This window comes from Anaerobiospirillum sp. NML120511, from assembly GCF_023050955.1.
Classification (GTDB): Bacteria; Pseudomonadota; Gammaproteobacteria; order Enterobacterales; family Succinivibrionaceae; genus Anaerobiospirillum.
In genome coordinates this window covers 1-57,671 of record NZ_JALKIK010000006.1, presented here as the reverse complement: position 1 = coordinate 57,671, position 57,671 = coordinate 1, and the positions used below count along the sequence as shown (strand labels likewise).

At 50.7% G+C, this 57,671-nt stretch carries 34 protein-coding genes (1 of these 34 running past the window's edge); 14 read left to right on the top strand and 20 right to left on the bottom strand.

The features are described 5' to 3' along the window. Nucleotides 1-577, top strand: the final stretch of a protein-coding gene (gene melB, locus MXE39_RS02990) for a melibiose:sodium transporter MelB (RefSeq protein WP_246978202.1). It extends 1,019 nt beyond the left edge of the window; the window shows 577 of its 1,596 coding nt (coding positions 1,020-1,596); the start codon falls outside the window, past its left edge; the stop codon is at nucleotides 575-577. A 322-nt stretch (nucleotides 578-899) separates the two neighbouring features. On the opposite strand, the gene MXE39_RS02985 is transcribed toward melB, so the two are convergent. Both MXE39_RS02985 and nrdD read right to left on the bottom strand, forming a co-directional pair. Further along, a complete protein-coding gene (locus MXE39_RS02985; RefSeq protein WP_246978201.1) occupies nucleotides 900-1,772 on the bottom strand; it encodes a TatD family hydrolase in 873 nt (290 codons plus the stop codon). Nucleotides 1,773-2,303: 531 nt separating this feature from the next. Then, on the bottom strand, nucleotides 2,304-2,471 hold the full coding sequence (gene nrdD / locus MXE39_RS02980) for an anaerobic ribonucleoside-triphosphate reductase (protein WP_246978200.1): 168 nt from the start codon (nucleotides 2,469-2,471) through the stop codon (nucleotides 2,304-2,306). A gap of 1,330 nt (nucleotides 2,472-3,801) precedes the next feature. Between nrdD and MXE39_RS02975 the strand changes: the two genes are divergently transcribed. The 5 genes from MXE39_RS02975 to MXE39_RS02955 all read left to right on the top strand — a co-directional run bounded on the left by MXE39_RS02975 (nucleotide 3,802) and on the right by MXE39_RS02955 (nucleotide 11,241). After that, nucleotides 3,802-4,155 (top strand): histidine triad nucleotide-binding protein, encoded by a 354-nt coding sequence (locus MXE39_RS02975; protein WP_246978199.1) that lies wholly within the window; start codon nucleotides 3,802-3,804, stop codon nucleotides 4,153-4,155. A gap of 403 nt (nucleotides 4,156-4,558) precedes the next feature. Further along, on the top strand, nucleotides 4,559-5,509 hold the full coding sequence (locus tag MXE39_RS02970) for a hypothetical protein (protein WP_246978198.1): 951 nt from the start codon (nucleotides 4,559-4,561) through the stop codon (nucleotides 5,507-5,509). Nucleotides 5,510-5,892: 383 nt separating this feature from the next. Continuing rightward, nucleotides 5,893-7,950, top strand: a complete 2,058-nt coding sequence (locus MXE39_RS02965) for an ATP-binding cassette domain-containing protein (RefSeq protein WP_246978197.1) — start codon at nucleotides 5,893-5,895, stop codon at nucleotides 7,948-7,950. Nucleotides 7,951-8,370: 420 nt separating this feature from the next. Then, entirely contained in the window at nucleotides 8,371-9,228 is an 858-nt protein-coding gene (gene rlmJ, locus MXE39_RS02960; protein WP_246978196.1) for a 23S rRNA (adenine(2030)-N(6))-methyltransferase RlmJ, read from the top strand. Nucleotides 9,229-10,242: 1,014 nt separating this feature from the next. Continuing rightward, the gene (locus MXE39_RS02955) at nucleotides 10,243-11,241 is read left to right on the top strand and encodes an aldo/keto reductase (protein WP_246978195.1); all 999 of its coding nucleotides are present in this window, start codon (nucleotides 10,243-10,245) and stop codon (nucleotides 11,239-11,241) included. Nucleotides 11,242-11,475: 234 nt separating this feature from the next. On the opposite strand, the gene MXE39_RS02950 is transcribed toward MXE39_RS02955, so the two are convergent. Together MXE39_RS02950 and dsbB are read right to left on the bottom strand one after the other, a co-directional pair. Next, nucleotides 11,476-12,795, bottom strand: coding sequence for an HRDC domain-containing protein (locus tag MXE39_RS02950; protein ID WP_246978194.1), 1,320 nt, complete (start codon nucleotides 12,793-12,795; stop codon nucleotides 11,476-11,478). 1,024 nt (nucleotides 12,796-13,819) lie between these two features. Next, nucleotides 13,820-14,365 (bottom strand): disulfide bond formation protein DsbB, encoded by a 546-nt coding sequence (gene dsbB, locus MXE39_RS02945; protein ID WP_246978193.1) that lies wholly within the window; start codon nucleotides 14,363-14,365, stop codon nucleotides 13,820-13,822. Nucleotides 14,366-16,589: 2,224 nt separating this feature from the next. Between dsbB and aspA the strand changes: the two genes are divergently transcribed. Beyond that, complete coding sequence (aspA, locus tag MXE39_RS02940) at nucleotides 16,590-18,014, top strand: aspartate ammonia-lyase (RefSeq protein ID WP_246978192.1); 1,425 nt, start codon at nucleotides 16,590-16,592, stop codon at nucleotides 18,012-18,014. 665 nt (nucleotides 18,015-18,679) lie between these two features. Here the strand turns inward: aspA and MXE39_RS02935 are convergent. After that, on the bottom strand, nucleotides 18,680-18,904 hold the full coding sequence (locus MXE39_RS02935; RefSeq protein WP_247073765.1) for a hypothetical protein: 225 nt from the start codon (nucleotides 18,902-18,904) through the stop codon (nucleotides 18,680-18,682). A gap of 1,029 nt (nucleotides 18,905-19,933) precedes the next feature. On the opposite strand from MXE39_RS02935, the gene MXE39_RS02930 reads away from it, so the two are divergent. From MXE39_RS02930 to MXE39_RS02920, 3 genes are all read left to right on the top strand, one after another. After that, nucleotides 19,934-21,331 (top strand): anaerobic C4-dicarboxylate transporter, encoded by a 1,398-nt coding sequence (locus MXE39_RS02930; protein ID WP_246978208.1) that lies wholly within the window; start codon nucleotides 19,934-19,936, stop codon nucleotides 21,329-21,331. Between the two features lie 2,563 nt (nucleotides 21,332-23,894). Continuing rightward, the gene (gene nhaB / locus MXE39_RS02925; protein WP_246978191.1) at nucleotides 23,895-25,523 is read left to right on the top strand and encodes a sodium/proton antiporter NhaB; all 1,629 of its coding nucleotides are present in this window, start codon (nucleotides 23,895-23,897) and stop codon (nucleotides 25,521-25,523) included. Between the two features lie 1,351 nt (nucleotides 25,524-26,874). Continuing rightward, entirely contained in the window at nucleotides 26,875-28,173 is a 1,299-nt protein-coding gene (locus MXE39_RS02920) for a multifunctional CCA addition/repair protein (RefSeq protein WP_246978190.1), read from the top strand. A gap of 211 nt (nucleotides 28,174-28,384) precedes the next feature. Here the strand turns inward: MXE39_RS02920 and MXE39_RS02915 are convergent, their stop codons facing one another. The 5 genes from MXE39_RS02915 to tsaD all read right to left on the bottom strand — a co-directional run bounded on the left by MXE39_RS02915 (nucleotide 28,385) and on the right by tsaD (nucleotide 32,396). Further along, nucleotides 28,385-29,224, bottom strand: a complete 840-nt coding sequence (locus MXE39_RS02915; RefSeq protein ID WP_246978189.1) for an undecaprenyl-diphosphate phosphatase — start codon at nucleotides 29,222-29,224, stop codon at nucleotides 28,385-28,387. A 320-nt stretch (nucleotides 29,225-29,544) separates the two neighbouring features. After that, nucleotides 29,545-29,799 (bottom strand): hypothetical protein, encoded by a 255-nt coding sequence (locus MXE39_RS02910; protein WP_246978188.1) that lies wholly within the window; start codon nucleotides 29,797-29,799, stop codon nucleotides 29,545-29,547. Between the two features lie 493 nt (nucleotides 29,800-30,292). Further along, nucleotides 30,293-30,841 (bottom strand): 2-amino-4-hydroxy-6-hydroxymethyldihydropteridine diphosphokinase, encoded by a 549-nt coding sequence (gene folK / locus MXE39_RS02905; RefSeq protein WP_246978187.1) that lies wholly within the window; start codon nucleotides 30,839-30,841, stop codon nucleotides 30,293-30,295. Nucleotides 30,842-30,844: 3 nt separating this feature from the next. Further along, nucleotides 30,845-31,201: a dihydroneopterin aldolase gene (gene folB, locus MXE39_RS02900; RefSeq protein ID WP_246978186.1), complete on the bottom strand. Its 357-nt coding sequence runs from the start codon at nucleotides 31,199-31,201 to the stop codon at nucleotides 30,845-30,847. A 181-nt stretch (nucleotides 31,202-31,382) separates the two neighbouring features. Continuing rightward, on the bottom strand, nucleotides 31,383-32,396 hold the full coding sequence (gene tsaD / locus MXE39_RS02895; protein ID WP_246978185.1) for a tRNA (adenosine(37)-N6)-threonylcarbamoyltransferase complex transferase subunit TsaD: 1,014 nt from the start codon (nucleotides 32,394-32,396) through the stop codon (nucleotides 31,383-31,385). A gap of 1,401 nt (nucleotides 32,397-33,797) precedes the next feature. Here tsaD and rpsU point away from each other — a divergent pair. Beyond that, the gene (rpsU, locus tag MXE39_RS02890) at nucleotides 33,798-34,013 is read left to right on the top strand and encodes a 30S ribosomal protein S21 (RefSeq protein ID WP_113744729.1); all 216 of its coding nucleotides are present in this window, start codon (nucleotides 33,798-33,800) and stop codon (nucleotides 34,011-34,013) included. 279 nt (nucleotides 34,014-34,292) lie between these two features. Here rpsU and MXE39_RS02885 read toward each other — a convergent pair whose 3' ends face one another. The 10 genes from MXE39_RS02885 to MXE39_RS02840 form a co-directional block, all read right to left on the bottom strand. After that, on the bottom strand, nucleotides 34,293-35,216 hold the full coding sequence (locus MXE39_RS02885) for a flagellin (RefSeq protein ID WP_246978184.1): 924 nt from the start codon (nucleotides 35,214-35,216) through the stop codon (nucleotides 34,293-34,295). Nucleotides 35,217-35,451: 235 nt separating this feature from the next. Next, nucleotides 35,452-36,378 (bottom strand): flagellin, encoded by a 927-nt coding sequence (locus MXE39_RS02880; RefSeq protein ID WP_246978183.1) that lies wholly within the window; start codon nucleotides 36,376-36,378, stop codon nucleotides 35,452-35,454. A gap of 231 nt (nucleotides 36,379-36,609) precedes the next feature. Further along, entirely contained in the window at nucleotides 36,610-37,536 is a 927-nt protein-coding gene (locus MXE39_RS02875) for a flagellin (RefSeq protein ID WP_246978182.1), read from the bottom strand. Nucleotides 37,537-37,867: 331 nt separating this feature from the next. Beyond that, entirely contained in the window at nucleotides 37,868-38,782 is a 915-nt protein-coding gene (locus tag MXE39_RS02870; protein ID WP_246978181.1) for a flagellin, read from the bottom strand. A 754-nt stretch (nucleotides 38,783-39,536) separates the two neighbouring features. After that, entirely contained in the window at nucleotides 39,537-40,004 is a 468-nt protein-coding gene (locus tag MXE39_RS02865) for a hypothetical protein (RefSeq protein WP_246978180.1), read from the bottom strand. Nucleotides 40,005-40,180: 176 nt separating this feature from the next. Then, entirely contained in the window at nucleotides 40,181-42,226 is a 2,046-nt protein-coding gene (locus MXE39_RS02860; RefSeq protein WP_246978179.1) for an AAA family ATPase, read from the bottom strand. Nucleotides 42,227-43,454: 1,228 nt separating this feature from the next. Next, nucleotides 43,455-44,648: an HAD-IA family hydrolase gene (locus MXE39_RS02855; protein WP_246978178.1), complete on the bottom strand. Its 1,194-nt coding sequence runs from the start codon at nucleotides 44,646-44,648 to the stop codon at nucleotides 43,455-43,457. A gap of 2,328 nt (nucleotides 44,649-46,976) precedes the next feature. Next, complete coding sequence (locus MXE39_RS02850) at nucleotides 46,977-48,248, bottom strand: transposase (protein WP_246978177.1); 1,272 nt, start codon at nucleotides 48,246-48,248, stop codon at nucleotides 46,977-46,979. Nucleotides 48,249-49,343: 1,095 nt separating this feature from the next. Continuing rightward, the gene (locus MXE39_RS02845) at nucleotides 49,344-50,552 is read right to left on the bottom strand and encodes a transposase (RefSeq protein ID WP_246978176.1); all 1,209 of its coding nucleotides are present in this window, start codon (nucleotides 50,550-50,552) and stop codon (nucleotides 49,344-49,346) included. Nucleotides 50,553-52,536: 1,984 nt separating this feature from the next. Next, nucleotides 52,537-53,358, bottom strand: coding sequence for a TIGR04211 family SH3 domain-containing protein (locus MXE39_RS02840; RefSeq protein ID WP_247073763.1), 822 nt, complete (start codon nucleotides 53,356-53,358; stop codon nucleotides 52,537-52,539). Between the two features lie 934 nt (nucleotides 53,359-54,292). Here MXE39_RS02840 and MXE39_RS02835 point away from each other — a divergent pair. The 3 genes from MXE39_RS02835 to MXE39_RS02825 all read left to right on the top strand — a co-directional run. Continuing rightward, nucleotides 54,293-54,886, top strand: coding sequence for a hypothetical protein (locus MXE39_RS02835; RefSeq protein WP_246978174.1), 594 nt, complete (start codon nucleotides 54,293-54,295; stop codon nucleotides 54,884-54,886). A gap of 336 nt (nucleotides 54,887-55,222) precedes the next feature. Next, nucleotides 55,223-55,606 (top strand): hypothetical protein, encoded by a 384-nt coding sequence (locus MXE39_RS02830; protein ID WP_246978173.1) that lies wholly within the window; start codon nucleotides 55,223-55,225, stop codon nucleotides 55,604-55,606. A 117-nt stretch (nucleotides 55,607-55,723) separates the two neighbouring features. Beyond that, nucleotides 55,724-57,671, top strand: a 1,948-nt coding sequence (locus tag MXE39_RS02825) for a transposase (RefSeq protein WP_247073761.1), incomplete at its 3' end; no start/stop codon positions are given.

The following is a 57,671-nucleotide window of genomic DNA, read 5'->3' as shown; positions in this document are numbered from 1 at the left end:
TGCCTTCACCCTGGTATGTACCACTGTAATGCTGGCTGACACCGTAGATTACGGTGAGTACAAGTTTGATACCCGCTCCGAGTCCATTGTGTTCTCCATGCAGACCATGACTGCCAAGATGGCAGGTGCTCTGGCCGGCTTTACCTCCTCACTTACTCTGTCCTTTGTAGGTTATGTACCAAATGTACCTCAGAGTGAGGAGACCATTTTAGGCCTGAGAGTAGTAATGTTCATAGTCTCCTCAATTCTGATTCTGGCCACCATCATCATCTACTTCCGCTACTACAGGCTCAATGGCTCTTTCTATAAGAACATGATGGAAAAGCTTGAGCAAAGCCGCGCCCGCAAGCTCGAGCAAAAGGCCCGCGAACACCAGCAGGGCTGTGAGTCCGGTACCACTGACACTGCTCATTACACCATTGGCCAGCCCGGCAGTGCCGAAGCCGGCAGTGCCGAAGCCGGCAGTACCGAAACTGTCAGTGCCGAAGCCGGCAGTATCGAAACCGACATTGCCCAAGCCGGCAGTGCCAAAGCCGCTCCTGCACGCAGCTCCGCTGCCGTCGACCCGGCAAACTAAGACCCATGCGGACCGCAGCAGCGCCGCCCGCCGGAGCCGGTAAGTGAGGCAACATGAGACCTGACACCCCGGCCGGCGCTGCCTTATGACAGATTTGTATTTGCCTGCAATGATCAAGGCCCCTGAACCGCAAGGTCCAGGGGCCTTATTTTTCCTTTCAGCCAGGTACTGCCAGGCACCAGGTAGGGGATCTTTCCTGGCAGGGCTGGTGAGCGCTGTGGCGCCCGGCAGCAGCCGGATGCTGGGCCGGTCCTGTCCGGGAGCCCAGGTGTGCAGGCGCTGCATGCTTTGGCAGATCAGGACTGCTGGGCCATGGGAACGGTCAGCAAGGCCAGCCTTTGCCAAAAAGGGAGTCAATCTTGTAGGTGGAGACGTCCTTTTCCGGGATGTTGTCAGCTGATGGCTCGCTTAATGTGACATTGAAGCACCTCTGGAAGTTTTCGGAGGTAATGCGGGCCATTTCTGAAGGGGCGGTTTTCTTGAAGTCAGCAACAAACTCAAGAGTGTAGCGGACAAAGGCCGGCTCATTGTCCATGCCGCGTACCGGTACCGGAGCCAGGTATGGGCAGTCGGTTTCCACCATGATGCGATCCAGAGGCACATACTCAAGCACCTCACGGACATTGTCAGCGGCCTTGAAAGTGGCAATGCCGGAAAATGAGATGTAAAAGCCCAGATCAAGGCACTCACGGGCCATTTCCACTCCGTCGCAGAAGCAGTGCATAACGCCGCCACAGTCACGGGCATTATGCTCACGCATCAGAGCCACTGTGTCGTGATGGGCTGAGCGGGCATGGATAATCAGCGGCTTTTTGACCTCATTGGCAAGGTCAATCTGACGGGCAAAGGAGTCCAGCTGGGCATCACGGGTCTCAGATGCATAGAAGTAATCAAGGCCAGTTTCACCAAGGGCAATACACTTTTCGTGCTTGAGGCACTCAAGCAGCTGCTCTTCAGTCCAGTTGCCTGCCTCCTCAAGATTGAGAGGATGAATGCCGCAGGAATTGAAGATACCGTCATAAGGCTCAATGATCTTCATCATGCGATCATAATCTTCAATGGTGCAGGCAACAGAAAGCATATGGGTTACACCACAGCCACGGGCACGGGCCATGGCCTCGCCAAGAGATTTTGGTCCCTTGCCCTCAAAGGTCAGGGATGCCAGATGGCAATGGGAATCAACTAAAAAGGTCATATGCTGTTAATTGCTCCAGGAGTTTTCAAACATTAAGGTACTGCCCTCAGGCCATGTGCACGACCATGCACGCCTGGTCTGAGCCAGGGACCAGTTCGGGCACATGTACAGGGGCGCATGCAGCGGCGGTGCTGTATGCTCTGCAGGCATGGCTGCAGGGCTGTCCGGGCGGAGGGCTGATGCATTGTAGCGCAAAAGGGCGGCCCGGAAATGACAAAAGGTCTCCTGAAGCGGCATTAATACCGTATCAGGAGACCTTCTGATTACTGAAAGCGGCAGGCCGGGGCAGTTAAAATCTGTCCACAGAGCCCTTGCCTTTGCCTGGGGGCTGTCTCCCAGGTTTCAGGCTGAATGTTCAGCCCTTTACCTGGAGCCAGGTCCTGGCCTGCAGCTGCCTTAAGGCTGCTGCAGGTATGCAAAGGATGCTTTCAGAGGACGCCGGGCGCGCAGTTGACAGTATTTGACAGGGAGACTGTTAAGCCCTCTGAACTTACCATGAGCTGCGGTCCCGGAGCTGAGTGCGCAAACCTGTCAGCTGACTTTGTTGAAGCTGTGCTTTACGCGGTCGTGCTCTTCGGCGCGCTTGCCATCATTGAAACGGTCAAGTGTGCCTACGAGATAACCGGTAATGCGGCGAATGCGATCAAACTTGACGCCTTCACCAACTACGCCATTGACGGGCTTAAGTCTAGTGACCATGAACTCTGTCCTTTGCAAGAAACAATGGATAACCAGTGCCGTTTTCACGGCAGCGTTGCCGTACAGATGATAAATATTATTTGTCCGGCGGGCTCATGGTAGCAAATGCCCATGGCAAATTCCAGGACGCCCAAAGCTCATAAAATGGCCCTGTCATTTCACCAAATGCCCTGTATATGGGGTCCTGAGTGTTGATTAAATTTTTGCAAAAAATAATGTGCCCGCACATTAAGCACCAGGCAGCAACTGTCCACATTCTTAGCCTCACAGCCCGCAGCTGACCGCCATATTAAGGGGGCTGCAGGGCCAGAAGAGCTGACCCCCACCGGGCATGCACGCTCCCTGTCTGTCAGCCCTTGCTTATAAGTGAACCTGCATCTGTTTTCCCACAGTGGTCGCATCTTCAGCCACAGAGCCCGTATGTCAAGTCCCTCAGGCGAACCCGCCCCTGCCGTTATATAACAAAATTACGCATGATTTAAAAAACATGATGCAACCGCCCTAAAGGGCGATAAAACAGTGGCGCACGGGCTGATTGAGCGTCAGGCAAAAGTGCGTTATATCCTGTCATTCTGCCCGTTCATTTGGGGCAGTTTATGTTGCCAAAAGCATACTTCGTAACCATACGCAGGCAAAAGTTACTGATACGGGCTGCAGCGCAAACTGTGTCAGGCCGGCTGAGGAGGGCAGGCGGTGAGGCTGAGCTTGCAGTCCTGAATCAGCACAGGCAAGCTCAATGTGCAGGCAGGTCATGAGTACAGACAAGCTGTATGCCTGTAATGCAGGTTGCGTGCACCAGGCCGTTATGGAGGAGGCGCCGCACTGTGCCCTGAGCGGGCACGCGGCGGCGGCGGTTCCGGGCCGGTGCAGCGGGGGCCGGGCATTATGTGCTTTGCTATAATGTGGGGCGCATGCTCGTGCGATGGCGCCGCGTCTGAGCCTCCTGAGGCTGTGTATGATGCAGCATCACTCTTATGAGCTTTATGCATGGCAGCGCTGCTGCCCCATGCGCACAGACCTGAAAGGCCCGGCAGCGACTGTAAGGTCGCATCCCCATAAAGGGACTGAATGCCGGCCCGGGCGCTGCTGCGCTCAGTATTCTTTTGCTTCCCACCCGGCGTGCTCCCCTGGCACCATTTGTCTGTGCTGCGGGCAGCTGATGCCTTAACTGCCAGGTTTTCATGGCCTTGCTGGAGCTGGTCTTACAGAGCTGTCCTGCAGGACAGCGGGAGCGCGACCTGCGGCGTCAGGCGGCGCTTCCGGGGCTGTGCTTTGACCAGGTGTAATCTAAGGCAAAGGGTGGATACTTGGAAAAATTAAGGTAATAACCATGGCTGAACCAACCATTTTTGAAAAGATTATCAAGGGTGAAATTCCTTCTGAGATTGTGTACCGTGACGACACTGTCACTGCCTTTAAGGACATCAGCCCAAAGGCTGAAAACCACATTCTTATCGTGCCTAACAAGCCAATTCCTACTGTCTCTGATGTTGAGCCTGAAGATGAGGCTGTAATGGGCCATCTTTTCACTGTAGCCCGTAAAATCGCCACTGAGCTGGGTGTTGAGAAGTCCGGCTACCGTCTGATCGTCAACTGCGGTCCTGATGGTGGTCAGGAGGTTTACCACATCCACATGCATCTGCTGGCCGGTGGCAAGTTAGGCGGCTTGGGCTTCCCTGGCTGATAAGGACCATGCAGCCCTGGGTCTCCCGTGCTTAAATGCCATACTGTCCTGGGCGGCCTGTGCTGAAAAACCATGCAGCCCTGGGCCTGCCGGGCTGATAAGGCATGCTGCTCTGGACAGCCCGGGCTGAAAAGCCGCGCTTACCTGAGCAGGTATTGTCTGCCTGTCGGGCCAGGGCTCAAGTCAGTGAGCAGACCTGACCCGGTGCTGTCCTGCCTTGCAGGGCCTGACAGTACAGTATGATGGTCAGCTTCAGGCCAGATTGTGCCTGAATGCCGGTCTGGCCTGATATGCCTGTAGAGCTGGTACTGGGCAGGTGCTGGACTGTGCCGGGGCAGGCATGGGGCGCGGGTGGTTATGGTGCGCTGTGGTGGATATTATTTGTGTTTGAGGAAAAACTGTCGTGCAAAAAGTGACATTAGGACTGGTCTGTGCCGCATTTGTGCTCGGTGCTGGCATGAGCGGCTGCCAGAGCATTAATGATCTGACTTCTTTTGGCGAGGACGGGAAGCGTCCGGCAGCTCAGGACGCAGCGGCCAAAGAGCAGCAGGCTCAGGAGCCGCAGATGTCTGATGCCCAGCTGCTAAGCGAGCTGTCATCTGATGCCGGCGGTCCGGTAAACATGCAGTCCAATCCAAGAGCGGTACGTCAGGGTGTTTCCCTTGCCGATCGTCTGGAAAATGCTCCTCAGTCCCACAATGCTCTGCTGGGAGCTGCAGACCCTTACACTTCAGTTAAGGAGGTACAGCTCTCCGAGTCTGACGAGCAGGCCCCTTTTATTACCGACCTTGATGAGGACAACACCGCTCATCAGGCTGGAGTGACAGTGGCAGGCGCCAGTGGAGCTGCCGGGGCGGGCGTGGCTGGAGTTGCAGGCCAGGGCGGCATGCCATCTCAGGTACCGGCCTACAGCTCCGAATCCGAGCTGGGTTCAGCCTCATGCGCCCCTCAGATGAACCTTGAGGCCAGCGGTGTAGCCCGTGCTCTGATTAAGGATCTGGCAGCCCGTCTGCGCAATGAAGGTGGCAATATCTACGTGGCACCAACCATTATTGACAGTGAGTACCAGGACTGCATGCGTGATCTGAGCTCAGCTCTTCAGGACGGACTGTCTGACAGTACTCTGTTCAAGGTGGTACCGGCTACGGTAAATCTCAATAACATCATTTCGCAGAACATTGGTTCAGCCACTATTCTTCCAAGCCTTATTCATCAGTGCCGTGCCTCCTCCATTCCTTATCTGGTAGTGTCCCAGGTAAAGAAGACCGGCGACAAGGCTGCTCTCACTCTGCGTATTATCCGTACTGAGGATGGCATTACCTTAAGCCAGACCTACCGTCGTCTGCACAATTAAGCGTGCGGCTCACAGCAGCAGCGTCCCATGGTGCTCCTGAACGGAGCGCCTGAGGCTGCAGCTGCTGACTCGGCTTCTGTTGCAGCTGCATGGGGTGATGCCAAGGCAGACGCCTGAGCTTATGCCGGGGCAGACGCCAGAGCAGCTGTCTGGCATGATGCTCTGGCGTCTGACAGGCTGTCCTTATAACAGCCACTGATACTTTGCGGGGCCTGCCCGCCTGTCACCTTCTGTGATTAGGCGGGCAGGCCCCGTTGCGCTATAATGGGCGCGATTTTTTCCGTATTTTCAGGCAAGGCGCGTTCAGCGTAATCAGGGAATCCGGCAGGTAAATGTCTGCTGGCTGTCCCGTGGAGCTGACGGGCCATAAGTGGTTCCGGTTTATGATTTCCCTGCAAGATCTGACAATAATGCGTGGCACCCGTGTGCTCATTGAAAACGCTACAGCAACCATACTTTCAGGACAGAAAGTGGGCATTATCGGTCGTAACGGCTGTGGCAAATCAACTCTGTTTGCTGCCTTGCAGGGTGAGGTTGCTCCTGAGCAGGGCAGCATAGGCATGCCGCGCAATCTCAAGACAGCCACCGTAGCTCAGAAGACACCGGCTCTTGAGATCTCAGCCCTTGATTATGTAATGCAGGGCGACAAGACAGTAAATGAGCTGCTTGAGCGCCGCAGCCGCGCCTGGGACAGCAATGATGGTGAAAAGATAGCTCTTATTGAAGATGAGCTGGGTCTTGCCGGTTACTGGACCTTAAAGGCCCGTACCGGCGCCCTGCTGCTGGGCCTTGGTTTTGGTCCTGATGAGCTTGACCGTCCGGTACGTGAGTTTTCCGGTGGCTGGCGTATGCGTCTTAACCTTGCTCAGGCTCTGATTTACAAATCAGATCTGCTCCTGCTTGACGAGCCTACCAACCACCTTGATCTGGACACAGTACTGTTCCTGCAGAACTATCTTAAAAATTACGAAGGCACCCTGCTTTGTATTTCCCACGATCGTGACTTCCTGGACAGCTTTGCCGACCACATTTTGCACTTTGAAGAGGGCAAGGTAGTCCTCTATCCGGGCAATTACTCAGCCTATGAGCGCATTCGTGCCGAGCGTATCCGTGCCCAGAAGGCGGCCCGCCGTCGTGAAGAGGCCATTCTGGCTCATATGCAGAGCTTTATTGACCGTTTCCGCGCCAAGGCCACCAAGGCCAAGCAGGCCCAGTCCCTGATGAAGGCCATGGATCGCATGCAGCTTACAGCTGTAACTCAGGAAGAATCTCCATTTTCATTCTCCTTCCCTGAGCCTGACCGTACTCCGGCTGTGATTGCCTCGCTCAAGGATCTAAATGCCGGTTATCCGGCCCGAGCCAGGGCCAGCGCCTCTTCAGGTGATGACCCTGATGATTTCTCAGCTGCAGGCAGCAGGGGCGCTGCTGCCGGCGCAGAGGGTGCCGGTGGCGGCACTGCTTCGGGGCCTGAGGTGGTGCTGAGCAAGGTCAATCTGCAGCTGCTCAGCGGCGACCGTATTGCTCTGCTCGGTAAGAACGGTCAGGGCAAGTCCACTCTTATTAAGACTCTGGTAGGCGAGCTGCAGCCCCTTTCAGGTGAGGTCGCCATTGGCAAGGGTATCAAGATTGGTTACTTTGCCCAGCATGAACTTGAGTCTCTCAATGAAGATCAGAATGCCCTGTGGCATCTGTGGCGCATTGATCCTGATGCCAAAGAAAAGGATCTGCGTACCTTCCTGGGCTCCTTTGCTTTTAAGGGCGACAGAGTCTTTGACAACGCAGGTACCATGTCAGGTGGTGAACAGGCCCGTCTGGCTCTTGCCATGATTGCCTATCAGAAACCAAATCTGCTGCTGCTTGACGAACCTACCAACCACCTAGATTTGGAAATGCGTGAGGCTCTGTCTGTAGCTCTTGCCTCATACTCAGGTGCTCTGGTGCTGGTATCGCACGATCGCCATCTGGTTGAGGCTATTGCTGACAAGCTGTGGCTGGTTGATCAGGGTAAGGTAGGCGAGTTCGACGGCGATCTTAATGATTACCAGGAGTATCTGCTGCGCCGTGCCCGTGAGTTCCGCGAGGCTCAGCAGGCTGCTGCCAATGCCGCCCGGGGCGGCAGCCAGCAGACCGCAGCAGCTGCCCCGTCTGCAAGCACCTCTTCTTACAAGAGCCGTGAGCAAAAGCAGCTTGAGGCTCAGAAGCGTGCCGCTCTGCGTCCTTTGAAGCTCAAGATTGAAGCTCAGGAAAAGCTCATTGCCAGCTGTGAAAAGCGTCTTGCCGAAATTGATGAGCGCATGGCCGACAGCTCTCTTTATGAGGGTAAAAAGGATGAGCTTGAGGCGCTGATTTTAGAGCGCGCCCGCCTGGAGGGCGAAAAGGAGGCAGCCGAAGAGCTGTGGCTGGAGCTGACCACTGAGCTTGAAGAGGCTCAGAACGCCTGATAAGCCCGCAGCTGCCATGCTGGCGCAATGCGGCTGCCACGCAGCTGCCACGCAGGAGCCAAGCTGCCGCCATGCTGGCGCCGTGCTGGTGCTGGCTGTCCATGCCATGGGCCGGGCCATGATCCTTGTCTCCCTCTGGCCATAGAACCAGCTATGGGACCTGGCAATATGGATGGCCATGGCGGCTTACGCAGCGCCGCAGCATCTGGAGCAAAGCGCAGCTGAACACGGCGCACTGTGCTCTGCGCTGCAAGGGCCAGGTCCCTGCGGTGCTCCTGTGGGGCAAGATGCAGTCGTGTTCTTTCGGGTCCAGTCATATCCTGTGCTGTCATGTCCGGCCGATTTCTTTCGGGGCCAGTCGTGCACTGTCCTGTACTGTTTTTTGCTGTCTGATAATAATGTTTCTGGGAGGAGCAGGTAATGCTCAGTTATCGTCACGGCTTTCATGCCGGCAATCATGCTGATGTGCTTAAGCACATGGTGCTGTGTCTTATCATGCGTGCCCTCAATGACAAGGATAAGCCTTATACAGTTATCGACACTCATGCCGGTGCCGGTATCTACGACATGACCTCGGCTTTTGCCCGCAAAAACAGCGAATTTGCCAGCGGCTGGCTGAAAATTGCCAAAAATGAGCGCTTAAAGGAGCTGGTACCTGAGTACTGGCAGGCCTGGGAAAAGGCTCAGAGTGAGCCGGGAGCCAATAAGGGCAATATGTATCCGGGCTCCCCATTTATTGAGTATTCTCTGGCCCGCAGGTCCGACACCATTTTCCTCAATGATATCCACAAGGCCGAGTACGAAAGCCTGCTGCAGATCTTCAAGCGCAAGCGCAATGTGCGCGTGGAGTTTCGTGCCTGTCAGGACACCATTGCAGCACTGCTGCCTCCTGTCAAGAAGCGTGGCGTGATTCTTATCGATCCTCCTTATGAAAATGAGCAGGAGTATCGCTGGACTGTAGATGCGGTAAAGAAGGGACTGGGACGTTTTGAGCAGGGTATTTTTGCCATCTGGTATCCGGTACTGGGCCGACTTCATGACCACTCCCGTAATCTGACCCAGCAGATACGCCGCCTCAACCGTCCGCTGCTGCAGGTAGAACTGCGCGTTTGCGAGCAGCAGGAAGAGTACGGCATGTGCGGCAGCGGCATGCTTATTGTTAACTATCCTTACCAGATAGATGAAAAGCTCGAGCCTGTAGTTGGTGAGCTTTACCAGTGCCTGTGCGACCCTGAGAAGGGATCAGCCCGCCTCGAGATTCTCAACGAGAAGTCATGACAGCTGCAGCCTTACCAGCAGCCGGCTTTACGGCAGAAGCTCCGGCCGCCAGCTGCTGTTCAGGTCTCTGCCCCTGATGCTGGCGTTGCCACTGCCATAGCGGAACCTGCAGCCCTGTCTGGCTGTATTAGCTGCAGCAATTGCCTTGCAGTGAATCTGTACCAGCAGCTGCACAGCAGCACCTGCCAAAAGGCAAACCCCCCATAAGCAAGAGAGCCCATACTCACATGAGTACGGGCTCTTATGTTTTTCAGGACCTGTTTTTTTAATCTGAGCCGGGTCGGGCGCTGGCAGAGCACTTATGAGCTGCACCGGTAAGTCAGCCAGCCTGCCCGCCCGCCAGTCAGTCAGCTATCCTGTTATACGCTAAATGCTTTTATAAAACATTTATAAATTATATCAGGAATACACACACCCTCTCTCACTTACTCACACACATACAGTCTGTAAGTGAGGGCTATAACAATAATCTAACTGATACGGGAGCATGACGGGCTTTTCTTATGACAATCTATAAATGAGGCAGAAGCGCACAGGAACTTGCTTATGACAGTCTTTAAATGAGGTGTGGCGCTGGGGATAGTGCTTTCCTCATTTAAAGTCTGTCACAGCTTTAGACATTATATGTACGACATGAAGTATAAGGTCTGCGCTGCCATGGGAAAGATGCTTTGCTGTCACGGCGTTTAGTCCTGTCGTGCTGTCAGCCCGGCTTTGCCATGGCGTTCAGTGCTCTCACGGATGTCAGTCCAGCTTTGTCATGGCGTTCAGTGCTGTCACGGCGGTCAGCCTGCTTTGTCATGGTGTTCAGTGCTGTCACGGCGGTCAGTCCAGCTTTGTCATGGTGTTCAGTGCTGTCACGGCGGTCAGCCTGCTTTGTCGTGGCGATCATTGCTTTCATGAGGGAGGACCACTAAGGCGTGGGGGAGTATTTGCCTGAGCGGCCTGATTTGCTATTGTGTATATCTCCGGGGGCGCTGGTGCTGCCCGGGATTAGCTCAATGGAGGCTGATAATGTATCGTGCTGCCGATTCCCGTTATGAGGATATGGTATATAACCGTCTGGGCAACTCCGGCCTGAAGCTGCCTGCTGTAAGTATGGGCCTGTGGCATAACTTTGGTCATCAGAACTCTCAGGAGGACATGATCAATATCCTGTGCTACTGCTTTGACCATGGCATTACCCACTTTGATCTGGCCAACAATTACGGCCCTGAGCCAGGTGCTGCCGAGTCCAACTTTGGTTATATACTCAACCGCTGTTTCCGTCCTTACCGTGATGAACTCATCATATCCACCAAGGCCGGCTTTGACATGTGGGATGGTCCTTATGGCGACTGGGGATCACGCAAGTATCTGCTGGCATCTCTTGATCAGAGCCTTAAGAGAATGGATATTGAGTATGTGGATATCTTCTACCATCACCGCATGGATCCTGAGACTGACCTTGAGGAGACCATGAGTGCCCTTGCCTCTGCTGTCCATCAGGGCAAGGCTCTGTATGCCGGACTTTCCAATTACGACGGCCCGACTCTGGAGCGTGCCACCGCCATACTGCGTGAACTGCATACTCCTTTTGTCATCAACCAGAACCGCTATAGCATCCTTGATCGCACCATTGAGCGCAATGGCCTCAAGGAAAAGGCCGCAGAGCTCAAAAAGGGCATTATTGCCTTTTCCCCTCTGGCTCAGGGCCTGCTCTCCGATCGTTATCTCAATGGCATCACTGCTGACAGCCGTGTACTGCACGATGGCCGCTTCCTCAAGGAAAGCGATGTCAAAGAGCACCATGATGTCATTGTTAAGCTCAACAACATAGCAAGAGAGCGTGGTCAGTCACTTGCTCAGATGGCTCTGTCCTGGGTACTGCGTGATGGCATCGTAGCTTCAGTTCTGGTAGGGGTCTCCAGGGTCTCTCAGATTGAGGACAATCTCAAGGCCATGAGCAATACTTCATTTACTGATGAAGAGCTTCGTGCCATTGATGAGGCCTGCGGCTCCTTTATCAGCTAAGCAGGAATTAGCCAGCTGCGCCGCTGTGCGCCAGTGAACTCTACGCCAGTGAACTCTACGCCACTGCAGCACCCCGATAAGGCAGTGCAGGCCTGCCATGCAGCATCGCCACATGCGCTTGAGCTCCAGCAGCCCCATATGCACTGGAGCTGAACCTGATGATCGGGCCTTACTGCCCTGATATAAATAATAAAGGCCTGTATTAACAGGCCTTTATTATTGGTGATTATGAGGTCAAGGGGTGCTGCTTTGAGTGCGGCTCTTAATATCAGAGGAGTCACCCTGGTCAGCTGCCTCTGCAGCGTCGGCATTGTAGGTGCTGTCGCTCATCTGGTTTAGCTTGAGGTAGTTGGAGACAAAGTCAGGTGATGGCAGTTCGCTCAGAGCGTCGCTGTCAGCACTGTGCGACATGGGCTCAAGAGGAACATCCAGAGGACCTAACAGATCAAGGCGCCAGGAGGTCTGCAGCAGGGGAGTCTGTCCCAGAGCCTTGGCACGGAAGTAGTCATTGAGCAGCTGTTTTTTAAGCAGTACCTGAGGGCAGATATTGCTGTTCTCAAGCTTCTTGCTGATAGCCCTCTTGAGAGCCTCGAAATTCTCCTGCATGCTGCGCTGATGGGAGAAGTAGTCATAAGGAATGGTCAGATCAGGGTACATAGGAGCCTGACGGGCCTGAGCAATCCATTTGACAATGATATCGCCAAACTGCCTGATGGTGCCATGCTTGACGCCACGGTGCTCCAGTTCTTTTTTGGAACGTGGCATGTAGCGGGCCAGCTGCCACATGGACTTGGAGGTAATGATGCGGTTTAATGCCTGGTTTTCACTACGGGCCAGCTCCATGCGCTCACGGGCCAGGTAATGCAGAACGTTGAGTTCCTTTTCATTGAGCAGACCGGCGGCAGGGATGGCCAGATAGGCATTATCCTCATCGACATCACTGATATAACGGGAGCGAATATAGTTCATCTCCTCAATGAAGTAACCGAAATTACGTTCAGAGATGATTTCCCTGATTTTGTGGAACAGGGGCTCCAGATACTCAACATCAAGGGCTGAATAGTTGAGCTGCTCAGTGGTCAGAGGACGGTGAGTCCAGTTGGAGCGGGTGCAGTCCTTGGCAAGGGTAATACCAAGAAATTCCTGCAGGGCAAAGTTAAGACCACGTCCATAGCTGTGGCCGCAAAAAGCCAGCATCAGCTGCAGGTCGTAAATACGCTCAGGGAGAATCTGGTCGCAGTTGATACGGCGGGCCTCATGGGCAAGAAGCTCAATATCCTCAGAGCAGGCAAAGGCCAGCACAATGGCTCTGGTATGACACAGAGCTTCAATCAGGGGCTGAACCTGACCTTCAAGCATCCATACATCTACCAGATAGTTGCAGTCATGAATGGCCAGCTGCAGTAAAGAGAAGTCAGGATAGTAGCAGGTGACGCGCATGAACTCGGTGTCAAGACCAATAAGGTCATTCTCACCCAGCGATTCAATCAGATTGCAAAGCGTTCTGACACCTGCTGGTGAGTCAATAAACTCGTAGTAGACATCGTCGTCCATAATTTAAATCTCCTGCATTATGGGTTTCAGCCTCATTCTGTGCTGATAACTCTCAGATTATCCTGCTGGCAACGGGACGTGCCCGTGCTGCCCAATGCATTCTGGTAATGTGCCCGGTTCCAAACCATGGCGTAAGAATGGTCAGAGAACCAGGGACCTCAGTCTGACAGGTAACCTTAAGTGAGTTATCTGGTAAGAATGTCCCCATGACAGCTTACAGTAGCTTCTACCGGTATCTGCATGTGCAAAGCATGTTAGCACACGCACAGCTATTAGGCGATCGCCCGGGGCTTTGGACGTGAAAATTTACCGCTGTGAAAATCGATGATCGGGATGCAACAGGTATCCGAGCGCAGGGGCTTGAGTTCAGACTGTCCATGGTTGTTACGCATACAGCCAGAGCACTGGCTGCCACAGCGCAGCCTGCCTCCGCCAGGTGGGCTGCGGTTTGCCACGAGGGTTGCCTGCGGTGCAGCACGAGGGTGGATTGCGGTGCAGCACGATGGTTGCCTGCGCTTCATCAGAGTCCCTGTATTTAAGCTCTACTGCAGGCCTCAAAGAGGCTGACATTGAAAGGCTTGAGGTGCGGCGGTGCATTCATTCATGCAGCTGATGCAGCTGTCGTGCAGCAGGTAATGCAAATGGCTGCAAAGGTCTGAGGGCAGAGCTGCGATAAGATGTTGAGAGCTCAGATAACTGTCTATGGAGAGATAGCCAGGGGCAGGGATGCCGCCCATGTTCAGAAAAGTACAATGCTGAGTCTTTAAGCAGTTATCACTTTGAGAAGGTGGGACACGCAGATAAAAACCATGTCTGGCCACAGTGGTTCGGGAAAAGCGCATTTTTATGGCTGTGTTGCACACTGATGTTATGACTGACAAAAACACAGAAAGTTCAGTCAATTATGCCGGGGGCAGGCTAAGATGCAAAGGCGTGGCGGGAGATGTGGCTGGACCGGCCATGAAAACAAAACCCCGCCATATGGCGGGGCTGTTAGTGACAGGACAAGGCGCTGACTCTGGTCTTAGATATAGAAATCGACGTAGTCGTTGCGCTTTCTCTTTAAAAACTCGCTGACCAGGAAAATGCTTGATACCAGCAGGCCGCAGGAGAATGAGGCCAGAATCCACTCAGGCATGGTAAAGCCCAGCAGGCTCCAGTCCAGAGGCTCGCAGGATGCTGTAGGTGAGAACATCCATGGCAGCCACTGATCAAGAGGCATAAATGAAGGGAAAGATGGCTTGAGCTTGCAGACTGCTCCAAAGCCGCTCTGATAAACGGAGGTCATATGGTCAAAGGCCACGATGACACCACCGGCGCTGCCCGTCAGAAAGGTCAGATTTGCAATGTTGCGGAACAGGAAGTTGGTTGGACGTAAAAAGCCAATCAGTCCTGCAGCAATAAAGGAAAGATAGAAGGCACGCTCATAGACACAGTTAACGCATGGAGGCAGGCGCAGGTAGTACTGGAAATATAAGCCGGCACTTTCCAGAATCACACCCAGAAGCAACAGTAATATCCAGGTAATGCGATGGCGCACGAGCGATTGAACAAGATGAAAGAATCCCATATCAAGCCACATCCTGTATCCAGAGAGAATTAATAGGCGCAGAGGCTGCCTGTCATGTAATGTACTTTAAATTGTCAGTAAATAAAAGACCTGTACTGGCGCGGTAACTAATTATCACAAGCTCGATAGCGGGCAGCGCAGCTTAAGATTGTGTGCCTTTAATCAGCAAAAGCGCGGATGCAACAAAGGTAAATCTTATCAGGCATGCAGTCCGCAGTACCAGCGTGCCAAATTATGCCCCTGGATCCAGGGGGTAATATTCTGACTGACTGTCTGCTCATCACTGCGCTCCTGGCTTTTCATAGAACCATGACAGGTACATGGCATAACTCAGCTCATCTAAGATGCTGTAAGTGGCTTTTGCAACTGGAACAATACAGCTTCACATTGCTGGCGTATGACTGCCAGGATGCTGTACACGGCTCAGCCGGAGTACAGTGCAGTAGCAGCAGGTAAGTAAAGGTTTGATGAGAGCCGGAGGTCTGCTTCTTATATCTTTACTGTTATGGGGAATAGCTATGTAACCTGCCCTTTAAGAGCAGTCTGAGCTGGTTGAGCGGCTGGTGCAGATGCGGACAGGACAAGTAAGAATGAGGTCTCAATGAGCGGGCGCTGTGCCGTGACGCAGTGAGCCTGTGACTGACAAATTGAGCGAGCGCTGTGCCGTGACGCAGTGAGCCTGTGACTGACATATTGAGCGGGCTCAACCATTGGTCTGCAGTGTCTGCAGGCGGCTTTTGTGTGGTGGTTTCACCTCCCAGCTGCAGGTTCAGCTGCGCAGAGGGGACTTTTGGAGTGAATGCCTGGTTGAGGCGCAGTTAAGTGAAAGTTGAGTGAACGTTGAGTGATCGTTGAGTGAGCGTTGAGCGGGGCGGCAGATGGTGCAAATTAGAGCGGGCGCTGTTGAGTGAAAACCTGGATTGTGGGTTCGAAGGGAGGTGTTTGATAGCAGATCCGGGGAAGAGATGATACCGGGAACATAACCGTCAATATGGCCGGATTTTCGATTGGTGCACGGAAAATTGTGGGTGAAAACTGCCTGTTTATCATGATTTATGTTGCGAAAAAGGCACGCACAGTGCACGTAAGGTGTTACAGTAAAATTTGCAAAAAATGTGCATGCGGCCTTTTCAGCTTGTATGACAGATGTAAAAAGCCTTTTATATCAGCTTTCTATGTGTTTTGCACTGTTATGGTGCTGTGTTTTTGACACCTTACAGTGTGATGGATATCAATTTTGCAAGGCTGTTTAACCAGCTGCAATGGACATTTTCATGCAGGGCCTGCAAAGCTCCGTAAACGTTTCAAATTTCAAGAAAATCCAGTATCTACTGGGTTTTTAAAGGATAAGGGGTATAGGTTGCACGTACGGTATATGTGTTGTTGTGGTACAGATCGTCTGTGTTGGGCTTATTGCAGGGAGGGGCAGTGACAGTTAAGTGAATGCGCCAAAATGGAGCAAAAGCGATAAACAGGCGATCCCTTATGGTGAGTCAGGGGTGAGTTTTGTTGCAGGCATAATTGTCAGTCGTTATCAAGGAAAAAGTGATTTTTACACCAGTTTTGCTGTGAATTTGTGGGCTATATCTCATTTTTAAGGGTGATAATTCGCTGTGTTTCACAATTTTGGGCAATTTTGGGAAAATAAATCTGCAAACTGATTAACATGTACTTACGCTTTCACTCAATTTTTGTTGAGTGATCGTCAATCGGAAATGACAGTGTCAGGTGACAGTTCAGTCTCTGATGTTGCGCCACCAGAAAGCTCCTTTACAGGACCTGGATGGACAGGCTGCAGCCACCACAGGATTTCCGCAAGTCATCAGGGCTGTTGCCATATCAGAATACCTGAGCTGCATTTCTATATATCTCCTCTGGTACTGATCGTCAGCGGTGATACGGCATATACATAATGCCTCAAACTACCACTGCGGCAGTCTGTGTGATTAGTTAAAGTTTATATAGCCGTCTGAGCAGGCTTGTACATATTACAGAGCTCCTGCTCTGTAAGATTCAGACAGCTGTTATCTGTCTGCCGTACCCTGCACTGAGGTCCTGACGCTTTCGGCAAGTTCCTTTTCATGAACCTGACGGGATGGATCAGAAAGCAGGGCTGAACCTGTCGCTATCAGTGATTGCCATTTATTTTCTTTGTTGGAGGCAATGACAGGGGCAGGGCAGACAGAGTTTTTTTGTTAGCTGAGATTGTTTTGGAGGTTTTTCCATGCGCAAAGAACACGATTTCATCGGTGAACTGGAAATTGCAGATGACGTTTACTATGGTGTTCAGACTTTCCGCGCCAAGCAGAACTTTGACATTACCGACGAGCATTTAAAGGACTATCCAGCCTTTATTTACGGTTATGCCAAGGTTAAGAAGGCCTGTGCCCTCACCAATCACGAGTTAAGCCTCCTCGATAAGGAAAAGTGCGACTTCATCTGTAAAGCCTGTGATGAGATCCTCACCGGCAAGTACAACGACCAGTTTGTGGTAGATATGCTCCAGGGTGGCGCCGGTACTTCTACCAACATGAACTCCAATGAAGTCATTGCCAACATCGGTCTGACTCTGATGGGCCACAAGAAGGGCGAGTACGAGTTCCTTCACCCAAATGACCATGTCAACCTTTCTCAGTCAACCAATGACTCTTACCCAACTGCTCTGAAGATCGCCATCTACGATTACATTGAGCAGCTCTTTGAAGGCATCAAGGTATTACGCGACTCCTTCTCCCGTAAGGCTGAGGAGTTCAAGGACGTCATCAAGATGGGCCGTACCCAGCTGCAGGACGCCGTACCAATGACCGTAGGTCAGGAATTCCACGCTTTCGTAACCATGCTCGATGAGGACCTCTCCCGTCTTGAGGAAGCCCGTCAGCTGATGCTGGAAGTCAACCTCGGTGGTACTGCTATCGGCACCGGTATTAATGCTCACCCTGATTTCTCACGTCTGGTAGTTAAGCATTTATCCGAGATCACCGGCGACAAGTTTGTTTCTTCCTGTGACCTCGTTGCTGCTACCCCTGACTGCTCAGGCTATGTTCAGGTAATGGGCGTGTTAAAGCGTATGGCCATCAAGCTGTCCAAGACCTGTAACGATCTGCGCTTATTAGGTTCCGGCCCACGCTGCGGTCTTAACGAAATCAACCTGCCTAAGATGCAGCCAGGCTCTTCCATTATGCCAGGCAAGGTCAACCCGGTTATTCCTGAGGTTGTAAACCAGGTCTGCTATCACGTAATCGGCGCTGACGTAGCCGTAAGCTTTGCCTCTGAGGCCGGCCAGCTCCAGCTCAACGTAATGGAGCCAGCTATCGCCTACGAGATCTTCAAGTCCATCAAGATGCTCGACCGTGCCTGCCGTACTCTGGCCACCAAGTGCGTTGACGGTATCACCACCAATGACAAGGTATGTCTGGACTTCGTAATGAACTCCATTGGTATCGTTACCGCTCTGAACCCATACATTGGCTATGAGAACTCCGCCTCCATCGCCAAGGAAGCCCTTGAGACCGGCAAGCGTGTCCGCGACATTGCTCTGGAGCGTGGCCTGTTAAGCGCTGAGCAGCTCGATGAGCTCTTAAGCCCTAAGAACATGTTACAGCCTGAGCTGTCCGCCGAGTCACGTGCCCACTTCGCCAAGAAGGAGTAAGGCTCTTTCAGCTGGCAAGGCAGATGCGTGAGCAAAGGCCTTTCCATAACAGCAGCGGTAACCGGGCAACGCGCCGCACCGCTGCCCTGGACCTGACATCAGGTCCAGCACTGCATAAGACATAAAATGCTTTATATGCAGTTTTATATACTGTCAGCATGCCTGACAGTGGCAGAACCGCAGACCGGATGTCTGCAGGCTGCCCCCTGAATAACACCGGTGACACGGGCGCGTCTGTCGGCAGCACGGATCCGGAAGTCAGGGATGTTCTTTTGTGCAGTCATGCGTGCCTGAGGCCGCTGCTGCTTACTGATGGCCGCTAAGACGGCCATCCCGATTTCTCATCCGGATTATTTCCGAAATATAACAGACCTGCAAGGCCATATGGTTTAAACAGGTCGCAAGACCGGACCACTGAGGTCTGTAACGGAGCGCAGTAACAGGTAAGACTCCAGGGGCAGATTTCATTATCCGGCAAGGCAGGAGAGCATGAGCAGCCCTTGCTGACATCTCTCCATACAGGAAAAAGAGGTGATTGTCCTTAAATCTGCACAGGCTGTCCTGTCAGGACTGAGCCTGCAGCGCAGAAAGGAAAAGAGCAGGTCAGGATCAGGGCCACGGACTTAAAGTCCGTAAGAGCAAAAGGCCGCCTGGGCAGCTCAGTTTCACCGGATTTTCCAGGGTATCCTCCCTGATGCAGGATAAACATCACCCCACCAGGGGACATCAACAGACAGCACTTTAACCGGTGCTGAAAATTCCAACAAAGAAAAGCCAGGGCAGGAGTGATTTTTTGCTCTTGCCTTTTTAGCCATTGATGGTTCTTTGAGGGAAAGGTTTGAACGACCTGCTATGCAGGTTGCAGCAAACCACAGCCATACCTGTGCCATAAGCTATGTGCCACGCAACAATCCAGGCTGTCAAAATTGATGTTCACAGAGGGTGTTCTTTATTGTCATCACAGCCGCCACCTCCGGGAGGTTGAGCCGAAGCTTTGATGAACCATGCTGCTCAGACCCAAGTTGAGCTGGAGTATCCAGCCAGCCAGAATTCCAGATGCAGGTATATCCTGCAGTCATATGCAGGCTGCTGCAAACGAATGCAGCCGCAACCAGATGTGGCGCAGGCACAACCAGATGTGGCGCAGCCACAACCCAAAGCGCCGCAGATGTACAGCCGCACCCCACAGCGGTGCAGCTGTGCAGCCGCAAGCTAATGTACAAAGGGACTGCCCTTGCAGACAGAGTCTGCTCTTGCAGATATTTACTAAGGAGCGCAGCACGGGCTGCGTAATACAGGTTTAAGCCAGCTGTTTCCCCAAGCTCAGGGACAGCAGGCTGCTGACCGGACCAGCTGATACTCAGCTGTTTCACATGCCAGCTGTACGCTGTCAGGGCCGTCAGCATAGTCAAAGACCATATGAGCGCAGGTAAATTCCTGCTGCGCTGGTCACTTTGACGCAGGGCGCATCAGTTTGCCGGCCCCGGCTGGCAGTGGTGGAATCAACCTTCCAGCCGGGCAGGGATATTTGCTGTTCCTGAGGGGCTGATGCAGGGAGCTGTGAAGCTGACTGTTTTTAGATGGCAGTGAGCTCCCATTGTTGAGCCTTTATAAATAAGAGCTGTTTTTCTTTGTTGCCGATATTAAATCCATTGCAGTCTGATTTTCTGCCGCAACTGATATCACTGTCCGCCAGTCATCCATGACAGATGAACGCTGGTCATTCACCTCAACTGAACGTGCCACCGGCACAGTAAAGCTTCCTGTTTTCAAGTATCTCCGGTCAGGCTGTTTTTCAGCATCTTTGACCGCAGTGTCTTGAGTGCAGTTGCTTTGATGAGATGAAAGGCGTGATAGCACTGCGGTCCGGATCAAATCAGGCTGGCCACGCAAGTGGCTAAGGAGAATCTATGGATCTGTTGCTTATTCTGCGCCTGCTGGTGCTCTTTGGCGTTATCTTCATGGGTATTCGCCTGGGCGGTATGGCCATTGGCTATACAGGTGGTCTTGGTGTCATCATTCTCACCGTATTCCTGGGAATGAATGCCGGTGCCATCCCTACCGACGTTATTCTCATCATTATGTCAGTTATTGCTGCCATTACCGCTCTGCAGAAGGCAGGCGGCCTTGATTACATGGTACGCATCGCTGAAAGGATTCTGAGAAACAATCCAAAATACATTAACTTCCTTGCGCCTACAGTTACCTACGTGCTGACCATTCTGGCCGGTACCGGTCACACTGCCTTTGCCATGATTCCTGTAATCGTGGAAGTTGCCAAGGAGCAGGACATCAAGCCTGCCGGTCCTTTATCAATTGCCGTAGTATCAGGCCAGGTAGCCATTACTGCTTCCCCTGTATCTGCTGCCGTAGTTTACATGACCGGTGTACTCGAGCCATATGGCTGGTCCTACCCTGCCTTATTACTGGTATGGCTGGTTACCACCTACGCAGGCTGTATGATTGCTGCTTTCATCATGTCCACCTTCTTTAACAAGGGCAAGCTCTCTGATGACCCTGTCTACCGTGATCGTGTAGAGGCTGGTCTGACTGCCCCTGTTGGTGCCAGGGAGCGTTCAGAGCTGCCTGAGACCGCCAAGAGTGCCGTGATGATCTTCTTAACCGGCGTGCTCTTTGTAGTTCTGTATGCCACCTTAATCTCTGACGTTATCCGTGTACCATTTACTCAGTACCTCCAGGCTAACATAGCAGATGGCGGCAGCATCATCTCCTCAGCACTGCTGGCTGTTTTAGAGCCATTAAAGCTTGCCCGTGACGGCGCCATCATGTCCTTCATGCTGCTGATTGCCACTTTCATTGTTATGAAGTGCAAGCTCAACACCGGTGAACTGGCTGATACCCCAACTTTCAAGTCAGGTATGACTGCCTGTATCTGTGTGCTGGGTGTAGCATGGCTGGGTAACACTTTCGTTGCCGGTTACAGCGATCAGATCCAGGCCTTCTCCAAGGACATCATCTCCGTCTACCCAGGCGTTCTGTCCATCGTGCTGTTCTTCATCTCAGCACTGTTATACTCACAGGCTGCTACAGCCAAGGCTCTGATTCCAGTAGTTATCGTAGCTCTGGGTATTGATGCCGCTCCAGATCAGGCCTACATTCTGGTTGCTTCCTTCGCTGCTGTTTCCGGTCTGTTCATTCTGCCAACCTACCCAACCTTACTGGGTGCTGTACAGATGGACGACACCGGCTCAACCCGCATCGGCAAGTACATCTTCAACCACTCCATGTTATTGCCTTGCATACTTAGTATCTTCATCTCTGTAGCTCTGGGCTTCGTGATTGCTCCAATCTTCTAAGCCTGAGCTCTGGAGTTCAAGTCCGGCGCGGTCAGTCAGCCATTGCAGACCTGACCGCAGCCAGGATGGATACTCACCGGGCCAGCCCGCATCAGCGGGCACCATAAAGACAAATCGCAGGAAGCCGCGCTCAGGCGCAGCAACCTGCGATTTTTCGTTTCAGCCCTGTAACCCGTCATCTGATGCCCACAATTTTGAGCACTCAGACCTCAAAGGCGCCACCCGATGGCACGCTGGCGCGCACCTGACTGAGGCGCGTCATAAGTTGCCCCCTCAATGCACTCCAGCCAGAGGTGCCAACCGTCGGCCATCAATGCACACCAGCCAGAGGGGCCAACCGGCGGCCATCAATGCACTACAGCCAGAGGGGCCAACCGGCGGCCCGCAGGCGCACCGGCCTGATGTGCGCTATCCGGATGGACATGGATAAATGCGAGCTGAAAATATCATATGGTACTGCGAAGGCCGTGCACCTGGGACCGGCCATGGGCGCATAGCATTACTCCATACGTGGGTAGCTGAGATTGCTGCAGTCGCCTAAGAGGAAAAGCTCAATTTGCATGCTCCTGCAAATCCAGCAGTTACAGTAGCCAGCGGAGCCATGAAATGTCATGTCCTGTCCTGTCATGTCATGTCCTGTCTGTGCGTTATGACTGTGGGCTCTGTCAGGAATACCGGCTTCGTTAGAGGAGCTGGTGGTCAGAACAGCTAAGTCGCCAGGTCTTCAGATGGCTTTATAGCTATATTTAGGGGTTTTGAGGTGGTTTTGGAGCACTTTTGGGCCTGAAAGTGGTGATTGGAATCAATTTTTGAGTGTTTTTGCGTTACTTTTGGCGCAAAAACAGTGCGCCATTTCGGCTCTTGTGTTATTTTATCGTGCGTTGAGCGGCACAGGGCCGTCTCTTGCAGGTGAAAGTCATGCTGCCCCGGACGAAAAACAGGGTACGGCAGGGCTTTTATCGCCTTTTGTTCCTGCAGCGTTTTTGTGTGCTGCAGGGAGCAGGCACATGCTGCACATGCTTATGCACGCAAAGTCACAAAGATGTGTATTAATAAGTCATTGTGTGCCTTATTGCAGCTTCTGACACGCAGACAGCCGTCTGCGTACTGTCCTGTCTGGTCTTTTCTGGTGAAAATCCAGGATTTTTGTGACCGTACAGGACCGTAAGGCTGTTTTTTTTGCAGTCTTTTGCCAGGAACTTGCAATACATCACAGCGTGAAAAAAAGCCACGCATATAATGAATTTCAGGTAACGATAATTTTCCGTGCAGAACTGTACGCTATTTATTAAAGGTGGCTTATAAATTCTGGGCGGCTAATTAATATGCGCTTATCTTAACGTTACCTTTTGGGATTATTGTCCTGACTCCCCTGACAACCTGTTCCGGGCTGTGCCCTGCAAAGGGCACGGCCTGCAAATGCGTCCAGTGCATACGTAATCTTCAGGTGCTCCATGCAGTTTCCAGTATGGCTGACATGTCACAGCAGCTGAACTTTCAGCAGCAGGCTGCAGTGCCATGATTACGGATGCATTTGATGCCACGCAACCAGGGACTGTTGCCAGGTGGAGTCAGTAACATGACCTGAACCATGGGGACTGTGAGCTGCTTTCAGGCAGCCACAGAGCAGCTGTCTTTCATTGAGAATGTCCGGCCCCATGTCAGGTCAGCCCTGGCTGAGCGGTATTAGCCGCATAAGTGCTCCTGGTATGGCGCAGCCATGTACAGGGCAAAATCTTATCCCCGTGTTGCACGGGGCTGAGTCAGCCCGACTCCTTGCATTTCCCATTAAAGGAGTCGTCAGGGCCGGAACTGAGCGGTGCCATGCCGCAGCTTCCAGCAATCAGGCCAGACAAAAGGATAATGCTCGCTTTTCCGAACTGATACCTCAGGAGAGCACCAGAGACGATTTGACTGCCGGTGAATGCCGGCTGAATATCAGGTCAGCCCGGCTCCAGGTCGGGCACCTGAATATGGCAGGACAAGCCCGGATACATGCAGATAAGCCCGGATGTGGCTGGACTTGACCGGCCTCAGGCCGGGTGACCCATGCTGTATGCCGGGGATGCCGGATCTGTCTTGATGTCAGCAGTAACAGTCTGCTGCAACCCCGCCTTAATCTTTATCTGTCTGTCCCCAAAGCAGTTGAGAAGCATCGTGGCGCTGCCCGGGCTGCCTGTGAACCTTTCACTGTGCAGCAGTCTCATGCTTTTATCTCATGCTTATTGCACAGTTAAATGCTGTGAGGCTGCAGGTTGTCTCTCTGCTTGCCAGCTTATGCCGATCTGTATCTGTTTTTGCAAGGCAGGCCGTTTGTCATGGAGCAATCTGATGGCCGGGGCGCGTGCCCCCGGGCATTAATGGAGATGGCCGTGCCGGTGGTTGTGGTCAGGGCCGTTGTTTGGGTGTTTTAGCTCTGCACTTTTCACATGCTTGCAGTTATGTGTGTCTTATCCTGAAGTGGCCTGCGCTGCAGGTAACAGCAGGATCTGACTGGCAAGTAAAAAGTGCCGGGCGGGGGCCGCAAGGTTCCGTGGTTTGGTTATTTAAACGAGTGGATGCTATGCCGCAAATTACTTACAGTAAGGCTTTTGCCCTTAACTTTATGGGCACCGCACCAGGCTGGTATAAGATATTTATTGTTGCCTGTCTTATCATCAACCCTGTTCTGGCCATGATCTCTCCGGTACTTGCCGGCTGGGTTCTGGTTGCTGAGTTCATTTTCACCCTGGCGATGGCGCTTAACTGCTATCCGCTCATTCCAGGTGGCTTCCTTGCCATTGAAGCTGCAGCCATTGGCCTGTGCGACATGGAAAACGTGCGCCATGAAATCAGTGCCAACCTTGAAGTAATTCTGCTGCTGATGTTCATGGTGGCAGGTATTCACTTCGTACGTGACGTGCTGCTTTTCACCTTCACCAAGCTCATGGTAAAGGTACGCTCTCACGTATCACTGGCCATGATTTTCTCCTTCCTTGGAGCTTTCCTGTCAGCCTTCCTTGATGCTCTGACTGTGCTGGCCGTTATTATCACCATCAGCATGGGCGTATACCGTTACTACCATGATCTGGTTTCAGGTGATGCCGCCACTGCCCGTCTTGGCAATGACAACTACGTCAAGGATGAGTACAAGGCCGACCTCGAGCAGTTCCGTGCTTTCCTGCGTTCTATCCTCATGCACGCAGCTGTTGGTACCGCTATCGGTGGTGTATGTACCATTGTAGGTGAGCCTCAGAACATCATTATCGGTAACATTGCCAACTGGCAGTTCGTTGAATTTGCCGTACGTGTATCTCCTGTTTCCCTGCCTGTAGTTATCTTCGGCTTTGCCACCTGCTTTGTTCTTGAGAAGACCAGGATCTTTGGCTTTGGTGTTGCCATGCCGGAGTCCGTACACAAGATGCTCGTTGAGCAGGATCAGCACGCCTCCGAGAACTTAAGCCGTCGTGACCGCATCCGTCTTATCATCCAGCTGCTGTGCTGCATCTGGCTGGTAATCGGTCTTGCTCTGCACCTTGCTGCCGTAGGCTTAATCGGTCTGTCAATTATCGTTCTGGCCACCGGCTTATGCGGTGTTACCTCTGAAGAAGAAATCGGCAAGTCCTTCACTGAGTCTCTGCCATTCTGCGCCCTGTTATGCGTATTCTTCACCGTAGTTACCGTAATCTCCCAGCAGGAGCTCTTCAAGCCATTAATCAACTGGGTACTGTCCACTGATCCATCAGTACAGCTGCCTATTTTCTATATTGCCAATGGTATTCTTTCTGCTGTTTCTGACAACGTATTCGTTGCTACCATCTACATCCAGGAAGTTTACGCTGCCATGTTAAACGGCGTTATTACCGGTGAGCACTTCGATCACCTGGCCATCGCCATTAATGCCGGTACCAACCTGCCATCCGTTGCCACCCCTAACGGTCAGGCTGCATTCCTGTTTTTATTAACCTCCGCTCTGGCTCCGCTTATCCGTCTGAACTATGTACGTATGATGTGGATGGCTCTGCCATATACCATTGTTCTGACTATTGTTGGCTTAATCGGCACCTGGTTCATCCTTCCTGAAATGACTCAGGTTATGATCGATTCCGGTCTCATAGTATCTGGCGATATTCATCACGCTCACGAAATGGGCTCAGCCTTAAAGCAAGGCGCTGAGGGGGCAGCCCCGGCTCTTCCTGTCATGGGCCACTAAGCCGAAGCTCAGTTAATCAGTCACCACGCCCGCCAGTCAGCCGCCTCTTCAGGGCAGCATGACTGGCTATCCCCGCCGGGCAGAACCAGCATAACTATGCTCGTTCCTGCCTGGCAAGGGACCGACCATATGGCTGACTGTAAATACTCTGGCACCTCAGGTGCCCGCCAACAGCGTTTCCTGGCAACGGGAAGCGCTGTTGTGCTTTAAGAGCTCCACAAAACAAACCGACCGGCACCGCCCCTCCTGTTCTCAGGACCGGTCCGCCCTGTCTTGCTGACCGGCCTGCCTGCCACAGCAAGTCCAGCCTGTCCGGCCGGCAGCCAACCTGGTTTGTCCGTACAGAAGCTAATCCAGCCTGTCCGGCCAGCAGCCACTCAGGCTTGCCAGCACAGCAGCTAATCCAGCCTGTCCGGCCAGCAGCCAATCGGGCTTGTCCGTACAGCAGCTAATCCAGCCAGTCCGGCCAGCAGCCAACCTGGTTTGTCCGTACAGCAGCTAATCCAGCCTGTCCGGCCAGCAGCCAGTCGGGCTTGTCCTGCCAGCTGTCAATCCAGCCTGTATGGCCAGCATCCGGATCCTGGCCAGCTGCTCAATAGCAGTATCGTACTGTGGCTCCAGTCAGAGTTATGATTGATCATGATTCAGGTATTATCTGTACAGGTCAGACTTTCTGCCCGCTCCTTCAGACCGGTCACCTCGCTGTTCTTTAAGGATTTGGCTTTGGCTCTGGCACAAGTACTGGCTGTGATTAGCATGAGTGAGTGGGACAGGGGGCGATACTGTGCACCACATTAGTCCATATACTGTGCTGTAGCTGATGATAATAGTGGTCATATGGCCTAAACAGTCAGTGCGCTGCATAGCATGCAGGTGCCTGAAAAACGTTCTTTGGGTATAATCAAACCATCATTAATGTGTTGTTTGTGTCCCGGTCCTTTGCCATTGAACAAGGGGATACCGGAGACAGTGTGTAATTTAAGCTTTTCTGGCAGTTCCGGTTGCATGCCTGACTGTCTTTTCTTTCCTTGCCTTACATGGCTCTTGTCTTTACGGCTTTATGAAGTCAGCGCAGAGCAGCAGATCAGGCTGCGCCGAGCAGCTGCGGCAGCATCAGCACCTGCAGCTGGCCTGGCAGCTGCCTGATCAGGCAGCCTGTCAGCTGATGCTTCAGCAATTTGTCCTGCTTTCGGATATGTAACAGCCATATCGTGCTTTTATGTGCCGGTTACTTGCAGACGGTGTTGCCAAGGTGGCGTACTGATGCTGATGGGCCCGGGGGATTATGGAAAGAGAGGGCCGTGAGGCATGCCAGGAGTGGCCGGCGAGGCTGTGAGCAGGAGAGGGCACAATGCAAATTTATCTGGTAGGCGGTGCCGTACGTGACAGGCTGCTGGGAATTGAGGGTGCTGATCGTGACTATGTGGTTACCGGTGCCTCAGTAGAGCAGATGCTCGAGCTTGGTTATCACCAGGTGGGCAATGACTTCCCCGTTTTTTTACACCCTGAGACCAAAGAAGAATATGCTCTGGCCCGTACTGAGCGTAAAAATGGTCAGGGCTACAAGGGCTTTTCCTTTACTTTCTCACCTGAGACTACTCTTGAGGAAGATCTGATTCGCCGTGATCTGACTATCAATGCCATTGCCGAGGACAAGGATGGCAATCTTATTGATCCTTACCATGGTGTTGAGGATCTCAAGAACAAGATTCTGCGCCATATTTCACCGGCTTTTATTGAAGATCCGCTGCGTGTGCTGCGCGTAGCCCGTTTTGCTGCCCGCTTTCATTCTCTGGGCTTTCGTATTGCCGAAGAAACACTGGAGATGATGCGCCGTATCTCTGAATCTGGTGAGCTTAAGACTCTGACTCCGGAGCGTGTCTGGATTGAGCTGCAAAAGTCACTGCAGACTCCAAATCCTGAGGTCTTTATCTACATTCTCCACTGCACCGGAGCCCTGGGTGAGGTGCTTCCTGAGGTGGAAAAACTCTCAGGCGTGCCTGGTCCAAAGCGCTGGCATCCTGAGATTGATACTCTGGTACACACCACCATGACCGTGCACCGTGTGGCAAGGGAGACCGATGACCCGGTAGCACGCTTTGCCATGCTCTGTCATGACCTCGGCAAGGGCCTTACCCCTCCAGAGTGCTGGCCTCATCACAAGGATCACAACATCCATGGCTTAAAGCCTCTTGAGGAGCTGTGCCATCGTCTTAAGGTGCCTAATGAGTACCATGACTTTGCCCGCATCGTGGTCTACTACCACTCTTTCATCCATCACCTCTACCGTGAAGGTCCTGAGGGCGTAGTAAGTCTGCTCGATCATCTCGACGCATGGCGCCGTCCTGAGCGCATTCACCCATGGATTGTGTGTTGCAAATGCGACTTCCTGGGCCGTAAGGACTTTGAGGGCCGTACCTTTGAACGTGCTGAGTACCTGGCTCGCATGTTTGAAATCTGCCGTGAGGTTACTGCAGCTCATTTCGTTGAGCAGGGGCTGCGTGGTGCTGAGATTGGCAAGGCCATTCACCGCCGCCGTGTTGAGCTGGTTGCCGAGTTCATGAAGACCATGCCAGAGGGCGAGCTTAACGACCACAACTATCTGCCAACCAATGACTGCGATCACGACAAGTTCCACACCCGCGACTGATGCCAGGCTGCGTCGCGCTGCAGCGCAATGCCGCAGCGCGGCTGGCGGCAGCGCGGTTGGCGGCAGCCCCCTGGCGCCGACAGGCGATAAGGGGCTGCAGGCTTTGTGGAACCCATAATGCAACAGGGCTCCTGAACATGAAGTTCAGGAGCCCTGATTTTTCTGCAGGGGCAGCTTCAAGATAATGCTGCCCCTGGTGGTGGCTCAGTGCTTATACGCAGAAGTAGAGCAGAGCAGCACCGAGCAGGATACGGTAGATAACAAATACTGCCATGCCGGACTTGGAAATGAAGCGCATGAACAGGGAGATAACAATCAGGCTGGAGATAAAGGAAAGAACAGCGCCTATGAGCATCTCCATTGGGTTGGCTCCCACTGTTTCATTATTGATGAGCTTGATGCCTTCGTAAAGTGCTGAAGCCAGAATGATAGGGATGGAGAGCAGGAAGCTGAAACGGGCAGCAGCCTCAGGACGAAGACCAAGGAACAGACCTGCAGTCAGGGTAATACCTGAGCGTGAGGTACCTGGGATAATGGCAATGGCCTGAGCAAAGCCAATGATAACAGCCTGTCCAAGGGTAAGGTGACGCAGAGTATCTGGGCGCTCAGTTTCCATATTGGCAAGAGTACGGCTGTTGAACTTGCGATTGACGTATGAGGCCACACCAAGAAGCAGACCAAAACCGATGGTGGTGTAGGCAATTACATGAATGGAGCGGGCTACTGTTCCAATGAACTCCTCCAGCATCAGGCCAGCCAAAGCTGCCGGAATGGTAGCAATGACAATGAACCAGCCTACACGGCTGTAAGGGGTATGGCGGCGCTTTACAATGGACTCGAGGGTATGAGTAAAGATCTGGGAAAGGTCGGAGATGTAGTAAATGATTACAGCCATCAGCGTACCAAGGTGAACGGCAACGTCAAAAGCAAGTCCCTGGTCTTCCCAGCCCAGAATCTGACTTGGGAAAATGAGGTGGGCACTGGATGAAACAGGAAGGAACTCGGTAAGTCCCTGCAGCAAAGCAAGGACGACAATATGGGTAATAGGCACTTACTTACATCCTATAAATGGTGTGCTGACTGAACTGTCTCTCAGCTGTGTTTCCAGCAAAGAACTCACAAGCATGTTTTCTGTATTCCGTGCCATGGCACGGTTGTATGAAATGACTGTGCAAAGGAACGACAGATATGGCGTAGATGCGTCCATAAAGGGCAGCCTCGCAGGCGGCACATATGGACAGTACTGTCAGGAAAGAAACTGCCACAGGCGCTGCCGCGCACGGTCTTAGAGAGAGAAATTATTCCCCTGTATGGGAACAGGGAAAGGATAATAGCTCATTTTAGACTGCCATGGTGACGAAATGTTCTCATTTACCCAGCAATGACACACAAAAGGTCAAAATGCATATACCTCATCATGACGCTTAGCTGCTGCTCCAAAACCTGCATATCAACAGACACTCCCATGCTCACTACACCCAATGGACTTTGCAAAGACATAAACTCACTGAGTTCTAAGCTGCGGACAAAACGCAGTTGAGCAGCACAGGCCCGATCCTCATAAACAGCCAGCATCAAACAACCCACGGCACCAGAACCAGCATAAACAGCCTGCGGCACCAGCACCAGCAGGGCTCCTGCAGCCGCCTTGCTCCTGACGCAGCGATTTCATGCCACAGCGGCTCCTGCCACAGCGAGGTCCTGGCGAAGTATGCTCCTTTCCAGGGCACTGTTCAGAGGGCAAAACATGTATGGCAGGGTCATGCGGCGCCATCTGAATGCAGATCAGCTTGACCAGTGCGGTGAGCTTTGGCAGGCTGAAAAGATCATGCCCGCAGCTGCCAGGTCTGGCTGTTTCAGGACAGCTGTAACCATGACAGTGCGGGCATGTGGAAATAGAGAAACCAGATTTTGGGAATCATCAGTCAACACTGATGTTACTGCCTGCATAAAGCTGGCAGCATCCTTATGTGTTCTGATGATAGCGGTGGAAAAACCTTAATCCTGTCGGACCTTGTGAGGTCCGAATTTGCTCTGATCTGCGCGGGCTGCGTCAGTCAGAGCCCTGATCTGCCATGCTTGTAAGTGCATGCTGTACAGCAGATCAGCAGGTGGCATTTCAGGCTCTTCCACCCTCCTTCCAGTCAGGGGCAGGGCGGTTGAAGTCAAACTCAACACGCTTTACCTGGCGATTTTCAGGAATGTGAGGAGCCATCTGCTCGTATATTTCGCTTACCTGCATACCAAGAATAGGGTGACGCAGATCAGGGGCAATATCATTTAAAGGAGTGGTGACGAAAGGATAGTCCTGAATGTCATGACGTGGAATCTTGCAAGGCTCAGTAGCAACCTCTTCGCCATAGACCAGAATATCAATGTCGATTCGGTGCTTGAGGCCGAAGTTGGTTGAGTTGTGCATCATCAGCTCGCTGCCGGCATCACCCTCAATAGCCTGAATGGCTTCATAGAGCTCAACAAAGCCAAGCTCAGTCTTGCCGCCTACTACAAGATTGAGATAGTCAGGCTCAGCTTCGCGTACTGGCTTGGACTCGTAAACTGGTGAAACCTTGAAGTCGCTGAACAGAGGCTCGAGCCTCTTGATGGCAAATAAGATGGCATTATCGCGGTTCAGATTGGATCCTATGCCTAAATAAACCTGAGTGCCCATGCATTAGTCCTCGTTATTTCTGGTTATCTCTACACCAACGCCCTGGGTATTAACCACGGCGCGGGTTTTAATAATGGATAGTGTCACAGCTTGTGGCTTGAAAGTTTTAAGTATGTACTGACAGACTTCCTCAGCAAGAGTTTCTATCAGCTCAGCCTTGCGCTCTCTGATGAAAGTGGTGACCCTGGAGCATACCTCTGCATAGTTTATGGAGAGTGATAAATCACCGCTCCTGGCACATCCCTGCAGGGGTAAAAACAGGGTTATGTCGAGCTTGAGAGGTTGCTCAAATTCGCGCTCATGAGGCAAGATGCCAATGATGGCGTTGACCTCAAGGCCTTGAATTAAAATCTTGTCCATATTCATATTCCGCACTGCCCTACACCTTCAGCGTGCTAAGCAGCACTCAAAATTCCTTACCGCACCGGCACAGCCGGAAGTACCGGGAGTCATCAATCAAATGACCAGATAATCTGTCACGAATGCTGACGCATGAGCCAGATCAGCTCAGGTCATGATGGTGAATCAGCAACAACTGTCATTAAAGCGGTGGCAGTGATGAAATGTGCCAGCGTGGGAAGACATTGACTCCCAGGTCAGCGGTAACGCCAGCCTTGAAGCGCAGCATGCCGGCCAGGGCAATCATTGCGCCGTTATCGGTGCAGAACTCTCTGCGGGCAAAGAACACTTTGCCTTTACGCTTTTCCATAAGAGCTGTAAGAGAGTTTCTTATGGTGCTGTTGGCGCTGACACCGCCAGCAACTACCAGAGTATTCATCTGAGCCTGATCAAGAGCACGCTGACACTTGTGTACCAGGGTATCGGCTACGGCATCTTCAAAGCAGCGGGCAATGCTTGCCTTGTCATGTTCAATGTCAGTGCTCTTATGCACGGCATTGAGTACTGAGGTCTTGAGACCTGCAAAGGAGAAATCGCAGTTTGGCCTGTCAATCATAGGGCGAGGAAACTTATAGGCCTTGCTGTCGCCATCACGTGCCAGAGCCTCAAGCTTTGGTCCGCCTGGATATGGCAGTCCCAGCAGCTTGGCTGTCTTGTCAAAAGCCTCACCGGCGGCGTCGTCAACTGATTCACCAAGAATTTCATATGAGCCCGGAGCTGACACGCGGATCAGCATGGTGTGACCTCCTGATACCAGCAGAGCGACAAAAGGAAAGGACGGGGCCTCATCTTCAAGCATGGGGGCCAGCAGATGTCCTTCCATATGATGAACTGGTACAGCTGGAATATTCAGGGCAAAGGCAAGAGATCGTGCTTCCATGGCACCAACCAGCAGGGCACCGATAAGACCTGGGCCTGCTGTGTAGGCAATGGCATCGAGATCCTTTAAAGTTACGCCGGCCTGCCCGGTAACGGAGCGAATAAGAGGTACTACACGCTTTACATGGTCACGTCCTGCAAGCTCAGGCACTACACCGCCATACTGAGCGTGGATAGGTATCTGGGTATGGATGGCGTGGGCCAGCAGGCCTCTCTTGTCATCATAAACAGCAACACCTGTTTCATCACAGGAGCTTTCAATACCCAGTACCAGCATGGTTAACCTCAAAATACAGAAAAACAGCGTATCTGCAGGAACTATGACTCAGTCCCAAAGAAAAAAGCCCATACCTGTCCATTCCGGGGCTGTCCTTGCCGGAATCAAAAGCAGTACTCGTCCGTGCCATATGACACAGCCATAACCGGGATAAACAGGGGCATAATCAGCATCATTCCAGGCTTCTAATCACCACAGGGCAGCAGCCTTGCTCATAATGCACAGCATGTGCTCATAGCGCAAAGCTCTCGCTCAAAGTGCACAGCATTTGCTCATAACGCAGAGCTTTGGTTCATAGTGAACAGCACTTGCACCAATTACAGCAGTACCTGCTCAATTAGCAGCAACATCTGCAGTGGCAGGCCAGAACTAGCCTTAAAGACATAAGTTAAGTCACCACAACCGGCAAAAAAACAGAGATCATAGGGCCTGCAAAAAGGCATCTATGGACTCATGCCGGAAATGACGGAGGATGCATTAAAAAACTGCAGCCAAACATAGTAATAATACCATCACTGCCCGATAAAATCACCGCCCAGACAGCCCTCACATTATTTTGAACGGCGGTTATAATTCCCACAGCTGCGCGCCTGCGCAAACAGGACAGTGACCGTTGCTACTGCTTTGCATACACCCTGAATGCAGACATTGCGAAACAGGCTGCAAAAAATGCCCGGCCCGTCCCCTCAGGAATCCAGCGAAAACTGCCACACTCACCCCACTGTCCACTGCGATAAGGCTCAGACTAACAGCTGCCATTCGGCCTCTTTCATCCCGACAAGGGACAATGCACCCATTTAGCCGGCTGTAACTGTCATTATCTGTAAGGCATGTAAACTTGACTGCCTGATACAAGGAACAGGCTCTCAGAAGTAGGGGCGGCGGGAAAAATAACATTATTTATTGCGGCGGGATTTGCCAGGTTGTACCAGGTTGCTTTGACGGGTCATACAGCATACATGCCTGCAGTTCCAGCCAGCAGGCTATCCAGCGTACATGCCAACAGTTCCAGCCAGCAGGCCATCGAGCATAACTTCACAGAAGGCCCAGCCAGAAGGCCGCCAGGCTGAATAATGGATCAGTGAAAGAGTGGGAATTATTCACCAGCTGTGCTCACCGGCGGCATGGTTAAACAAGCACAGGTAATGCGTAGACGAAGGTCGTTTACATGCTGTTTTGCCACAGATTTGAATGCTACAGGACCGGACATGCACAATCGAGGCACAAAATCCTTATTTATCTGAGGTTCAGGGGCAAAAATCACTTTACATTGACCGGCTAAACAAGTAGAATAACCCGAATTTTTCGATCTCCAGTATCTCAATTGGTTGATTCTGGTAATCTTTCAGACCCATGGTGGGTCAAATTTTAACTTTACTTTTAAGGAAGGTGGTTTTACACATGCCAGTCATCAGAGTACGTGAGAATGAGCCGTTCGATGTTGCCTTAAGACGCTTCAAGCGTTCTTGCGAAAAGGCAGGTATCCTCGCAGACGTTAGAGCTCGTGAGTTCTATGAGAAGCCAACTACTGTACGTAAGCGTGCCAAGGCTTCTGCTATCAAGCGTCACGCCAAGAAGATGGCCCGCGAGAATGCACGTCGTACCAGACTCTACTAATCGCGCTGTCATTCAGACTGAGCTGTGTTAGACAAGTCTGCCCCGCCTGATGTCAGGCAGCAGACTGGCCTAAAAGCTACAAGAGAAGCGGAACCCGGGGTTACCTCAGGTTCCGCTTCCTTGTTTCTGGTCCGGGCAAAGACAACCAAGTCACGCCACAGGCACAGTATTAAGATAAGGCGCAGCCGGGGCCCCCTGGCTGCGCCTTATTGCATTAAAAAGGCGGGAAACCCGCCTTAATACAGAAAAGAAAAGAGATATAGAAACAAGAAAGAACTGTTAACCGCCGAGCAGGTTCAGCGCAATGGTAGGACGCTGGTTAGCCTGAGCAAGCACAGTCTGAGATGCCTGCTGAATAATGTTGTTCTGGGTAAGCGAAGCAGTCTCAGAGGCAAAATCTGTGTCTCTTATGCGGCTACGGGCATCAGACTGATTCTCTGAAATGTTTGCCTGGTTTCGAATGGTGCTTTCCATACGATTTTGGATTGCGCCCAGGTTAGCTCGATGAGAGTCGATGTTCTGAATGAGCTTGTCGATATTAGCTAATGTTGCGGTAGCAATGGCAGCTGTTGACACAGAGAATCGTACTGGACCATTAGCAGTCATAATGACGCCAGACTTGGAATAGTCATTCTTAGTTGTTTGAACCTTTACTCCGGCTCCGCTGGCAATTGCACACAGGGTAAAGCCCTGAGATAAAGTAAGACCAAGAGTATTGCCGGCATTGGCGCCAACCTGGAAAGTAAGCAACTTATTTTTTGCCGGGATCAGGCCCTTACCTGCGCCATCAAGTACCTGCTCACCACCAAAGGTGGTTTGTCTGGCAATACGTGAGATTTCTGCAGATAACTGAGTTACTTCTTCCTGAATAGCCTTACGGTCAGCCTCAGAGTTAGTGCCGTTTGCAGACTGAACAGCAAGCACACGAATGCGTTGGAGCATGTTGGTGGTTTCGTCCATGGCTCCTTCAATGGTCTGGGCCAGAGCGATACCGTCATTGGTGTTGCGGTTACCCTGATTTAAACCATTAATCTGCGATGTCAGTCGATCGGCGATCTGTAAACCGGCAGCGTCATCCTTTGCGGAGTTGATGCGCAGGCCGGAAGAGAGGCGCTGATATGAGACATTCAGGCTTAAGGTAGCATTACTGAGCTTTCTCTGGGCATTAATTGAGCTGACATTCGTGTTAACGTACAAAGCCATAAGTACATCTCCTTACTGGACGTAAGAAATTGAGTGTGAACCGTCCAATACAAACAACTACGGCCTGTAACCATCTGATGTCAGTATGCAGACCTGAGATAATTCTTATAATAATTTATAGAGCAAGGGATATGCCAGGCAATATGTAACAATTCAGTCACATTAACAGTTTTAGAAATTAAAAAGGCAGGGATTAACCCTGCCTTAATTAGGAAAAAATAGAGTAGAAACTGAATTAACCGCCAAGCAGGCTCAGAGCGATGGTAGGACGCTGGTTAGCCTGGGCCAGCACTGACTGAGATGCCTGCTGGATAATATTGTTCTGAGTAAGCGCTGCAGTCTCAGAGGCGAAGTCTGTGTCTCTTATGCGGCTACGGGCATCAGACTGATTCTCGGAGATATTTGCCTGGTTGCGGATAGTGCTCTCCATTCTATTTTGTAAAGCACCAAGGTTTGCGCGGTGTGAATCGATGTTCTGAATCAGCTTGTCAATATTTGCAAGAGTACCGGTAGCAGTAGCAGCTGTTGATACAGAGAATCTTACAGGTGTACCTGTACCTGTCATTACAATGCCAGTCTTAGAGAAGTCAGTCTTATTTTTCTGAACATCAACGTTTGCACCGCCAGCTATAGCGCTCAGAGTGAAGCCCTGAGATAAGGTCATACCAAGGGTATTGCCAGCATTTGCACCTACCTGGAAAGTAAGGAGTTTGCCTGCTGCCGGAATAAGACCCTTACCAGCGCCATCAAGTACCTGCTCACCAGCAAAGGTGGTCTGTCTTGCAATACGGGAAATTTCAGCAGATAGCTGGGTAACCTCTTCCTGAATAGCCTTACGGTCAGCTTCAGAATTAGTGCCGTTGGCGGCCTGAACAGCCAGCACGCGGATGCGCTGGAGCATGTTGGTGGTTTCGTCCATGGCACCTTCAATGGTCTGGGCGAGGGCAATACCATCATTGGTGTTACGGTTACCCTGATTTAAACCATTGATCTGTGAGGTCAGTCGGTCTGCAATCTGTAAACCTGCGGCGTCGTCCTTGGCTGAGTTAATACGCAGGCCAGAGGAGAGGCGCTGATATGATACATTCAGGTTTAAGGTAGCATTGCTCAGCTTTCTTTGAGCATTGATGGAACTGACGTTCGTGTTAACGTACAAAGCCATAAGTATCTCTCCTTATCGGACGTAATATTTTGAGTGTGACCCGTCCAAGATGAACAACTACGGCCTGTAACCTCTGAAGGCATTGTATCCAGACCTGAGATAATTCTGATACAGGTTTAGAGCAAGGGGCGTGCCAGTAAAACAGTTACACGTCTATTCAACTGGCTGTTAATCACATGAAAAATGGCAGGGATTATCCCTGCCTTTTCAACAAAAAGTATAACCAGGCTATTAACGGCCAATCAGACTAAGAGCAATAGTAGGACGCTGGTTAGCCTGAGCCAGCACCGACTGAGAAGCCTGCTGGATAATGTTGTTCTGTGTAAGCGCAGCAGTCTCAGAGGCGAAGTCTGTGTCTCTTATGCGGCTACGGGCATCGGACTGATTCTCGGAGATATTAGCCTGATTGCGAATAGTGCTCTCCATTCTGTTTTGTAAAGCGCCCAGTGCTGCACGCTTTGAATCAACATGCTGAATAAGCTTATCAATGTTTGCCAGAGTGTTTGTAGCAACTTCGGCAGTGCATACACCAAAACGAATGTAATCAACGTTGTTAGCCTTTGATTTAACAAGGCCCATTTCGCCCTTGTTTGTCATTTTGTTATCTGGAATGCCAGCCTCAATTCCTATGCTGCTCAGGTCAAAAGCTGAAGACCAGTTTAAAGTAAGAGTATTGCCTGCATTAGCGCCAACCTGGAATGTTAGTTCACCTGTATCTGGAATTAAGCCTGCATCTGCACCATCAAGAATCTGCTGACCAGCGAATGTGGTCTGCTTGGCTATACGGGTGATTTCCTGGGACAGCTGGGTTACTTCCTCCTGAAGAGCCTTACGGTCGGCAGCAGAGTTTGTGCCGTTAGCGGACTGCACTGCAAGTACGCGGATACGCTGCAGCATGTTGGTGGTCTCGTCCAGGGCTCCCTCGATGGTCTGGGCAAGAGCAATACCGTCATTGGTGTTACGGTTACCCTGATTTAAACCATTGATCTGAGTGGTCAGTCGGTCTGCAATCTGTAATCCTGCGGCATCATCCTTGGCAGAGTTAATACGCAGGCCTGATGAGAGGCGCTGATATGAGACATTCAGGTTTAAGGTTGCATTGCTCAGCTTTCTTTGAGCATTGATGGAACTGACGTTCGTATTAACGTACAAAGCCATATCTTCTCTCCTTCTCTCTTTCACCTAATGGCCGCAATTGTTCTGTAGTGGCCATCCAGTACAATTAACCAGGATTAGTTAGTGCTATTGAAATATTTGAATCCTGGCTGTTGTTTCTTTCGTATTTCCCAGCAACAGCTATGCCAGATTCAATATCTATAATGGCATGGACAAAAGTATATTGAATGCCTTATAAACCTTGATTTAAAGGGCATTGTGTATGTTTTTAAGTTTGTCCAGATCAGGCTATGTCCAGGGATCTGCACTTAATAAAAAGGCGTGGTTACCCACGCCTTTGAGATAAAAGAGAAAGAGAATCGAATCGGGTCAATTAGCCGCCAAGCAGGCTCAGAGCAATGGTTGGGCGCTGGTTAGCCTGGGCAAGAACAGACTGCGAGGCCTGCTGGATAATGTTGTTCTGAGTCAGAGCTGCAGTCTCGGAGGCGAAGTCTGTGTCTCTTATGCGGCTACGGGCATCAGACTGATTTTCAGAGATATTAGCCTGGTTGCGGATAGTGCTTTCCATTCTATTTTGTAAAGCACCAAGTCCGGCACGCTTTGAGTCTACATGCTGAATAAGGGCATCAATATTGGAGAGTGTGTTTGTAGCAAATGCTGCAGTGGATACGGTGAAACGCACTGTACCATTTGCAGATTTAAACAGGCCTTTGGCACCGTTAGCCTGGTCAGCATCAGGAATACCTGATTCTTTGCCGATGCTGCTAAGTGTAAATGCACTTGCCCAGCTAAGATTGAGTGTATTGCCGGCATTTGCGCCTACCTGGAAAGTTAAGGTGCCGTTATTAGGAATAAGGCCCTTATTTTTACCCATAAGTATCTCCTGACCAGCAAATGTTGTCTGTTCAGCGATACGGGTAATTTCCTGCGAGAGCTGGGTTACTTCTTCCTGGATGGCCTTGCGGTCAGCTTCGGAGTTGGTGCCGTTGGCGGACTGTACTGCGAGCACGCGGATACGCTGCAGCATGTTGGTGGTCTCGTCCAAAGCGCCTTCAATGGTCTGGGCAAGGGCAATGCCGTCGTTAGTGTTGCGGTTGCCCTGGTTTAGGCCGTTAATCTGGGAGGTCAGACGGTCAGCAATCTGTAAACCGGCTGCATCGTCTTTGGCAGAATTAATTCTCAGGCCTGAGGAGAGGCGCTGGTATGAAACATTCAGGTTTAAGGTCGCATTACTCAGCTTTCTTTGAGCATTGATCGAGCTGACGTTCGTGTTGACGTACAGAGCCATTTCTATCTCTCCTTAGCGAACGGCTGATGATGCTGAAATACCGTTCATAATACTCTTCTCAGGTCTTTGCGCATGGTGTTTGATGTGCAGACCGAATGTTAGTGTTGTCTGTGCATAGATAGAGCAATTTATGTACCACGATATAAGAATGTTTTAAAATTTGTGCTTTACGCGGCGCTTAAATAAGCGCTTTGTCATGTTTATATATGTATACTGGTATTTCAGTGTGCACTGTGCAGGGGCCCGTAAACTTACATACTCTATATGTATGAAAGTTGAAAAACATCAATATGTAAACTTGATTTGATATGCGGCATTTCTTGCCGCTGGTCTATTGAATGTGTGACAGGACTGAGTGTTTTGGCACTTAATTGAAGGCTGCAATAAGCAGTGCGTGCAGGTGCACAAATAGCGGCTGTGATCTCGTATGTAGACTGGGGAGCAGGGCTTTAGGACTCTCCATTGAGTGGATGGAAGTTATGAGGGATGAGAGTAAGCGCCGGGAGTATAGCGTAGAGTTCAGAATCAATTGCAGTACTGTATTGTTGAGATGACTGGCCGCTGAATTGATGGGGATTATGAAAGCTGACGGAGTCATGGCTTATTTCCAGCTGACGTAAGTAGGGGGATTGCCAGCTGACGTAAGTAGGGGTTATTGCCAGCTTATGGAGGTGGGGCTATTGCCAGCTGCCGGAGGCGGGATTATTAGCATGTTCAGCTGGCTTGTACAGGTAAAACTTTTAAAAAGTGACAATCAGGATTTTTTGCCTTCTGTGGCTTCCTTGGCAGCGTCCGTGGTGTCTTCGTATCTTGTGTCTTTTACAAAGCGTATTTCATAAACACCAGGGGCTACCATGCGCTTCTCGCCACGTACACGCTCCAGGGCTGTTTCCTTTTCAAAATCCAGCTCTGGCACCAGAATAAACTGCACATTATCAAAGTCAGCCGGGCCATGGAAAGTCACGACATTTTCAAACAGATCAGTGGCAACCGGTGTCATCTGGCTGTTTTCTACTGTCTGCTCAAACAGAGCCAGCAGCTTCTGACGAGCTGTGTTTACGTTAGCTGTAAAAGTGCTGTCCAGGGTCCAGTAGAGGATTACCAGGCCAATAACAAAGGACGCAAAGGTAAAGGAGAACAGCTTAAGGGCTCTCCAGCGGTTGAAGGAAACTTCAAACAGAGCTTCCTCTCTTTCCTTGTCGCTTATCGTGATAGCACTCATGGTCAGATACTCTTGTGCTCAGTTGAATACTGTCAGTTAATGTCAGCTTATGTCAGCTGTGGCGTGCTGCCTGATTCTTGTTTGCCTTGAAACAGGATGCAATACCGGTGCAAATGATTGTGTCCGGCGGATGGCAACTGGTGTTTTGGCAAGCTGCCATATGCCGCTGTTTGCTGCTAATTCTTTTTTTCTGGCTGAGGGGCCTCAATGGCTGTGGTCTTGCCGCCTGGGGCGCCTGCTGCCTGACCGCTGGCTGGGGCCTGCCCGGTCTCAGATTCAGCCTCGCCCGGGACTACGGTGATAAGGCGTGGGCCGTCATAGCCTGAAAGGGTCAGCAGAGCTGCAGCGCGCTGGTTAACCTCAGACAGGCGCTGCTCCTGTAAAAACAGGTCCATGGCGCGGCGGTAGCCGTCATCAAGGCGCAGAGAAATGGTCCTGATTTCATCGGCACGAACTTCGCGTGCAGCGCTGATTTCCTCAAGCTTCTTGAGCAGGGTGCTGGCGCTCTGGAACTCCTCGTTCTGCTCGAGAGCAGAGTTGATGGAGCTCTTGAGCTCCTTTTCCAGCTGAGCATCGCTCTTGTGCTCGGAGTTAAGGGAACTGAGTACCTGCTGGCGAATCATCTGACGCAGCTTGTTGACCTCATCTTTCTGCTTTTCAAACTTGATAAGGGCAGCATAGGCCTCACGGTTGGCACTCTCGAGGGCACGGTTGCGGTAAGCATTAAGGAATGGACGCAGACGGTTCTCAGCGTTCTTTCTCACGTCAGTCATACGGGACTTGAGCTCGCTGAGATTGCCAATGTAAGGATGCAGCAGTGTGTACTGTCCCATGAAGCGATCCTTGATGTAGGAGGCTTTCACCGAGAACATGTAGTCGCCAATAACCAGCTGACCTACATCTTCATTAAGGGAATACAGTACTGCATAGAAAGGGGTGAGATTGTCATCAATCAGTGAAATCAGTACCGGGGTATTGTAGGAAATTGCTTCCTCAAAGCTGCCGGTCTGATAGAAGCGCTGCAGATTAACTGAGCGCAGTACTTCGTTACTGATACCCTGCTCTGCATCAGCTACAGCATAGCCATGAATCTTGAAGAGTGTGGCCAGGGCTTCAGACTTGAAGTATGACTGAGAAATAGCGTGATTGAAGAAATATACTTCACGGCTGGCAGCATTGCGGCCTTTGAGCAGATAGTCAGCCACCATGGTATAACGCTGTTTAATCTGCTCGTCGCTGATAAGAGCATTCTCCAGCGTCTGTACCGGGTAGTAGTACTTCATGATCGCAAGGGCACCACCAAAGGCCAGGGCGGCGCACAGCGCGGCTCCTGCTATGGTTCCGATACGGGCATAAAGAGACAGGGACATGGCCTCGCGCATGAAGTTGCGTACATAACCTGCAATACCGCCCTGCTGATGGTGCAGTACCATGGCAGCAGCCTTGCGGGCTATGGAACCATTGACCTGCTCACTTTTCTTCTGAGCGGCCAGAGTAAGGCACATGTCTGCAATGGCATTAATAAGACGCGGAGCACCATTACTGTGACGGGCAATGGCAGCAATGGCCTTGTTGGTGAAGACAGGGCGTAAACAGCCTGATTTCTGCAGACGGAAGGTAAGATAGGCACCAACCTCACTTTCTTTGAGGCGTGGCAGGGTGGTAAAGATTTTGATGCGGTTTCTGAGCATTTCATGCTCAGGCTTGTTCAGATGATTGAGCAGATCCTCACGGCCCACCAGCAGGAAGTTAATCATCTTGCCTGCTTCGCCTTCGATATTGGAAATCAGGCGGATCTGTTCGAGCACATCATCTGAAAGACCCTGGGCTTCATCGCAGATAACAGTGGTTATAATGCCCTGAGCAATGGATCTTTCAAGCATCTGTCTGACCTTTAAGGTCAGCTCGGCAATGGATTCAAATGAGGTAGCAACAACGCCTGAGGCGCGCAGCATGGTGGCCAGGAGCATCTGAGGGTCAAGGCGTGGATCGTCTATGCTGATAATACGCATGCGTCGTGGCAGTGAGCGCATCAGCATACGCACGAGAGTGGTTTTGCCAGAGCCGGACTCGCCGGTAAATACGCACAGACACCCAGAGCGTGACAGAGCAGCGCTGAGCAGACTTAAGGACTGGTGATGAGCACCACCAACATAGTAATAACGGCGGTCAGGCAAGCCATCAAAAGGGTAGTCAGAGAGGCCAAAATACTCTAAGTACATGAGCTTATCCTTACTCCATTATTATTTGCCGACAAGCCGCCGTGGCTGTACCGGGCATTTCCAGAATCCATACACAATAACACTTCAGTCCCTGGACCGTGTACCTTGAATCATCAGGGATCTGCTATATCAGTGATCTCATAAGGTGCAAAGCTGTGCTGCAAGGCACAATAGGGACGGTGACCGCAACATTATAGCGCGTATGCCGCCTTATGAAAAAACAGACATGTATGCCTCATATGTATTTTATGAGCGTGGGGTCATGTTACAGCACAATTGCTCCTCACATTACAAACTCAAAAGTATTACAGTTTCAAATTTGATCCTCTAAGTTGTAATGAGAGCTGCTGCAGTCGGGCAATACTGGCCATGCTGACTGCTGCACCCTGTGTTACCCGGTAGTATGCTGCACCACGTGTTACCCGGTAGGATGCTGCACCCTGTGTTACCCGGTGGCATGCTGTACCGTTTAGAGTACCTGTGGTTGCCAGCCTTGCTAGAGATCAGATGAGGATCTGCAGAGTTTGCAACATACCTGAAACTGGGCTGCATATCTTAATATCGACTGACTGGACGCTTGAGCGTATCAGCGATGATGCTGCGCTTAATTTGTATGACTTGAGGCAAATGGCATCAGGTGCAGGGGCAAAGACAAACATCCAATGAGCCAGGGGCTGCTATTGCTGCCGGGATGCTATGCTGTGCTCATGGAGCTGTCTGTTTGCGAGGCTGCGACAGACAGCTCATTAATTTGACATCAGAGAATGCTATCAGCAAATGCCATACCCACAGTCATTCTATGGCATGTTTATCGTCTTTGACGAAAATTTTGACATTGGGCAATACGAAACAGTATACGTTTTGTGGAGCATGTAAGAGCAGGTCAGAAAGGACTGATGGAGGAGGGATGAGCTGGTTTGCTCAGGAGCTCAGTTTGCAAGGTGGGCCTGGTCAGACCCTTGGTGTCCCATTTTTCAAGGTGGTAAAGGTTATACCCTGGGGGGCCACTTTGCCGAGGGTGGACAGGATTGCAATGTGTGGCTCTGTTTTGCTGCCGCCCCATGGTCATGCAGGATTTACGTGTGGGCTGGGCCTGATTAGTAGCTTATTTCAGGTGGGGTGTAGGGCATGCAGGATCAAAAAAGTCCGGGGCAGCTGTGCTGTCCTGGACTTTTGGGGCTGCTCTAATGCAGCCTGATGCGCTCCTCAGGAGCGCGCTGTGTTTGTTTCAGGTACGGGCGCGTGCAGCTGCCATGGCGCGCTCACGGGCCTTTGCCAGGGCACGGGCTTTTGCTGGTGGCATATTTCTCATCTTTGCAGCCAGCTCCATATCCCTGTCATTTTGAGGAGTGAAGTACTGATTTGTTTCAGGGGCTAAACCGCCAAATTCCACCATATCATCATTGATGTCCATGATGTTAGGAGCCATCTGAGGACGACCCTGAGGCATACCTGGGCGACCTCCACGGCCCTGCATTTGCTGCTGCTGCATTTGCTGCTGCTGTTGCATACGCTGCTGCATCTGTTGCTGCTGAGCCTGAAGCTTGCGGGCACGGGCTGCATGCTCGGCGCGGGCCTTGGCAGCGGCAGAGGCCTCGGCTTCAGCCTTGGCAGCAGCCTCGCGCTCACGGGCGGCCTGCTCTTCTTCTTCAATCTTACGGCGGGCGTAGATTAAGCCTTCTTCAAGATCATTTAAGGTGCTCAGGGTTACTGATGGCTCAAATGCAGGCATGGTGCCGGTCTGTGAGCGGTTAACATATGCGGTCAGCCAGCGCATGCGGGTTGCAGGTACGATATCCTGGAAGTATTCGGATGATACGTGGAAGTGATCTGCAGTACGCAGCTTGAACTTCTCGGCTGCAGCTTTGAAGAAGTTGGCATTTGGCTTGTAGCAGCGGCACTCATCAGCTGTAAGTACAGTCTTTTCGTCAAATACGCCGCCAAGGTTTTCAAACTGACGCTGTACCATCTGAATATTGGCATTTGCCATCAGGAAAAGCTCGAAGCCGGCAGCACGCAGACGCTGCAGAGACTGAACTACGTCAGGATGTGGTCGCATATCTCCGTATACGATCATCAGTTCAGGAGCAGCCTGGGAGAATACCTTGGTATTGAATGTCATGTCCATGTAGGCCATGGTCATGTTGAGCACATCGCTGTAGGTCATGAAGTCACTGCCATACTTGACGCGCTCGAGATAAAGCTGAAAGTTACGCTCTGTAAGCTCAGGATTGATATTGTTTTCACGTCCCACCTGTCCTACGAAGTGGGTAAGCATACGATGATTAATGAGACAGCCGAAAAGATCGAAAGTTAAGGCGCGTCGGCCATTACCAAAGTAACGCTTGCGCTCTTCTGCAGTAGAGGTAAGGCCACTGGCAACTGCGTTGCTTACTTTTGTGAGTACATTTGAGATCTGCATGTCATTTCCGCCTTATTTCTTATTTGCAGCTAAACTGTCAGGCTGTCCTGTGTATGGTAATTAAGTTATCACTGTCAGCTGTAGAGCGCTTTCAACCCCATGACAGGACGCACGGAGGGGAGACATTGTTAGCTGTATCTGATGGAAGTGAACTGGAATCTGCAGGGACTTTCAGATACGAGCTGCCAGGGAAAAACTGCTTTTATGGTATGGCCCTTTTGATGTCTAGTCCGGGCCTGTTGGGCTATTTAAGTGTTACTTGTGCAGCCTGGTGACGGACATCTGAACTCCCGGAGATTATTGATCTTCAGCTGCTTGGCTATACTAACGGCACGTAAACTGATTTTTGTACCCGGTCTTCAGGGAATTTTTTGTGTCCGGGGCTTTACAGCGGGCTTTACATGTGAGAGCGCAGCCTGTTTGAATTTGGTTGTCACCACCGGAAAACGGCCTGAATATGCTAATCAGCTGCATTTGAGCAGAAAACCGGTTTAACTGACAGTATGACAAAGTGCAGTGAACATCTTACTGTTAAAATTTACAAATAGTGATCGGTATCCCAAATTGTAAAAAGAAATAGCAAAGCTGCTCATTTCACCTGTAAACGCTAGATACATTATACATGGCACGCGGGTCCTGTAACCGCCTTACATCGCGGTTTTAAGCCGTAGCTCACACTATTTCGTTCTAATAAAGCGTGCACTGCACACTGAACATTCATAAGCATGGAAAATGAATCTTTGATTCTGCTTCCATGCCTGAAAACGAATGAATTTGAATATATAAAACTGTATTAAGCACCGGCTCAAGCTCATACCTGACCATGGCTGCAGATCTGCATATGACATTGCAGGCCATATCGCCTGTCAACCAGCAAGATCAGCAAAGCGCCAGGGGTCAAGGAATGGAGCCTTTGCACCTTATACGGCCAACTTTCCATCACCCGCCCTGCTTTTTTCTCTTGTCTGTAATGTCTTCGTGACACCCGCTCAATAAACAGTAACGCTCTGCGCGGCGATGCAAGGGCATGCTTTGTAATGATGGGCAAAAGCAGAGCTGAAATTCTGCTGAGCATGCAGCAGTCAAAAATGTAATCTAGGGAGGTGCATGTTGCTGCGTGCTCCCACAAGGCCAGGCCTGGTCATAGCCGGGGAGATTGAACCTGGTCAGCTTAGCTAAGTTCAGTTGATAGCTGGTCAGGTCATGACAGTTCAGATCATCCGGGTATGGCGCGGTTTATCCGAGCCGGCCTGCCATTATTAGTTTGCAGGCAGTCCGCCAGAAATCAGGTTGTCCAGTATAAAAATAATTAAATACCCAGGGATGATTGAGCGCAGGTAAGGATTCTGTTCACTGGCAACAGGTGCTGCATCAGCAAGGATTGATGCAGGTTAAAGGGTCCATTCAGGTGTGCCGCCCCGGGTATGAGCTGAGCCTTGGATGACTGGCTTTGGGCAGCTTGATTGGAGCTGCTGGTATTGCCAGGTTCAGCCAGGGCAGATAGCAGTATTGCTGCCGTACTTATAACAGTCCAGTATTCATATCGTTATGCTGCAAGATTATGCGCAGCGCTGCTGCGCAACTGCCGCTTAACAGAAAGTGTGTACGTTACCTTTTGACTCTGAACACGCCTTTATGGCTGATTTGGGTAATTTCTTTTGCTGTCATGCCTGGGATCTACAGGATCCCGTAGAGAGGTGCCCGAAGGTGTTTTCCTGCAGACAGTCCTGCATTTGTCTGCATTTGTCCGCATTTATGCATATGCACATTCGTCTGCACTAATGCATGGACAAACCTGTATGCACTAATGCCCGTTGAACCTGTCTGTATGCTTCCCGGCCTGTCGCCCAGTAAGCCCGATTGGCTGTATGCGTACCTTAATGAATGATGCAGGCAGCCGGGCAGCCAGACAGTCGGGAGGTCGGGCAGGCATGACTGCATTTGACCTGCATGGCTTGAGCTCGGCTGCGGGGGATCAGATCTGTGTCCAGCAGATTGATCGTTGGCACTGGATTTCCGGGCCGCGCGTAGCACGGCACAGGCTACAGTGCTCTTAAGTCCATGTTCCTGACTATTCAGAAGGGCAGTGAGACTTTGTTGCCTTAAGCAGTGCAGGTTTTCATTTTCCGTTTGAAGCCATGCAGTAACAGTGCTGCCAGGTGTGCACGGTATGGCGCCATGCCTTGCTGGTAGCCAGCTATGCATGGCAATGGCATTGCAGGGCGCCAGCTATGCATGGCAATGGCATTGCAGGGCGCCAGGTATGCATGGCATGGCGCATTGCGGTCGCCATGTCATGCCGGGAAAGTTTGGTGTGACTCAGCTGGCTCAGATAGCGCAGCGTGGTGTAGAGCGGTTCTGCCACTGGCTGGTGCGGTACATGATTTTTGAGCTGCGCTTGTTGGCAAAGAGCTCACACTGAACGCTATTCCAGTGAGGGGATGACTTCTTAAGCCATTGTGGAGAAATCTGAAAATCAAGGCGCAGCATAAGTGTGGCTGTTGCGCTGAGCTCATCGGCAAAGGTCATGCCCCTGGTAATGCGGCGCATGCTGTTGTAGAACGACTCAAGGGAGTTGGTAGTGTAAATCAGGCGCCGTACCTGTTTGCCAAAGTCATACATAGGAGCGATGGATGAGTCATAGGTACTGGTAATGAACTCAGTGGCCTCTGGAGCTTCCTCCTGCCAGCTGCTTTTGAGTTCCTCAAGGGCACGGCGGGAGTATACCTGGCTGTCGGCTGTATAGACTGATTTTAATGAGGCAGTAAACGGACGCCAGACGCGGCTCTTCATGCGGGCCATGCACATACGGATAAGATGCATGACGCTCTTCTGGTAGTGGGCATCAGGCCAGACCGCTCTCATGGCCTCACTGATAGCACCGCAGTGAGGGCCAACTATAAAGACCAGATCCTCAAGACCACGGCTCTTCAGACGGGCAAAGCGGGCTTTCCAGAAATTCAGGGCTGAGCTGGCGTCAAGATGGCATTCAGCCGGGTCAACCAGAGCCACATCAAGGATTTCCTTATAGCCCATGCAGTTGAGGCCTATGACAAAGGCAGCCTGACGGAGATGACCGGGGTGGGTGCAGGTGCCGCCATCGGGGCAAGGCTCATGTACGCAGCCTTCATCAGACTCATCATATTCAAATAATGACAGCGGGCTTGAAAATGAGGAGATACAGTCATCTGCTGCAGTTTGCACCAGGCCTGAGAACACAGGCTTTTCTGCAGCATTGCCGTTGCCGTGATTATGCGCGCGGCTGAAACGCTCAAAGAGCGGACCGATTTCGGGGAAATCACTGAGATCGTGCGCGTCGGCAGCTGATGCTGACAGGCTTACAGTCATAGTGTCGACAAAGACAAAAGGATAGAAGCCTGCAACGGAGCTGTGCATGAACTGCTCATACTTGAGGATATATGAGTCAATCATGTTCTCTATGACAGCAGGGTCCGGGTCAGGGAACAGCTTCTTGTCCAGCAAGGCGATGATTTCATCGGTGCTTTTGCCAAGAGCTGCCAGTGACCATACCTCGTTGAGCATGGCACTGGTTTCATCTGTATGGCGGATCAGCCTGCGCTGCTCTGCATTATTTTTCATAGATGAACCCCCTTATCAGTAGGTGAACATGGCTGCCAGGGCATATGGTATGCGGCTGCCTCCTGCACTCACAAAGCGCCTCCCGGTGCGTGTTTGTGAGATCATGTCAGTAAATTTTTCCCATGTGGTTACATATTGCTGTTATCAGCCCTCATTAAAGCTTTCTCAGTCTGACTGAGTCGATTACTGATTTGACTGGACAGTATGGCCTGTAAATAAAGTCAGATCAGGACACTGTTGACTTTCCAGTAACCGGCCCTGCAGGGAACAGGGGCCCCTAAGCAGGTGTCTGTCGCTGTTGCCGGCCTGTTGCACAGTCATCAGACGACGTAACCTGGCCTGTGCCGGCAATAGCCCGGCGCTTACATGTCAGCAGCATCGTCTTGTTAAAGCGTATGTAAGCTGCCTGATATGCCATAAGTCTTATCTGTCAGTTTTAGCATGCGTCTGTTGCAGACTCATGCTTATCTGTCATGGTATGACAATGAGATGCCACTGGCATTATCTGCAGGGGCTGTCAGTCTTTAGTTTTTCATAAGGACTGTCTGATAGAGACAATTGAGCTTCCTGAGGTCATGACATGCACTAACCTTAAGGTTCAGGGAGCTGAGTTGCAGCAAATTGCTTATTTTTAAGTTGCAGCTGCTCAGGCAGTAATTTGTGCATTGCAGGGCCATCTGTCATACAGCTGTTGTCTGCAGTGCAGAGCAATCAGTCATACAGCTTTTGACTGCAATGCAGAGCAAGACCGTCCGACTTTAAGACATACACTGTCTGCATGGCTGAGCTGTCTGCATGGCAGATCTTTGTAGCCCGGCGCTGCAGGCATATTCTGCCTCAGGTGCTGAGCATGAGCATTGGCCTTTCAATGCATTTCTGTCTGGCTGGCTTACGCTGCGGCGGCACTGTCCTTACGAGGCTGACAGATGACTGGCAAGAGGCGGGGCAGCTCAGTTACACAGGCTGATAAACCTTTATGGGGTATCAGTTATCTGTGGCTTAACGGCTTGCAGTTTTCAGATAAAGCAGAGGTGGTAACTTCCATAAATTAAAAATTGCACCTTAATAATCCATTATGATGCACCCTTTTCTAGCCTAATTATGGGGAAGAAGGAAACCTGGCACGCTGTGCTTCAATTGAGTAAGCACCCTTATGTTGTGTGCCAAAACGCCCATTCCTATGCTCCCCTTTATGTTAGGCTCAGAAACAGCCCTGACCTGGAATCCTAATTGATTCTTGAACACACTGAAAGTGTGCTCGACTCGCGAACGGATTTTAGAACAATGCCTATTCCTGACTTTTGCTTCATCTGAAAGGGGCTTGCCTCTGACCTGCCTTTCGATCACATTCAGGATACAGTCATAGGCCAGTAGCTCGTCTTTATATGAGTCACCACAGTAGCCTGAGTCTCCTTTGACTTCTGGTACTGGAACAGGGCTATTGGCTACAAGACCTACGACGGCCTTTACGTCATGTACATGGGCTGGGGTACAGCAGTAGGAGGTAATAATCCTGGAAACAGCCTCAGTCAGAGCATGAAGTTTTACACCGTACCAGGTTCTGCCATGCTTACTGGTGAATGTAGCATATTCGTTCATATGGCACTCCTGGTTGAAAGAACGAATCCCCCCGAACTCAGAAGCAAACACGCGATCTTTCACTGCTCTGTGCTCTTTCTGAGTACGGTTAGCACGGCCACACTCCTGAATACTTGAGTCTGTAAGAAAGCTCTTTCCTACCTGACTTGCCATAAGATCGGACTCAGAGACTACCTTGAAAAGATCAAGACACACTGGCACAAGCCTCAGGTTGATCTGGTCAAATACGCCGTCATGAGAAAGAAAGGAAAAGTACTTCTGAATCGTTGAGTATGCAGGCAGATTCATGCACTCACTGCCGTTCAAAGCCATAACCATGGCTCTAACTTTACCTTTCTCATGAACAGCCTTGCTGAAAGCAAGAATACTTAGCCCAGAGCAGAATGCAACAAGCAGGCAAATGAAGATTAATCTGGTGGAGGCTGGCTTTCTGCCTGCATTTCTTGGGTTTGTGCATGGATAACGATTGACCTTTGCTTCGTTCTGCGCTCTGGTCCACTCATCAAGAACAGGAAGACAGTATTGAAATAGACTGTGGACTATATGAAAGTTCTGGATTAGTCCACAATCCTTGCAAACTGCTTGAAAGTCCAAGCTCCAGCGGCCAAACCAAAACTCAGGGTGATAAGGGGTTGGTTCTATTCCAGAATCCGAGATTCCACTATAATTCAAGCCCGTGGCAGGCATTAATTTTTCTTTGTTCATGCTGCTAGTTTTGCAGCTTTTTGCCTGCCACTTCTAGTGACACATCTCATAGTTTTGAAATTTTGATTCACTGGTGGTTTACACCCCCTCAATGTGGACATTTCATATAGCATCAGAAATGGTTCATTGAGGTGCAGTTTTTAATTTATGGAAGTTACCAGGTGAATCTGCTTCTGAAACAGCCCGGACTCATGTGCTGCAGGTAACGCTGGCCTGAGCACAGTCATATCTGTAATGATGGTCCTGAAACAGCGGCTGTGCTGCAGGGAGCTCACGTAAGACAGTGCCATGGGATAAACATTTGGTGAATCCGTGCATCAAATCACGGATCTGAAGATGGAGCTGGCGCTTAGTTAATACAGGTATGCGCCTTTGATAACCTTTTCCTGCTGAGCTTTCATCCATCGCGACAGCTCACATCTCTGCCGGGGCTGGATCGGTCTGCACATGCTATTACAGTTGCCGTGTAGAAAGTACTCAGAAAAACTTTGAATTAATTATGACTGGGACATGCAGGGAAACAGCTCATGCAGGGTTTGTCAGCCTGCATTATCTGCTGCACAGCGCATGGGTACTGCACTGAGAACTCCCCGCGTTGATTATCTGACTGTTCGCCCTGAGAGTGTTTGCGTAGAGTTGCGTAGACAGGGGTAACAGGTCAGGTGTTTAACCTTGATGGCCAGAACTGAAAACGCTGCAGCCTGCCATCTGTTAATTATGATACACAAAAGCTCTGCGTGCATAAATCGCCTGTGAGTGGGAGTTGCATGGTTAATATACAATGTTGCAGATTCTTAACATCATATTTACAGCACCACATAAGACGGTCAATGTAATAAACGGGGGACAGTACTTCTGATAGCAGATAATAAGTCTGGCATAACGTACCATAGCCAGGGAAAAAACAGCGCAGTTATGGGCTTTTCGATGGTTAGTGTTATTTTGTTTGTCCAGCCAGAAAATACCATAAACCCGGGAGTGCAGTCCATGGTTTTGGAGGCGATCTAAACAGCCTGTTTACAAAAAGGCTTCGCTTTCTGTTTACACCTTGTTTGTACCAGATAGCCTGATCTTCTCTAAAAGCACGTAAATATCTCATTTTGCTTGCATACAAGCTTCGTTTTCACTGTATTTACAGCCATGATGCATGTTAACAACATATTCTTTACATTCAATTTATTCTCCCCTCCACATCGACAGCTGAAGCTAAATTAAGCATCACCCCACAACTCTCAGGCATCCAGTCAGGCATGCAGTCCATGAGGATAATGATCCGGACAGCCAGTACTGCCACATGCCTGCCACATGCCTGCCAAATTCCATAGCACTGTCCTGACTAAGGCTGCTGCAGGTGGTATGACCATGCTGCATGAAGGTTCGCAGGTATGCATACAATCAAGCAGGCAGGCAGGAAGGAAGGCATGCCTGCTTGTATGGTCAAGGGCAGGTCTTGCCTCCTGCCTCTTGCACCATTTCATTTGCCTGCCGGGACTGCTGGATTACCTGTCGGTATTTCTGTATGCCTGTCTGAATGCTTGCCTGCCTGTCTGCATGGCTGTCAGTAGCACGGTGAGCAGCCTGGGGGTCATTGCCAGAGACTGACTGAAAATTAATCCGTTTACATCTGGATTATGACTGGCAGAAACGAAAGAAGCTGTTTACCCCTGGTGGGTAAACAGCTTCTTAAATATGAGCCTGACCGGGCAGGTAAAGACTGGTTCAGTCTTTTGTATATCAGGTCTGGCCAGTACGACGTTACAGCTTAGACAGTCAGACGGCTTTACCTGAGGCTAAAGGCTGACAGCATGGTGACACGAGTCCCTGTAACAGGCGGCCTGTGCCCTGTGCAATAAGGCAGCATTCGTAATGGATTGCCTGAGCAATGGGGCTGTAAATGTGGCTGCAATGGTCCGGCCGGGAAGGCTGCGGGCTGGAGCAGCCTGACATTGTGCAGGCGTTGAAGCTCAGGGATCTCGTACTTTTGTCAGTAGCGGTCGCGTCTCTGTCTGCGGGCTGGGCGTGGAATAAATACGAAGATTACACCGGCTACGGCACCGCACAGGGCAATCATGGCGCCCTGCATCCACCAGCGCATCTGCATGTCCAGTTCCTTGGTCTCAAGGCGGTCAGCATACTCACGGTAGAGCTCGTCCAGCTCATTGATGGTGGCATCCTTGTTGGCGAGGGTGCTCTTTAACTGGCTGTTCTCGCGGGTCAGAGCAGCAGCAAGGTCTTCGGCAGTCTTGGCACGGCGGGCCAGCTCATTGTCATAGTTATCAAGACGGTACTGCAGAGAGCTGATCTCGTCTGAAAGCTTCTGAACCAGAGGAGCGCCAGTCATATTTGGGGTCAGGTTCTCAAGCGGCATCCAGAAGGTGTCATCACCACGGCCCAGCTGAGCCCAGCGGCCATTGTCTGAGTAGCGCAGGAAAGTGAGCTCATCACCAATCTGACGAGTGCCGGTTACACGGTAGCCCTCGGATGGACCGGAACGTGTCCAGATCTTTACATTGTCAGATACCCATACCGGGCAACCTACACAGTAGCCATTGGCGTCTGGCTTTGGCTTAGGCTTTGGAGCAGCCGGGGCTTCAGCAGTCTGGGCAGCCTGAGTACCCTGAGCTGCAGGTGCTGCCGGGGCAGCTGGTGCAGGAGCGGCCGCTGGTGCAGCAGGGGCGGCAGCGGCAGGGGCGGCAGCTGCTGGAGCTGGAGCTGGAGCAGGATTTTGTTCCTCAGCACTGGCAAGGCCAACAGAGCAGCACAGACCCATGGCCAGAGCAAAATCTAAAAACTTCTTTAAGCGCACTTTTAATACCTTCCTTTAAGCAAGCGCGGAAAATAAGGTCACTAATCTTATCACAAAAGAACACAGCGCCCCATTAGTGCGCCTTTTTGCCCAAAATCACGGCAAAATGGCCATTGGTGCATCCCCCATGCCCCAGCCACTTACAAATTAAGGCAGGTTCTCCAGAGCTTTGCTGCCAACCTTTGTCTCAGGTGATTGAAGTCGACATTATGATTATGGTGAAAAGAGCATTTAACGCAGCCTCTTGAAGAAGCTTGTTTTGCTGCTGTTTGAGTGGGGGTGGTGCATCCGTTTTAATGGGCCTGTGGTACAGCTGTCGGGGGCTGCCTGGAATGCGGACGTTTGAATGGGCATTTTGACGCGATCCCAGGCAGGCATTTGTGGAGCATTTATGGCAGCAGGCAGGATATGCTTCTGTCATAGATAGCCGTATGGGATATGCAGCCTTATCGAGTAGAGATGATTACAGCACAGTGCCCGATAAAATGCTGAGTATCACAATCTGCAGTAATATCTTATTGATCAGGCGTTTTTGTCAATGCGCCTGTCCTGCAGCAGAGGGAGCGCTGCGCGACATTACGATCTTAAGCCAGAGGAACCGACTGATGGCTTTTTGTTTTGACAAAAATGTTTTTTTTGATCGGCTTGAGCTTTGTAAAGGGCCTGTCAATGCCTGTCCTGGCTAAAAAACAGCAGAAATAGCAATATGTACCAGGGTACGTCCAGGTATAAGTGGTTTATATTTTTTCCAGACAGAATATCCCTTGCATGACAGAGACGAGACTGGCAGTTCCTGATAGCAGGAATAACAGAATATTCATACAAAACGTTTTGTAAGGTATAGTGATGCAGGTACAGGTACAGGTAGCCATGGTGCAGGTAACTATGGCACAGACTGTACACTTGATTTGAACAGCAAACCAGGAGAATGTTTATGGATAATCATGATCATGAAGACAGCCATAAGAGTGAACAGGAGCTCAGTACGGCTTTAGCAGCAGAGATGTTTGAGCGCATAATATCTAACGCATCACGCATAGGGAAAAGTGTACAAGTTTTTTCTGCAAGGGCCGAGATCCTTGATGATGATGAGTTTCTTGCCAGATTTGAGGAGTTTGCCGGCAAGCATGAGTCTGGAAAAAGCTGGCGTGAACTGGTTCTAGACGTTTCTGTCAATTCAGGAGATATTGAGTTCTGTGATATATCTGTCAAGCTTGCGGATTTCTTTTTGATGAAAGTGCGTGATGACATGTTAAGTAAAAAAGGTGCAGTTGAGGATATGAGGGAGCTGTACGATCCAGATATGGATCTTGATGATTTTTACAGATTTGGATGCCTCAAGGTGCTCAATGGGCTTAACTTGCATGAGCTTCATATCCTTGACACCATTCTCAATGGAAGTTTAGCTCTACGTCATGTTACTGTCCTGATGGGGAATGAACTGATTTCCAATCTTATTCAGGCTTATATGCATGCGGCGCTGGTAGCAAGTATTTTCAGTGTTGTTAAGGAAAACAAGTCTTCTTAGCTGATTTCTGCCTGCAGCAGCTTAATTGTTCAAGTCCCGTTTTATGGTCATAAGGCATGCAACAGGTAAAATAAATCCCTCAAAACATACACAGGTTTCATAATTTCAGTGAGACATCCATGGACACAGGTCCGGTGACGCCGGCAGTGACATATTTTATTGAGACTTATCCATGGCTGAAGGTTTGGGGACAACACAAGTGTCATAACTCCAGGGACTCCTGCAGTGCCAATATTCAGGGATCATAAGTGGCATCATGAAATATAAGCTCAGGGCAGATTTACATTCAGGATATGTATGTACATAATGTTTTAGTTATCATGGAGTGACAGATAAATGGGTGACAGCAGCAATAACACAAATCACAGTAATGCTCAGGAGGCAGTTGACAGATATGGTCTCAGGGAGACTTTTGAAGCTGTTATAGCCAAGACTGTATTGAGTGTTCTTATTGTCAAAGAGTTTTATATAACAGTCAGGAGTGATGAATCAGTACGTGAGCTTTTCAGGGAGATAAACGGGGAGGACTTTGATGAGGAGAGATACCTTGAGCTTGCAAAGGAGCGTCCGCTGATGCCTCATCTGTATCGCTACACCCTGCCCGCTGAGCTTGAGAAGGTGTATGATTTTGAATTATCACGCTTATACACGCAAATTTTGAAATTTTTTGTCCCAAAGGATACTAGCAATAAAAAATATTATCCTAAGATAAGTTATTAGTAAAGCCTTAAAAATCAGGTTTTCAGTGAATATTTTGTAAAATAACAGCTAGAAAAATAACCAAAAATATTGTACAATCAGTGGGATCGCGTTATCCCACTGATTTGAGGTTTTTTGATGGCTATTTTAAAAAATATCACGGAGATGCCTACCCCGGACTGGGCATACATCACTGCAGATGGACGAGTGATTCATAGATACCGCAAGGATGGCAAGCGACACAATGTTGCCATAGGCAAGGTCGTAGATAAGCTAACACCGGACGGACGTCCTATGATGGCTCCTAATGACAACATGCGCAGACTCTATTCTGATGAGTTTGAAAGATATTACGGAGAGGGAAGTTCGAATACGAATCACGTTTCAGCAGGTATTTTTGCTGTTCATTTGAGGGTATGCGCAGGGCTGGGGGTATACCAGTGTGTTCAGAGATCGTTTGGTGGCTCTGACGGCAATGCTCTTATGGATCTTGCAATGATGTCATTCACAAAGCGCAGCAGTGCAGCTTACATGATTGATGACTTTGCTGATTCGAACATGCACTACTCCCTTGGAAGGATAAGCAGCTCCTCTGTCAGCAGGCTTCTTTCAGGCAAAGTCAGCGAAAATCAGATTCATGACTTCAAAGTCAACTGGGTGAATGAATACAAGAAAATTTGCCCTAAGAGCAAGGTCTGGCTTAGCGTTGATGGGTCAAACAATGACTCCAAGATGGTTGGAAGTGCTCTTGCTGCCCATGGCAAATCAAAATCAGGTAACAGCAGCAAAATCATAGGCCAAATCTGGGCTGTCGATGCTGAAACGGGTATGCCTGTAACATGGTTTGTTAATGAAGGAAATGTTCCAGACAGCGTTTCCTTCGAGAGAATCATTACTTTCCTTGGTCAGCACGATATCGAGGTAGAGGGGGTGTTGTTAGACAGAGGCTTTGCAACCGAAGCAATAATGACTTTGATTAAATCTCTAGGACTTGAATATGTCATTATGCTTAAGGAAGATTGCAATGGCTTCAAAGAGATGTTTGAGCGCCATAGCAGTGCTATTAGACGTGTAATGGTGCATCGCATTGGCAATGGCGGAATCTATGGGATTGTTGGCGAGGCCAAGGTTTTCAGAAAGAGTCAGTCATTGACTAAGGTTGGTCTGTTTTTCAGCAGCTTAAACGCTGATGAGCGTGGTGAGCATTATTCAGATAAGGTCACTAACGAAATAGACAGGCTCAATGATGAAATCAAGCTTGGTAACTGGGATATAAGCGTCAATCCTGATTTTGAGCGCATCATTTCCATTGCACGCAATGACGATGGCAGCCCATCAGGGGTTACTGTCAACTTTGAAAAGTGGCAAAAGGTATTTGACTCAAAAGGATACTTTGCGATAGCAGCCTCAAAGGAGGAGGATGCAAGAGAGATGTACCACAAGTACACCATGCGTGATACGTCTGAAAAGGTATTCCGTACTGTAAAGTCTGAACTTGGCTTTGACACTCTGCGCGGACATTCCGATGCCTCTGTTGCCGCAAGAATTGCTGTTTCATTCATAGCTGCTGTTTTCAGGCAGAGCTACACAGACCATTGCAAAAAAATCAATGCAAAGCCAAATCTTATGATTGATAAGTTGAGCAGGGTTGCTGTTGAGGCTAACAATGATGGAATATACATCGTGTCCAGCAGTGGTGAGGTTTCTGTTTCAAAGCTCTTTAACTCCGTTGGAGTAACAAAGGCAGACCTTGCTGATCTGGCATTGCAGATGACGAAAATCCGTCAAGGTGTCAACCTGTCCCAGTACAGAAAGCTTAGCTCCTTAGAGTCAGATAACATCAAGACAGAATCAGAACGGTTCGCTGAATCTGTAAGGCAGAGCTTTAACTTAAAAGCTTCAGGTGAGTGTAAGAACAGCACGGAAGAAGACACTTGTTCTAATGCAAAGAGAGCTCCTGGCCGTCCTAAAGGCAGCAAGAACAAGAAGACTCTTGAGCGCGAGGCGGCTATGGCTGCTGCTGGTGAGGTATCGTCAGCTGCAGGGGTATTCTCTGAGTCTGACAAGCCTCGCAGAGGCCGTCCTA

What these genes read in the sequence shown, in the direction of transcription:
- MXE39_RS02985 (WP_246978201.1), bottom strand. Translation starts at nt 1,772, where the DNA reads ATGACCTTTTTAGTTGATTCCCATTGCCATCTGGCATCCCTGACCTTT.
- MXE39_RS02850 (WP_246978177.1), bottom strand. Translation starts at nt 48,248, where the DNA reads ATGAAAAATAATGCAGAGCAGCGCAGGCTGATCCGCCATACAGATGAA.
- MXE39_RS02830 (WP_246978173.1), top strand. Translation starts at nt 55,223, where the DNA reads ATGGGTGACAGCAGCAATAACACAAATCACAGTAATGCTCAGGAGGCA.
- MXE39_RS02935 (WP_247073765.1), bottom strand. Translation starts at nt 18,904, where the DNA reads ATGGCACAGGTATGGCTGTGGTTTGCTGCAACCTGCATAGCAGGTCGT.
- rlmJ (WP_246978196.1), top strand. Translation starts at nt 8,371, where the DNA reads ATGCTCAGTTATCGTCACGGCTTTCATGCCGGCAATCATGCTGATGTG.
- MXE39_RS02880 (WP_246978183.1), bottom strand. Translation starts at nt 36,378, where the DNA reads ATGGCTTTGTACGTTAACACGAACGTCAGTTCCATCAATGCTCAAAGA.
- MXE39_RS02870 (WP_246978181.1), bottom strand. Translation starts at nt 38,782, where the DNA reads ATGGCTCTGTACGTCAACACGAACGTCAGCTCGATCAATGCTCAAAGA.
- MXE39_RS02955 (WP_246978195.1), top strand. Translation starts at nt 10,243, where the DNA reads ATGTATCGTGCTGCCGATTCCCGTTATGAGGATATGGTATATAACCGT.
- MXE39_RS02845 (WP_246978176.1), bottom strand. Translation starts at nt 50,552, where the DNA reads ATGAACAAAGAAAAATTAATGCCTGCCACGGGCTTGAATTATAGTGGA.
- MXE39_RS02920 (WP_246978190.1), top strand. Translation starts at nt 26,875, where the DNA reads ATGCAAATTTATCTGGTAGGCGGTGCCGTACGTGACAGGCTGCTGGGA.
- MXE39_RS02885 (WP_246978184.1), bottom strand. Translation starts at nt 35,216, where the DNA reads ATGGCTTTGTACGTTAACACGAATGTCAGCTCAATTAATGCCCAGAGA.
- folK (WP_246978187.1), bottom strand. Translation starts at nt 30,841, where the DNA reads ATGGGCACTCAGGTTTATTTAGGCATAGGATCCAATCTGAACCGCGAT.
- MXE39_RS02875 (WP_246978182.1), bottom strand. Translation starts at nt 37,536, where the DNA reads ATGGCTTTGTACGTTAATACGAACGTCAGTTCCATCAATGCTCAAAGA.
- nrdD (WP_246978200.1), bottom strand. Translation starts at nt 2,471, where the DNA reads ATGGTCACTAGACTTAAGCCCGTCAATGGCGTAGTTGGTGAAGGCGTC.
- MXE39_RS02855 (WP_246978178.1), bottom strand. Translation starts at nt 44,648, where the DNA reads ATGCAGATCTCAAATGTACTCACAAAAGTAAGCAACGCAGTTGCCAGT.
- MXE39_RS02835 (WP_246978174.1), top strand. Translation starts at nt 54,293, where the DNA reads ATGGATAATCATGATCATGAAGACAGCCATAAGAGTGAACAGGAGCTC.
- MXE39_RS02965 (WP_246978197.1), top strand. Translation starts at nt 5,893, where the DNA reads ATGATTTCCCTGCAAGATCTGACAATAATGCGTGGCACCCGTGTGCTC.
- dsbB (WP_246978193.1), bottom strand. Translation starts at nt 14,365, where the DNA reads ATGGGATTCTTTCATCTTGTTCAATCGCTCGTGCGCCATCGCATTACC.
- MXE39_RS02975 (WP_246978199.1), top strand. Translation starts at nt 3,802, where the DNA reads ATGGCTGAACCAACCATTTTTGAAAAGATTATCAAGGGTGAAATTCCT.
- MXE39_RS02865 (WP_246978180.1), bottom strand. Translation starts at nt 40,004, where the DNA reads ATGAGTGCTATCACGATAAGCGACAAGGAAAGAGAGGAAGCTCTGTTT.
- tsaD (WP_246978185.1), bottom strand. Translation starts at nt 32,396, where the DNA reads ATGCTGGTACTGGGTATTGAAAGCTCCTGTGATGAAACAGGTGTTGCT.
- rpsU (WP_113744729.1), top strand. Translation starts at nt 33,798, where the DNA reads ATGCCAGTCATCAGAGTACGTGAGAATGAGCCGTTCGATGTTGCCTTA.
- MXE39_RS02950 (WP_246978194.1), bottom strand. Translation starts at nt 12,795, where the DNA reads ATGGACGACGATGTCTACTACGAGTTTATTGACTCACCAGCAGGTGTC.
- MXE39_RS02860 (WP_246978179.1), bottom strand. Translation starts at nt 42,226, where the DNA reads ATGTACTTAGAGTATTTTGGCCTCTCTGACTACCCTTTTGATGGCTTG.
- aspA (WP_246978192.1), top strand. Translation starts at nt 16,590, where the DNA reads ATGCGCAAAGAACACGATTTCATCGGTGAACTGGAAATTGCAGATGAC.
- nhaB (WP_246978191.1), top strand. Translation starts at nt 23,895, where the DNA reads ATGCCGCAAATTACTTACAGTAAGGCTTTTGCCCTTAACTTTATGGGC.
- folB (WP_246978186.1), bottom strand. Translation starts at nt 31,201, where the DNA reads ATGGACAAGATTTTAATTCAAGGCCTTGAGGTCAACGCCATCATTGGC.